Source organism: Enterovibrio sp. FF113 (genome assembly GCF_041439165.1).
Classification (GTDB): Bacteria; Pseudomonadota; Gammaproteobacteria; order Enterobacterales; family Vibrionaceae; genus Enterovibrio; species Enterovibrio norvegicus_A.
Genome location: NZ_JBGONO010000030.1, coordinates 1 through 57,671, shown reverse-complemented (window position 1 = coordinate 57,671; position 57,671 = coordinate 1). Strand labels below are relative to the sequence as shown.

The 57,671-nt window shown below is 46.9% G+C and carries 53 protein-coding genes and 1 pseudogene (1 of these 54 running past the window's edge); 23 read left to right on the top strand and 31 right to left on the bottom strand.

What is annotated here, in order from left to right; translation table 11 throughout:
* Position 1 carries a 1-nt sliver of a hypothetical protein gene (locus ACED36_RS19785; protein WP_016961436.1) on the top strand. Its footprint begins 155 nt before the window's first position, so only 1 of the gene's 156 nt is visible here; its start codon lies off the left edge, out of view; only part of the stop codon is in view: it crosses the left edge, with 1 base visible at position 1.
* A gap of 61 nt (positions 2-62) precedes the next feature.
* Here ACED36_RS19785 and ACED36_RS19780 read toward each other — a convergent pair whose 3' ends face one another.
* The 4 genes from ACED36_RS19780 to ACED36_RS19765 form a co-directional block, all read right to left on the bottom strand.
* On the bottom strand, positions 63-2,384 hold the full coding sequence (locus ACED36_RS19780; RefSeq protein WP_371733732.1) for a YgiQ family radical SAM protein: 2,322 nt from the start codon (positions 2,382-2,384) through the stop codon (positions 63-65).
* Positions 2,385-2,517: 133 nt separating this feature from the next.
* A complete protein-coding gene (locus ACED36_RS19775) occupies positions 2,518-3,504 on the bottom strand; it encodes a DUF2860 domain-containing protein (protein WP_017004077.1) in 987 nt (328 codons plus the stop codon).
* A gap of 146 nt (positions 3,505-3,650) precedes the next feature.
* Positions 3,651-4,187 carry a hypothetical protein gene (locus tag ACED36_RS19770; protein WP_016961440.1) on the bottom strand — a complete coding sequence of 179 codons (537 nt, stop codon included), beginning with the start codon at positions 4,185-4,187 and terminating at the stop codon, positions 3,651-3,653.
* 4 nt (positions 4,188-4,191) lie between these two features.
* On the bottom strand, positions 4,192-5,061 hold the full coding sequence (locus ACED36_RS19765) for a LysR family transcriptional regulator (RefSeq protein WP_016961441.1): 870 nt from the start codon (positions 5,059-5,061) through the stop codon (positions 4,192-4,194).
* Between the two features lie 179 nt (positions 5,062-5,240).
* On the opposite strand from ACED36_RS19765, the gene ACED36_RS19760 reads away from it, so the two are divergent.
* Positions 5,241-6,455 carry an MFS transporter gene (locus ACED36_RS19760; protein WP_371733731.1) on the top strand — a complete coding sequence of 405 codons (1,215 nt, stop codon included), beginning with the start codon at positions 5,241-5,243 and terminating at the stop codon, positions 6,453-6,455.
* Positions 6,456-6,459: 4 nt separating this feature from the next.
* Here ACED36_RS19760 and ACED36_RS19755 read toward each other — a convergent pair whose 3' ends face one another.
* Positions 6,460-7,632 carry a diguanylate cyclase gene (locus ACED36_RS19755; RefSeq protein ID WP_017004073.1) on the bottom strand — a complete coding sequence of 391 codons (1,173 nt, stop codon included), beginning with the start codon at positions 7,630-7,632 and terminating at the stop codon, positions 6,460-6,462.
* A 298-nt stretch (positions 7,633-7,930) separates the two neighbouring features.
* On the opposite strand from ACED36_RS19755, the gene ACED36_RS19750 reads away from it, so the two are divergent.
* Both ACED36_RS19750 and ACED36_RS19745 read left to right on the top strand, forming a co-directional pair.
* Positions 7,931-8,605: a hypothetical protein gene (locus tag ACED36_RS19750; RefSeq protein ID WP_016961445.1), complete on the top strand. Its 675-nt coding sequence runs from the start codon at positions 7,931-7,933 to the stop codon at positions 8,603-8,605.
* A 160-nt stretch (positions 8,606-8,765) separates the two neighbouring features.
* Entirely contained in the window at positions 8,766-8,960 is a 195-nt protein-coding gene (locus ACED36_RS19745) for a DUF4250 domain-containing protein (RefSeq protein ID WP_016961446.1), read from the top strand.
* Positions 8,961-8,976: 16 nt separating this feature from the next.
* On the opposite strand, the gene metR is transcribed toward ACED36_RS19745, so the two are convergent.
* The gene (gene metR / locus ACED36_RS19740; protein WP_017004072.1) at positions 8,977-9,888 is read right to left on the bottom strand and encodes an HTH-type transcriptional regulator MetR; all 912 of its coding nucleotides are present in this window, start codon (positions 9,886-9,888) and stop codon (positions 8,977-8,979) included.
* Between the two features lie 104 nt (positions 9,889-9,992).
* Here metR and metE point away from each other — a divergent pair, with 104 nt between their 5' ends.
* Both metE and ACED36_RS19730 read left to right on the top strand, forming a co-directional pair.
* The gene (metE, locus tag ACED36_RS19735; protein WP_371733730.1) at positions 9,993-12,263 is read left to right on the top strand and encodes a 5-methyltetrahydropteroyltriglutamate--homocysteine S-methyltransferase; all 2,271 of its coding nucleotides are present in this window, start codon (positions 9,993-9,995) and stop codon (positions 12,261-12,263) included.
* 242 nt (positions 12,264-12,505) lie between these two features.
* Positions 12,506-14,110, top strand: coding sequence for a CHASE domain-containing protein (locus ACED36_RS19730; RefSeq protein ID WP_371733729.1), 1,605 nt, complete (start codon positions 12,506-12,508; stop codon positions 14,108-14,110).
* Positions 14,111-14,164: 54 nt separating this feature from the next.
* Here ACED36_RS19730 and ACED36_RS19725 read toward each other — a convergent pair whose 3' ends face one another.
* The 8 genes from ACED36_RS19725 to moeA all read right to left on the bottom strand — a co-directional run bounded on the left by ACED36_RS19725 (position 14,165) and on the right by moeA (position 22,402).
* Positions 14,165-14,611, bottom strand: coding sequence for an META domain-containing protein (locus ACED36_RS19725; RefSeq protein ID WP_016959626.1), 447 nt, complete (start codon positions 14,609-14,611; stop codon positions 14,165-14,167).
* 260 nt (positions 14,612-14,871) lie between these two features.
* Complete coding sequence (gene pstB / locus ACED36_RS19720; protein ID WP_016959625.1) at positions 14,872-15,627, bottom strand: phosphate ABC transporter ATP-binding protein PstB; 756 nt, start codon at positions 15,625-15,627, stop codon at positions 14,872-14,874.
* A 17-nt stretch (positions 15,628-15,644) separates the two neighbouring features.
* On the bottom strand, positions 15,645-16,490 hold the full coding sequence (gene pstA, locus ACED36_RS19715) for a phosphate ABC transporter permease PstA (protein WP_016959624.1): 846 nt from the start codon (positions 16,488-16,490) through the stop codon (positions 15,645-15,647).
* Between the two features lie 5 nt (positions 16,491-16,495).
* Complete coding sequence (gene pstC / locus ACED36_RS19710; protein WP_016959623.1) at positions 16,496-17,428, bottom strand: phosphate ABC transporter permease subunit PstC; 933 nt, start codon at positions 17,426-17,428, stop codon at positions 16,496-16,498.
* A 115-nt stretch (positions 17,429-17,543) separates the two neighbouring features.
* Positions 17,544-18,365 (bottom strand): phosphate ABC transporter substrate-binding protein, encoded by an 822-nt coding sequence (locus ACED36_RS19705; RefSeq protein ID WP_016959622.1) that lies wholly within the window; start codon positions 18,363-18,365, stop codon positions 17,544-17,546.
* Between the two features lie 221 nt (positions 18,366-18,586).
* Entirely contained in the window at positions 18,587-20,206 is a 1,620-nt protein-coding gene (locus ACED36_RS19700; protein ID WP_017007548.1) for a bifunctional diguanylate cyclase/phosphodiesterase, read from the bottom strand.
* Positions 20,207-20,339: 133 nt separating this feature from the next.
* Positions 20,340-21,089: a molybdopterin-synthase adenylyltransferase MoeB gene (gene moeB / locus ACED36_RS19695; protein ID WP_017004067.1), complete on the bottom strand. Its 750-nt coding sequence runs from the start codon at positions 21,087-21,089 to the stop codon at positions 20,340-20,342.
* A gap of 77 nt (positions 21,090-21,166) precedes the next feature.
* The gene (gene moeA / locus ACED36_RS19690; RefSeq protein ID WP_371733728.1) at positions 21,167-22,402 is read right to left on the bottom strand and encodes a molybdopterin molybdotransferase MoeA; all 1,236 of its coding nucleotides are present in this window, start codon (positions 22,400-22,402) and stop codon (positions 21,167-21,169) included.
* Positions 22,403-22,625: 223 nt separating this feature from the next.
* On the opposite strand from moeA, the gene folE reads away from it, so the two are divergent.
* Positions 22,626-23,282, top strand: a complete 657-nt coding sequence (gene folE, locus ACED36_RS19685; RefSeq protein WP_017004065.1) for a GTP cyclohydrolase I FolE — start codon at positions 22,626-22,628, stop codon at positions 23,280-23,282.
* 118 nt (positions 23,283-23,400) lie between these two features.
* On the opposite strand, the gene ACED36_RS19680 is transcribed toward folE, so the two are convergent.
* Both ACED36_RS19680 and asnS read right to left on the bottom strand, forming a co-directional pair.
* Complete coding sequence (locus tag ACED36_RS19680) at positions 23,401-24,594, bottom strand: amino acid aminotransferase (protein WP_017004064.1); 1,194 nt, start codon at positions 24,592-24,594, stop codon at positions 23,401-23,403.
* Positions 24,595-24,961: 367 nt separating this feature from the next.
* Entirely contained in the window at positions 24,962-26,362 is a 1,401-nt protein-coding gene (gene asnS / locus ACED36_RS19675) for an asparagine--tRNA ligase (RefSeq protein ID WP_026023951.1), read from the bottom strand.
* 416 nt (positions 26,363-26,778) lie between these two features.
* Here asnS and queD point away from each other — a divergent pair, with 416 nt between their 5' ends.
* Positions 26,779-27,141, top strand: a complete 363-nt coding sequence (gene queD / locus ACED36_RS19670; protein WP_017004063.1) for a 6-carboxytetrahydropterin synthase QueD — start codon at positions 26,779-26,781, stop codon at positions 27,139-27,141.
* An 86-nt stretch (positions 27,142-27,227) separates the two neighbouring features.
* Here the strand turns inward: queD and queE are convergent, their stop codons facing one another.
* Positions 27,228-27,890, bottom strand: a complete 663-nt coding sequence (gene queE, locus ACED36_RS19665) for a 7-carboxy-7-deazaguanine synthase QueE (protein WP_016959612.1) — start codon at positions 27,888-27,890, stop codon at positions 27,228-27,230.
* Positions 27,891-28,148: 258 nt separating this feature from the next.
* On the opposite strand from queE, the gene ACED36_RS19660 reads away from it, so the two are divergent.
* Positions 28,149-29,363, top strand: a complete 1,215-nt coding sequence (locus ACED36_RS19660) for an ROK family transcriptional regulator (RefSeq protein ID WP_016959611.1) — start codon at positions 28,149-28,151, stop codon at positions 29,361-29,363.
* Between the two features lie 135 nt (positions 29,364-29,498).
* On the opposite strand, the gene ACED36_RS19655 is transcribed toward ACED36_RS19660, so the two are convergent.
* The 8 genes from ACED36_RS19655 to bioA all read right to left on the bottom strand — a co-directional run bounded on the left by ACED36_RS19655 (position 29,499) and on the right by bioA (position 37,725).
* Positions 29,499-30,338, bottom strand: coding sequence for an energy-coupling factor transporter transmembrane protein EcfT (locus tag ACED36_RS19655; protein WP_017004062.1), 840 nt, complete (start codon positions 30,336-30,338; stop codon positions 29,499-29,501).
* The gene (locus ACED36_RS19650; protein ID WP_017004061.1) at positions 30,335-32,029 is read right to left on the bottom strand and encodes an ABC transporter ATP-binding protein; all 1,695 of its coding nucleotides are present in this window, start codon (positions 32,027-32,029) and stop codon (positions 30,335-30,337) included. Before ACED36_RS19650 ends, ACED36_RS19655 begins: the two co-directional genes overlap by 4 nt.
* An 8-nt stretch (positions 32,030-32,037) precedes the next feature.
* The gene (locus tag ACED36_RS19645; RefSeq protein WP_017004060.1) at positions 32,038-32,586 is read right to left on the bottom strand and encodes an ECF-type riboflavin transporter substrate-binding protein; all 549 of its coding nucleotides are present in this window, start codon (positions 32,584-32,586) and stop codon (positions 32,038-32,040) included.
* A gap of 293 nt (positions 32,587-32,879) precedes the next feature.
* Complete coding sequence (sstT, locus tag ACED36_RS19640) at positions 32,880-34,118, bottom strand: serine/threonine transporter SstT (protein WP_017004059.1); 1,239 nt, start codon at positions 34,116-34,118, stop codon at positions 32,880-32,882.
* 334 nt (positions 34,119-34,452) lie between these two features.
* Positions 34,453-35,127 (bottom strand): ChrR family anti-sigma-E factor, encoded by a 675-nt coding sequence (locus ACED36_RS19635; RefSeq protein WP_016959606.1) that lies wholly within the window; start codon positions 35,125-35,127, stop codon positions 34,453-34,455.
* The gene (locus tag ACED36_RS19630) at positions 35,120-35,752 is read right to left on the bottom strand and encodes a sigma-70 family RNA polymerase sigma factor (RefSeq protein WP_016959605.1); all 633 of its coding nucleotides are present in this window, start codon (positions 35,750-35,752) and stop codon (positions 35,120-35,122) included. Before ACED36_RS19630 ends, ACED36_RS19635 begins: the two co-directional genes overlap by 8 nt.
* Positions 35,753-35,819: 67 nt before the next feature.
* The gene (locus tag ACED36_RS19625) at positions 35,820-36,383 is read right to left on the bottom strand and encodes an LON peptidase substrate-binding domain-containing protein (RefSeq protein ID WP_371733727.1); all 564 of its coding nucleotides are present in this window, start codon (positions 36,381-36,383) and stop codon (positions 35,820-35,822) included.
* Between the two features lie 73 nt (positions 36,384-36,456).
* Positions 36,457-37,725: an adenosylmethionine--8-amino-7-oxononanoate transaminase gene (gene bioA / locus ACED36_RS19620; RefSeq protein ID WP_017004057.1), complete on the bottom strand. Its 1,269-nt coding sequence runs from the start codon at positions 37,723-37,725 to the stop codon at positions 36,457-36,459.
* 127 nt (positions 37,726-37,852) lie between these two features.
* On the opposite strand from bioA, the gene bioB reads away from it, so the two are divergent.
* The 4 genes from bioB to bioD are packed head-to-tail and all read left to right on the top strand — an operon-like array spanning position 37,853 to position 41,608.
* A complete protein-coding gene (bioB, locus tag ACED36_RS19615) occupies positions 37,853-38,905 on the top strand; it encodes a biotin synthase BioB (protein ID WP_026023950.1) in 1,053 nt (350 codons plus the stop codon).
* A 15-nt stretch (positions 38,906-38,920) separates the two neighbouring features.
* Positions 38,921-40,123, top strand: coding sequence for an 8-amino-7-oxononanoate synthase (gene bioF / locus ACED36_RS19610; RefSeq protein WP_017004056.1), 1,203 nt, complete (start codon positions 38,921-38,923; stop codon positions 40,121-40,123).
* On the top strand, positions 40,120-40,935 hold the full coding sequence (gene bioC / locus ACED36_RS19605) for a malonyl-ACP O-methyltransferase BioC (RefSeq protein WP_017004055.1): 816 nt from the start codon (positions 40,120-40,122) through the stop codon (positions 40,933-40,935). The genes bioF and bioC overlap by 4 nt, the downstream gene beginning before the upstream one ends.
* Positions 40,928-41,608 carry a dethiobiotin synthase gene (gene bioD / locus ACED36_RS19600; protein WP_016959599.1) on the top strand — a complete coding sequence of 227 codons (681 nt, stop codon included), beginning with the start codon at positions 40,928-40,930 and terminating at the stop codon, positions 41,606-41,608. The genes bioC and bioD overlap by 8 nt, the downstream gene beginning before the upstream one ends.
* 104 nt (positions 41,609-41,712) lie before the next feature.
* Here bioD and ACED36_RS19595 read toward each other — a convergent pair whose 3' ends face one another.
* Entirely contained in the window at positions 41,713-41,886 is a 174-nt protein-coding gene (locus ACED36_RS19595; RefSeq protein WP_016959598.1) for a hypothetical protein, read from the bottom strand.
* Positions 41,887-42,168: 282 nt separating this feature from the next.
* On the opposite strand from ACED36_RS19595, the gene htpX reads away from it, so the two are divergent.
* From htpX to ACED36_RS19565, 6 genes are all read left to right on the top strand, one after another.
* Positions 42,169-43,050 (top strand): protease HtpX, encoded by an 882-nt coding sequence (htpX, locus tag ACED36_RS19590; RefSeq protein ID WP_026023949.1) that lies wholly within the window; start codon positions 42,169-42,171, stop codon positions 43,048-43,050.
* Positions 43,051-43,172: 122 nt separating this feature from the next.
* Positions 43,173-43,529: a VOC family protein gene (locus tag ACED36_RS19585; RefSeq protein ID WP_017004054.1), complete on the top strand. Its 357-nt coding sequence runs from the start codon at positions 43,173-43,175 to the stop codon at positions 43,527-43,529.
* A 230-nt stretch (positions 43,530-43,759) separates the two neighbouring features.
* A complete protein-coding gene (locus ACED36_RS19580; RefSeq protein WP_017004053.1) occupies positions 43,760-46,060 on the top strand; it encodes a penicillin acylase family protein in 2,301 nt (766 codons plus the stop codon).
* A 433-nt stretch (positions 46,061-46,493) separates the two neighbouring features.
* A complete protein-coding gene (locus ACED36_RS19575) occupies positions 46,494-48,020 on the top strand; it encodes a DUF1800 family protein (protein WP_016959594.1) in 1,527 nt (508 codons plus the stop codon).
* Positions 48,017-49,339, top strand: a complete 1,323-nt coding sequence (locus ACED36_RS19570) for a DUF1501 domain-containing protein (protein ID WP_016959593.1) — start codon at positions 48,017-48,019, stop codon at positions 49,337-49,339. The genes ACED36_RS19575 and ACED36_RS19570 overlap by 4 nt, the downstream gene beginning before the upstream one ends.
* 196 nt (positions 49,340-49,535) lie before the next feature.
* A complete protein-coding gene (locus ACED36_RS19565) occupies positions 49,536-50,108 on the top strand; it encodes a class I SAM-dependent methyltransferase (RefSeq protein ID WP_371733726.1) in 573 nt (190 codons plus the stop codon).
* Positions 50,109-50,168: 60 nt separating this feature from the next.
* Here the strand turns inward: ACED36_RS19565 and punC are convergent, their stop codons facing one another.
* Entirely contained in the window at positions 50,169-51,380 is a 1,212-nt protein-coding gene (punC, locus tag ACED36_RS19560; protein ID WP_017006877.1) for a purine nucleoside transporter PunC, read from the bottom strand.
* Between the two features lie 166 nt (positions 51,381-51,546).
* Between punC and punR the strand changes: the two genes are divergently transcribed.
* Entirely contained in the window at positions 51,547-52,449 is a 903-nt protein-coding gene (gene punR, locus ACED36_RS19555) for a DNA-binding transcriptional activator PunR (protein WP_017006878.1), read from the top strand.
* A gap of 247 nt (positions 52,450-52,696) precedes the next feature.
* Here punR and ACED36_RS19550 read toward each other — a convergent pair whose 3' ends face one another.
* Positions 52,697-53,236, bottom strand: coding sequence for a hypothetical protein (locus tag ACED36_RS19550; RefSeq protein WP_017006879.1), 540 nt, complete (start codon positions 53,234-53,236; stop codon positions 52,697-52,699).
* 175 nt (positions 53,237-53,411) lie between these two features.
* Positions 53,412-53,540, bottom strand: a complete 129-nt coding sequence (locus ACED36_RS19545) for a hypothetical protein (RefSeq protein WP_277814682.1) — start codon at positions 53,538-53,540, stop codon at positions 53,412-53,414.
* On the opposite strand from ACED36_RS19545, the gene ACED36_RS19540 reads away from it, so the two are divergent.
* Complete coding sequence (locus ACED36_RS19540) at positions 53,533-53,994, top strand: hypothetical protein (RefSeq protein ID WP_371733725.1); 462 nt, start codon at positions 53,533-53,535, stop codon at positions 53,992-53,994. The genes ACED36_RS19545 and ACED36_RS19540 overlap by 8 nt on opposite strands.
* Before the next feature lie 102 nt (positions 53,995-54,096).
* Here ACED36_RS19540 and ACED36_RS19535 read toward each other — a convergent pair whose 3' ends face one another.
* Positions 54,097-55,074 (bottom strand): MBL fold metallo-hydrolase, encoded by a 978-nt coding sequence (locus ACED36_RS19535; protein ID WP_371733724.1) that lies wholly within the window; start codon positions 55,072-55,074, stop codon positions 54,097-54,099.
* Between the two features lie 146 nt (positions 55,075-55,220).
* On the opposite strand from ACED36_RS19535, the gene ACED36_RS19530 reads away from it, so the two are divergent.
* Complete coding sequence (locus ACED36_RS19530; protein WP_371733723.1) at positions 55,221-56,135, top strand: LysR family transcriptional regulator; 915 nt, start codon at positions 55,221-55,223, stop codon at positions 56,133-56,135.
* A gap of 47 nt (positions 56,136-56,182) precedes the next feature.
* Here the strand turns inward: ACED36_RS19530 and ACED36_RS19525 are convergent.
* Positions 56,183-56,394 (bottom strand): annotated as a pseudogene (locus tag ACED36_RS19525) (type II toxin-antitoxin system RelE/ParE family toxin); the annotation flags it as partial.
* Between the two features lie 137 nt (positions 56,395-56,531).
* Between ACED36_RS19525 and ACED36_RS19520 the strand changes: the two are divergent.
* On the top strand, positions 56,532-57,671 hold a 1,140-nt coding region (locus ACED36_RS19520; protein WP_371733722.1), incomplete at its 3' end, for a DEAD/DEAH box helicase.

Sequence of the window (57,671 nt, the reverse complement as noted above, 5' to 3'; positions counted from 1 at the left end):
ATGGTCAAGCCCATCGGAGTAGAAAAAAAAGCGAACCATAAGGTTCGCTTTTTTGTGTTTCTTTATCGGGCTGCCGAGCGGCTTCTGTTGCCGGATGGGCGATTTTTAGCACCACTTGGTCTTGAGCTCGTTGGTTTAGAAGCTCCAGGCTTCGAACCTGCTGGTCTAGAGCCGTTTTGCGGCTTGCTAGCGCCTTGAGCCTTTGGCTTGCCTGAAACCGGTCGTTGACCGTTTCCAACTGGCTTACCTTTTGCTCCCTTGCCTTGACCCTGAGGTTTACGAATATCAGGTTGGTTAGGGTGCTTAGTGGCAAAGCGCTTCGTGCCAGGACGGTTCGAACCACGACGCTGTAAGGCAGCCATTTCTGCTTCGCTACCTTCACGCGGGATCAAACACCCTTCACGATCTCCGATCAGGTGTCGCTTGCCCATGCTGGTGAGGGCTTCACGAATGATTGGCCAGTTGGCTGGATCATGATAACGCAACAGCGCTTTGTGCAGACGGCGCTGAATTTCACCCTTAGCAACAAACAACTCTTCACGCTTCTTGTACTTCACGCGTTTCAGAGGATTCGTCTCAGAGTGATACATCGACGTTGCGTTACACATTGGCGATGGATAGAAATTCTGCACCTGATCGCACTGGAAATCGTTCTCTTTGAGCCACAGTGCAAGATTCAGCATGTCATCATCGGTACAGCCAGGGTGTGCCGCGATGAAGTACGGGATTAAATACTGCTTTTTACCCGCTTCTTTAGAATATTTCTCGAACAACTCTTTAAAGCGATCATAAGCGCCCATGCCGGGTTTCATCATCAGATCCAGCGTACCTTTTTCGGTATGCTCTGGAGCGATCTTCAGATAACCCCCTACATGGTGAGTCACCAATTCTTTCACATACTCTGGTGACTCAATCGCAAGGTCATAACGAACACCTGAAGCGATAACCACTTTCTTCACGCCAGGCAACTCACGCGCAGAGCGGTACAGATCAACGGTGTGTTTATGGTCTGTGTTTAATTTCTCACAGATTTTTGGAAACACACACGACGGTCGACGGCAGTTTTGCTCTGCACGAGGATCAGAACAGCCAAGGCGATACATGTTCGCCGTTGGGCCACCAAGGTCGGAAATCACGCCAGTAAACCCAGGTACCTTTTCACGAATGTCTTCAATTTCGTTCAGGATAGATTCCTTAGAACGGTTTTGAATAATGCGACCTTCGTGTTCGGTAATCGAACAGAATGAACAACCACCAAAACAGCCACGCATGATGTTGACCGAGGTTTTGATCATTTCATACGCAGGAATTTTTGCGTCGCCATATTTAGGGTGAGGGACACGTGCGAAAGGCAGGCCGAACACATAATCCATTTCTTCAGTCGTAAGAGGAATCGGTGGAGTGTTGACCCAAAGTTCACGTTCGCCGTGTTTCTGGATGAGTGCGCGTGCCGAATATGGGTTGGCTTCCAAATGCATGACGCGGCTTGCGTGTGCATAAAGGACTTTGTCGTTGACCAGTTTCTCAAAAGAAGGCAAACGAACATAACTGTTTTCTGCATCATGACGTGGCGGGCGAACCATGATGGGTTTCGGTTCGTCGTCTTTTTTGGTCTCGCAGGCCGTTTCAGTGGCATACGGGTTAGGCAGAACCATAGACTTGCCCGGCTTGTCTATGCGTGAGCTATCAACTTCCGTCATTTCTTCTGGTGCATTTTTCAGCATCACGGCTGTGCCGGCGATGCGGCTCATGCTCGCTGCGTTTTCGCCTTTTGCAAAGCGATGGGCAACTTCAACCAATGCGCGTTCAGCATTACCAAACAGAAGGATGTCAGCTTTCGAATCGCACAAAACCGAGCGACGGACTTTATCTGACCAATAGTCATAATGCGACAAGCGGCGAAGACTTGCTTCGATGCCACCCAGAACAATAGGCGTCTCTTTATAGGCTTCTTTACAGCGTTGGGTATATATCAATACTGCGCGATCGGGACGCTTGCCGCCTTTGTTATCAGGCGTGTAGGCATCGTCGTGACGAATTTTTTTGTCTGCGGTATAGCGGTTTATCATGGAATCCATGTTGCCCGCGGTGATACCGAAGAAGAGGTTTGGCTGACCTAGCGCCATGAACGCTTTTTTGTCTTGCCAATCGGGTTGCGCAATGATGCCGACACGGAAACCTTGAGCTTCTAGCGTACGACCAATAACAGCCATACCAAAACTCGGGTGATCGACATAAGCATCGCCTGTAACAATAATAATGTCACAGCTGTCCCAACCTAGCTGATCCATTTCCTCTCTGCTGGTTGGCAGAAAAGGTGAAGTGTCATAACACTCAGCCCAGTATTTAGGGTATTCAAAGATGGGAGTGACGGAATTGCGCATTTTTTGACCTCTTTCTCGCAAGGCGGCAATTATAGCGGCTTGTAGAGAGGAGAGCCAGAAGGTTTAAACCCGTAGTTTTGCAGGGTTTTTGGCGGTATTGGGCTGCACTACCCGAAAATGCAGCCCATTTGCATTAGAATTTGTAGTTCACACCCAGTGAAAATAGATACTGGCTGGCGGTATAGAAATCAATATTTGAGTCAATGTTGTTGTAGCCTGCCAATGAAATGAGGGACAAAGGCGTGACATCAAAAAGCTCACCGTATTCATACGCGAGGAAGACGCCGTATTCTTTGTCAGCACGTGTGGTACCAAAAACGGGATGATTCGCATCGTAGTCTCGAGCATGATATTTACCCGTCAGTACAATTTTATTTCGGCCAGCAAGGCTGAAATAGGAAAGCTCACCCCCTAGCGATTGATAAGACATTGCATCGCCTTCGGCTTCATGATCGTAGTAAACAAACGCGGGGGCGATACCCAATCCGCGACCGAGGAACTGACGGTAGCTGACCTTTGAATATAAGGTGTCACCTTCACGGTTTAACTGGCTTTGTTCACTGAGTGTGAACCCTGCAGTCCCGCTTTGCTCGTCGTCGATCTCGGTTTGTGCGTAGGCGATGTCAATAGACAGCGGAGAGCCACCAATACTATTCAACTGTAAACGGTAAGCATTGCCAGATTTGTCGGTTTCAGATCGCGCGGTATCTGTTAAGTAAGGATTTGACCATACTTCTTCTGACAACACGGTGGGTAAATATGCCACCGTAACTTTAGTGCCAGAGGCCAATTCTTGCTTGTAGCCAATTTCCAAAGCAACCGTACCGACGGCAATATCTTCACGGGTCGTACCGACGAAAATCTGCTGACTTAGCCCTTCCCCCCAGGTGAACGCCAAACTACCCAGAGGCCCAAAGATTGGGTTCGTCTCACGATTTCCACTGCTGTTTAGCGGCGCGTTTTTTATGGCTTCGCCACTGGTAGATAAATTGGAATCCGTGGATACCACACCGCCTAGCAGTGATATTTCGCCGCTGAGTCCGCCTCTTTCTGCCAGCCCAGCGTTAGCAAAAAAGGGCAGTACAATGAGACTGGTTAAAAGAGTGTGTTTAACATTCATGCGCGCAATGTCCTTTTGCTCTGACGATGTAAAGAGTCTGCCATCATAGCAAAGAGGATGGCTAGAAAAATAGTCATGAAAATCGATAAGTTAAAAATCTATTCAATGCGTTTTATTACTACGAACAGAACATTGGGAATCGATCATCACAGTTTGGCCATTAATTTTGTCAATACATCAATTTTTTGATTCGACAGTTGGCGATAGTCAAAATAGGGGCAAATAACGATGGGTAGCGTCGGGTGTCGGGCAAAGTCCTTGTCTAGCCATACACATTGTTCTGCGATACCCAGTTTTTGAGCATGAGTTTTCCCAGCGATAATGTGGATACCGCCGCTGTCGGCCAATGTGAGCAGATCATGGCGGCCAAAATACAACGCTGCGTTGGAGGCTTGTTGAAGCAATGCTTCATCTCGGTACCTCTGCCATGTAGCAAAACCTTGTGGGCGAAGCGTTGAATGCTCGGGCAGCGCATATAGTAGCTTTGCATAGACGTTGAACACTTTGCGCCAGCCATTACCTCCGGCTTGTCCAATGGCGTTTATGTCGCCATTGATGAGGGGCGTGTGGCTCCCAGTTAGAGGCATTTCACCCCATAGTGCGTGCAGAGGCGGTGCTTTCTCTACATAGACATTGATAGAAGGGTTACCTGAGCCGAGCGAAAAAGCGTGCACTGTGTTCATCCTGCTATTTGTTCTGTTGTACGAAATCGATAAACGCACGGTCTGCCAATGATAAGTAACCGTGTTTTCGCCACGCCATGGAAATATCCAATGTCACGGGTTCTTCAAATGGAATGGCAATGAGTCCAGGTTCGTGCTGTGTCACCAATTCAAGTAAAGCGGTAATAGCAAAGCCATGACGAACAATGTTTAAGATCATCGCCAACAGGTTGGTTTCAAAAGAAAGGTTGGGTGTGATTTTATGGCTTGCACAGATACGGTCAATGAATTCGCGGTGAAAATAGCCTTTTTTGAACATCACCAACTCTTCATCAAAGAAGGCTTGAAAACTCATCGAGGTTTGTTCCGCCAGTGGATGATCGGCACTGGTGACGGCAACCATTTGCGAAGAAATCAAATGAGTTGTGTCCAATGCGGCAGGGACATCCTGACTGTGAATCACCCCAATGTCGAGTTCGCCATCGAGTAGCATTTGTCGGATTGACTGTGTCCCTGCTTCTACCACACTGAGTTTAAGATCTGGGTATTTGCTTTTAAAGCCCATCAAAATGGAAGGGAAGAAGTAAGAACCCAGCATGCCAGGCACGCCTACACGAACTTCGCCTTTTTGTAAGCCTCTGAGTTCTGCCATTTCGGTGTTGGCGTCTTCAACCATTCTTAATATGCGGTAAGCGTGGGGAAGGAGAGTTTGGCCTTCTTGCGTGAGGTGCACTTGGCGTTCGTTGCGGTCAAATAGATTGAGGCCGATATTGGTTTCTAATTTCTTTATCGCAATACTCAAGGCAGGCTGGGCAATATTCAGCTTTCTGGCAGCGCGAGTGAAATTTTTCTGCTCGGCGACACTGACAAAATATCGAAGCTGTCTTAGATTCATGCTTTCTGTGCCTTTTGGTAGTCGATGTGAGTGTCAGAGATGGCTTATACCCAAGAATCTTGAGGTTGTTTGGGTATAGGTATTAATTAAAGATCTCACTTCAATATAATTAATATACTTTATATATTACTGATAGGTTGCTAATTTCACAGTATATTGTGAAATCAGTAATGTAGAGCATGATCGAATTACAAACACCCGCTTACCGTAAAGCCGCATTTGCCTTATCTTTTGGCTCCTTTCTGGTGTTCTGTAACCTGTATTTGTTCCAGCCAATGCTTCCTGTATTTGCAGATGCCTTTGTCGTCACCGCAACGAAAGCGAATTGGCTTCTCGCCGCGTCCACGCTCGGCTTATCGATTAGCTTGTTACCTTGGGCGTTATTGTCTGAGAGAGTTGGCCGTCGCCCGGTGATGCTTGCGAGCCTATTTTTGATGCCAATCGTCGGTTTTGCGTCACTGTACGTGGACGCGTTTTGGGGGCTGGTGGTGCTCAGAGCGCTAATGGGTATTGCGTTGGCTGGCTATGCGGCGGTCGCGGTGGCGTATATGGCGGACGAGTTTAGCCCGACCGCGCTTGTGGTCGCGGTAGGTGGCTACATCAGTGCTAACTCGTTAGGTGGGATATTCGGTCGCTTATTCGGTGGTTTGTTTTCGGATTTTTTCGGGTGGCAGGGCGCTGTGATGGCAATGGCAATATTGACGGCCATTGGCATTTTGTTGGTCTGGAGTCTATTGCCTGCTCAAACACGGTTCGTATCATCTAATACCTCGCTTATTGAGCAAACGAAAGTGATTGGTGAGCACGTTAAAACCCCCATATTGTGGGTTGCCATGATTATTGGTGGTGTGAATTTTGCCCTTTTCGTGAACTTCTACTCAGTGACAACATTTAGACTGTTAGCAGCACCTTTTAACCTTCCTGTCGGTATTGCATCGGCTATTTTCATTTGTTATCTCGCTGGCACGCTGACCTCTCGGCTAAGCGGGCGCTGGGCGAACCGGTATTCACCGATTTCAGGCATGACTTTTGGCACCGTGGTGACATTGTTTGGGGTATTGATAGCCAGCGTAGAAACTCAAGCGACCGTGGTCATTGGCTTACTCATTGTGAGTGGCGGCGCGTTTTTTACACACTCATTGGCTTATGGGTGGGTGAGTCGACGTACAACGAAAGGTAAAGCCACTGCAACGGCTCTCTATCTTGTTCACTACTATGTGGGTGGCAGTCTGGGTGGTTTCTATTTGATAGGGTGCTGGGAATATGCTGGGTGGTTCGCTGTCACGCTTGGTGCCGTATCATTGGCGGCACTCAATCTTGTTTTGATTCAGATATTGGGCTCGCTGGAAAAGAAGTTGCTCATGAAGGCATCGGTCATTGAGGCAAAAGGGTGAGTAATTAGTTGGCAGCCTCAAGCCAAGGGCGCTTATGTTTTTCTTGTAGATCTGCACCGCAGTGGTCAAACAGACGGCTGCAATCACGACCGTTATGCTTTGCGTGGTACAAAGCAAGATCCGCTTTTTCAAGTAACTGGTGAAGGCTATCTTGTGTCGAAAGACTGGTACTAATGCCGATGGATGTTGTCACTCTGATTGGCTCAGACACACCTTCTACATCGATTGCCAGATCGCGAATATTACTCATGATCCTCGTGGCTACCAATTGAGCGTTTTCTGCACTGCATTGCGGTAAAAAGAGAATGAATTCTTCGCCACCATAACGGCCAAATATATCCGATTTCCGTAACGTTTCTTGCACGGTTTTGGTGAATGCTTGCAGCACCATGTCGCCAGCGAAATGGCCATATTGATCGTTGATTCGCTTAAATTTATCAAGGTCCATCAACAGAACAGAATAGGGGCGTGATCGTGTGCGCGTATTCTCAATGTCGCGTTTCGCGAGGGTGAGCAACATGCGGCGATTGTATACCCCAGTAAGAGGATCAAGCGTCGCGTGACGGTATAAGCGAAGCATCATATGCAGTTTGGATGTTTGAGCCCAAATCACGAGAAAACCTACGACCGTTTGTAGCCAATAGATCGCAAAAATATCTAAAGAGAGAAGAAATCCGCTCTGAAAATCAACGTAGATCTGTGTCAGTGCTGTGGCAAGGATCAGTGAGAAAGACTCTCGAATAGATAAGGGAAATATCGTCAGCATAATGACATGCAGAAATGGCAGTAATGTGTAGCAATAAACGAACGTATTGATGGTGTGTGGGTAACCTAACACATGATTAGCCAACAAATAAAAGACATTGAAGCTCATGACCAAGGCGACTAATGCAATGCGGCAGTCGCGAAGAGAGTGACGTGAACGAACGATATGGGCAATGGTAAAAAGCGTGGCGGCGAGACAAATTCTAAGAATGGTCAGCGAGTAACTGCTGGTATCAAGTGTCAGGTTATCAACGGGTATCCATACGAGTGTTAGCGCCGCCCAAACATAACTAAGTGCAATAATGCGTGATCGCAGGTATGTCGCACGTGTTGTGTTGAAACTGGCAGCATGACGCTTTGCGCTCCAGAGTTCCTGAAGCGAAAGTTTAAAATGACGGTAGGATAACTCCATGTTTCCCCTGGTTTTCATTTCCGCACGAGCCAGTGATATTGTGATGGGTATTACGCAATTTTTTGAAGCGCATTCACAATATTAATACTTATAGTAAAACAGTTACATATGAATGCGAGTGAATGCAAAGTTATCATCAATAACTGTGAGGGTATCTACATTGTTATAGATATAAAGTGGCCTGATGCCTCACGGCGGTATTTGCGATAAAAAGTGGATTTTCAGGCGGTAGTATAAATTGGGTAACTCACGGTTGCTTGGGTATAATTGCCCGCAAGTATCCAACAGGTAGTAAACAATGTACGAATTATTGAGTTCGGTGGTGATGTCGGGTGCGTTAGGCGCCCAGTTTGTTTTGACGTTGGTATTGCTGAAAGGTGATATCTGTCCGGGGCAGCGCGGACGTCTGCACAAAGCGTTTTGGTTTCTGGTCGCCGCTTGGGCATTGGTTGTTCCATTCTCTCCATTTTCAGCGTTGCCATTTATTGCGTTAGGCATTTTTTCATTGCGTTCGAAATCAGGGAAAACTCGACTGTCTGGACCTATTCCTGTGTTGCTTTTGGCCAATGGCTTTGGTGCGTTGGCAGTGCTAATTTCAGCATGGCATCAAGGCATGTTTGTAGGGTTGCTGATGATTTCCCAAGTTGCTCTGGTGGGCGCTATCACGGGACATTGCTTGCTGGTTCGGGCGCGATCTCGTTTACAGGCATTTCACCGTATTCTTCCGGTTGCGGGCATTGTCGCTGCAATGTTGATGGCGTTGGTTATTGCAGTTGCCAGCACATCTATGCCGGAGGCGTCAGCCAATGCGTTAGTGACATCCGTGTTGACCAGTTTGGGCTTGGTGCTGGTGGGCGTGATAATTTGGGCATTTCATTTGCTTCGTCAAACACCACCGCATTTACTGCAACTTTGTTGTGCGCTGATCGTCATTGGGGGGGCATCTGGCGTTGCCATGTCAGCACTCATCTGAGCATTTGCATGGCAACGGGTTGTCTCAGGCACAATAAAAGGCACGTGAAGTGCCTTTTTTGTGGCTGTTCACCTTAGGCGTCAACGCGAATATGACGTATCGCATCTAAAATACTTTCGAATAGGTTCAAAAGTGACCCACTGAAAACAGGAGTACGTGTATGGAAATCCACAACCTTGAGCATCTCGAAGGTGCGATCATGTACGGCATCGTCAATGAGAAGTTGCGCTTAGAGTGCGATAGCCTCGACGACCTCTTGGCGCAATTTGAATTGGACCACCAATCTTTCCAACATAAACTCGATGAAATGGGATGTTACTACGATCCCGTTGTGAATCAGTTGAGGCAAAAATAGAGCTCAAGAAGGTTAGCTATACCTTCTTAATCCCATCCAAATGGGTATGGCATTGATTGCGAGCGGTAGCAAAGAACGCTTTAAGATAGGGCCGTTGCGACTCCTGGCTTCTTACCGCGGCATACAGTCGACGCCAAAGCCCTTTGCCGAGAGGCCTATCAACCACCAAACCCTGTCTTGAAAATTCACTAATGGCCCAATTAGGTAAGGCAGCTACGCCTAATCCTGCCGTCACCATTTGTATCAGCATCAAGGTGTTATCTGCAGATTTAAATTGAACTGGCTCAACACCTGCAGGATGCAAAAAGTGCTTAACCACATCCATACGTTGTCGTTGCACCGGATAGGTCAGTAGGGTTTCTCCGGCAAGGTCTTCAGGTTCAATCACACTTTTTTTCGCGAGTGGATGCGTGTCGGCAAGAACAAGGCGCATTTCAAAATCAAACAGTGCCTCATAGTGAATTTCGCTACGTGGGCTAATGTCTGAGGTAATCACCACATCTAACTCGCCTCCTGCCAATGCTGGTAGTGGTTCAAAGCCAAACCCAGAAGAAAAGTCTAACTTCACCAACGGCCAACTCATTCTGTATTCTTTTAATGCTGGCATAAGCCATTGAAAGCACGAGTGGCATTCAATGGCCATATGAAGCCGTCCCTGCGCATCTTCTTTCAAGGCTGCCAATTCTGTTTCAGCCCGAGCGAGGCGAGGCAATACATCATCGGCCAACGCCAACAACACTTGTCCTTCTGCGGTAAATCTCACCGGACGCGTCTTTCTCATGAACAGTGGCGAACCAATACGCAGCTCCAAATCCTTAAGCTGATGTGAGAGCGCCGATTGTGTCAGGCAAAGCTGTGTTGCTGTCGCCGTCAGCGAGCCTGTGTCGCGGAGAACGAAGAGGGTGCGTAGGTGCTTTACTTCTAACATGAATTTATCTCAACATCCGTTTGAGTAATTTGAGTTTGTTTTATGCACTCTAATCAATCAAGGTGGACATGTAAACATCTGGACGGCTAAAAAGGAGAGATAGCATGACCACGACACATATTTTGGGTTACCCGCGCATCGGCAACAAACGAGAATTGAAATTTGCATTGGAGCAATATTGGAACGGTGAAATCAATCAACAAGGACTGTTGGATGTTGGCGCAACCATTCGTCATCATAACTGGCAAGTGCAAAAAGATGCTGGCTTATCGTTTGTCACTGTGGGTGATTTCGCATGGTACGACCAAGTGCTTCAAACGAGCCTGACGTTAGGCCACATTCCTAAGCGTCATCGTCATGGTCACCCTGATCTGGACACCCTGTTTCGTATCGCTCGGGGCAAAGCCCCAACGGGTTGCAGTTGCGCCGCGTCGGACATGACCAAGTGGTTTAATACAAACTATCATTATATTGTCCCTGAGTTCACTAAAGACGACGAGTTTGCACTGAGCTGGAATCAATTATTCGATGAAGTTAGCGAAGCGCAGAAATCAGGATACAAAGTAAAGCCCGCTATTCTGGGACCCATTTCCTACCTTTTCTTGGGCAAAGAGAAAGAAGCCGATTTCAACCGCCTTGAATTGCTGCCACGCCTGCTGTCGGTATATCAGCAAATTCTCAATAAATTGAAGTCACAAGGCGTGGAATGGGTTCAGATTGACGAGCCTATTCTCGCGCTGGAATTGCCAGACGAGTGGCGCAATGCCTACAAGCTTGCGTATCAAGTGATTGGCGGTGATGTGAAATTGCTTCTGACTACCTATTTTGAGTCTGTTGAGCATCAACTTGATGTGATTTCAGCGCTTAATGTCAACGGACTGCACCTTGATGCGAATGTTGCGCCACAGCATGTCGATACCATTGTCGATAGCATACCTGATCACTGGGTGGTGTCTCTTGGTGTGGTGAATGGCCGAAACATTTGGAAGGCGAACCTCAACAAGTGGCTAACGGCGCTGCAGCCAACAGCGGACAAATTGGGAGACCGACTTTGGATCTCTAGCAGTTGTTCTCTGCTGCATTCACCGATTGATGTTGAGCAAGAAACCGATCTCGAGCCAGAAGTGAAGAGTTGGTTGGTATTTGCTAAGCAAAAAGTGGATGAAGTGGTGTTGCTGGCGAATGCACTTAACGGGAACAGTAAGGCAATTAGCGAGACTAAAGCTTACAGTGAGGCTATTGAGGCGCGTGCAACTAGCCTTCGTGTCAATAAGCAGGAAGTACAGGCGCGTGTGAATGGCATTACCACAGCGCTGGCGGAACGTGCCTTGCCATATCAACAACGTGCTGAAGCACAACATGCGTCTTTGTCGCTACCTTTATTCCCAACCACAACGATTGGTTCATTCCCGCAAACTGGCGAGATCCGTCAGCAGCGTCGCGCTTTCAAAACGGGTGAACTGTCAGAGTCTGATTACACCGCTGTGATCCAGGGGCATATTCAAGATGCAATTGAACGTCAGGAAAAGCTAGGTTTAGACGTGTTGGTTCACGGTGAGCCAGAGCGCAATGACATGGTGGAATACTTCGCAGAGCATTTGGACGGTTTTGCGGTGACGCGATTTGGTTGGGTGCAGAGCTATGGTTCTCGATGCGTGAAGCCTGCAGTGATAGTGGGGGATATTTCTCGTCCTGCACCTATCTCGGTTGAGTGGACGGCATTTGCGCAAAGCCTGACAGACAAACCAGTCAAAGGCATGTTGACCGGCCCTGTGACGATTCTTGGTTGGACATTCCCGCGTGAAGATATTTCTCGTCAGCAAATTGCAGAACAAATTGCGTTGGCATTGCGTGATGAAGTGTCGGATTTGCAAGATGCCGGTATCAAAGTGATTCAAATTGATGAGCCAGCGATTCGTGAAGGCATGCCTTTAAAAACCGGTGATTGGAAAAGCTATCTGGATTGGGCTGTTAATGCGTTCAAAATTTCAGCCGCCAGTGCAACACCAGAAACGCAAATTCATACCCACATGTGTTACAGCGAATTCAACGACATTATTGATGCAGTTTCGGCGCTAGATGCCGATGTGATTACGATCGAAACCTCACGTTCAGACATGGAGTTGTTGCAAGCGTTTGAAGACTTCGCGTATCCGAATGAGATTGGCCCTGGTGTGTATGACATTCACTCTCCAAATATTCCAGACGTGGAAGGTATTGTGGCGTTGCTCGAAAAGGCACGTAAAACGATTCCTGACGAGCGTCTGTGGGTGAACCCTGATTGTGGTTTGAAAACACGTAACTGGGACGAAGTGGAAGCGGCGCTGTTGAGTTTAGTGAAAGCGGCTCAAATATTGCGAGAAGAAGTGGCTTAATCATTGTTTTAGCCTCAGCGAAAGGCGAGAGAGTCATCATCATTTCGTCACTGTGTCGCAGAGCAACTTGAAATGTTATTTAGCCCTGATCGGACATGTTCCATCAGGGCTTTTTTGCCCGTAATTATCATTCTCAATGAATTAACGAACCAAAGAATACAAACGGTTAGTCAGCTCAATGTTGGCGTGATCACGAAATATGACCAACAATTAGTTAACATCTATTGGAGGGCGTATTGAGGATGGCAAAGAAGGTTTTGTATTCAACGATTATCACAGTCTTAGTTGGGCTGTTTTTTTCGTTCCTCGCAGCCATGTCTTTGCATCAATCTGAACAGCAATCCATTAAACATGAAATTCAAAAGGATGTTGAAAACGCTGCACTTTCTCTAGGAAGGGAAATCAACATTAGTATTGAGTTGTTATATGCGCTGCGTACTCAACTCATTATGCATCAAGACATTGATGAGAGCAGTTTTAGCCGATTGGCTGATAGTGTGATGGATCGACATCCAAATATACGCGCGATGGAGTGGGCTGAATTTGTCTCCGGTGATGAACGGGAGCTCTACGAATCCGAAGCTGCGCTAGAATTTGCGCTCTTTGAAATTGTGGAACTGAGTGCCAACGGGGATCTTGTTAAGGCGATGACGCGCGATCGATATTTCCCGGTGCGTTACATCACACCTTATGACGTAAACCAACGGATTTTAGGATTTGATTTGGCTTCTCGACAGTCAATGGAAGAAGCATTGGAAATGAGCTGGTACCGCGGTGTGCCGATTGCAACACCGGCGATGCGCTTGAAACGGGAATTTGAAGACAACAGTGGATTTTTGATGTTGTTACCCGTGTTTTATGGTGATCCTGAAACGGATGCCGACCGACAATCCGCATTGCGTGGGTTCCTACTCGCCTTGTTTGACGTTGAGGATATTTTTGAACTGGCAATAAACAGTACAGTGAAAGAGTCTATCAATCTCGAATTGTTAGATGTCGGCCTTAACACGCAAGGTGATGTTATTTATCAAAATGTTGTCGATTTGTCCGAGCCGCCTGTGACGGCATTGAGCTATACATCCACCCCCATTTACTTTGCTGGCAGAGAATGGCTCTTAAAAGGCACGCCATCGCCAAGCTATGTGAATAGCCGCATGAGCATCTACCCGCATTTGATTTTCTTTATTGGTGTGTTGATCTTTACCTTGTTGGCATACCTGCTTTATATGCTGCAACATCGTGCGCTGACAGTGCAAAAGCATGTTGATGCGAAAACCCGTGAACTCCGAGAAGCCAATAAAAAATTGGAGAAAATGTCGAAAAGCGATGGATTAACGGGGTATTGCAACCGTGATTATTTCGAAGAATGTATTCAAGCCGAAGTGAAACGAACTCAACGAGATAATCTGGCGATTAGTTTGATTGTGATTGAAATAGACAATATGTCTCGTTACAACACAAAACATGGCCGTGTTGTTGGCGATAAAGCGATTCGACTGATTGGCCAGGCTGTATCCGATACATTAAAGCGTCCGGGTGATTTGTTGGCGCGTTATGGAGGAGAAACCTTTGCGATATTGCTACCGAATACCAAAGATGGTGCCCCTATCGCTCAGTTGTGTATTGATGCTGTTAAGACGCTGAAATTGCCGTTCGACAAAGAGGCGGGTTCTCAGATAATGACGATTTCGATTGGTGGTGTGTCGGTCCTAAATTCAGATGAAATAGATGCAACAAAAGTGATTGCGTATGCTGAGATCGCATTGGGCAAAGCCATTAACGCAGGGCGAGATCAATGTAGTTGGATCTATACCGAAGAAAGCAAACAGCCCCCAATCGGAGGCTGAAAGCGATAGCGTGTTAGCGTAACAAGCGACAAAGCTCGTTCATACAACAGGTAATTAATTTACCCAATCACGAAGTTGAAATGACAGAACGTGCTCACCGTTTTTCAGTTGCAGCGTTTGTTTAGTCAGTGTCACGTCGCTCCAATCCCCCAGCACATTAGTCATCACGCCTTCGATAGCCATTGCTGGCTCTGGACATGCCATCATGGTGCTCGCCATTTTATCAATGCGGAATTGCTCGCCCTTCAGCTCGCCTTGTCCGAAATAGCGGTTACAACCTGCGTGACCATTGGCAGTGAAAGACTCACCAATTTCTAGGCTTGGGGCGGCAAAACCTTCAGGAAGGCTCAATGGCTGACCATCAACACTTTCCAGTACCCAGTTGTGGTGCTGCATGTTCACGGTAGAAACGTCTAATGCGTCGGTTTTACCGGAAGTGCTTGTTGCACAACCCGCCAAAATTGCTGGCGCAACCAGCATTGCGATTGCCATCTTTTTCATTCGTTACTCCAGAAATATTACTGAATGCGTCAATTATAGAGTTCGATACAGGGTTAAAGACAGTGTCTTTGAGGTTTAGTTTCCTCGAATGCAATGCATTTTCCACTATATGACTGACTTCATTATTCGCTTTCTGAACCGCTTATCAAGTCAGAACTCTGTTAAAACTTGAAATTTAGTCTGACAATTAGCATTACGCTGCTCGATGTTAATATGTTCAAGCGGTTTGTTGATCAATTTGTTACGGGCAGTGCAGCGTTTTAGCCAAAGTCACCATTCACGTAACCTCGAGTACGATCGTCGCGAGGATTGGCAAACAATAGTTGCGTCTCATCATGCTCAACCAATTCTCCCATTAGGAAGAATGCAGTGCGATCTGAAATGCGACGAGCTTGCTGCATGGAGTGGGTCACAATAACGATGGTGTAGTTCTTTTTTAACTCTTCCATCAAGTCTTCAATTTTCTTCGTCGCAATAGGGTCGAGTGCCGATGTCGGTTCGTCCATCAGAATCACTTCGGGCTCCATGGCGATAGTGCGAGCAATACAAAGGCGCTGTTGCTGGCCGCCAGATAACCCAAAAGCATGAGATTTTAAACGATCTTTCACTTCATCCCAAAGTGCAGCACTTCTTAGGCTTTGTTCAACCACAGCATCGAGTTTTTTCTTATCTTTCATGCCTTGTGCACGCAGTCCATAAGCCACGTTGTCATAAATGCTCATTGGGAATGGGTTGGCTTTTTGGAACACCATGCCGACCTTGATACGAAGATTCGCAACATCAATGTTGCCATACACATTCTCGCTATCCATCGCCAAACGGCCATCAATTTTTACGCCTTCGATGAGATCATTCATGCGATTAAGGCAACGTAGCAGTGTCGATTTTCCGCAGCCAGATGGGCCAATCAATGCCGTCACTTTTTTGTGCGGGATGGGTAGGCTGATGTTTTTCAGCGCGTGATTGGCACCGTTGTTGTAGTAAAGGTTCAGATTTTCAATATCGAATTTGTTCATGATTTTTTCTCTCAAACTCAGTAAGAAGCTTTGCTAAATTTGCTGGCGATAATTTTTGTCAGCATGTTCATAAGCAGTACGACGACAATTAGCACGGTGGCAGTGGCATAGGCTTGATTCCACTCGTGCACTGTGTAGAGCTCCTGAGTTAACTTGTAAAGATGGACGGTAAGCGTGCGGCCAGAGTCCAACACGCTTTCTGGAATGCGTGCGACCATGCCAGCAGTAAGAAAAACCGGTGCAGATTCGCCAATAACGCGGCCGACACTCAAAATGATGGAGGTAACAATACCTGGCATCGCACTTGGCAGAATCAGCTTCCAAATGGTATAGATTTTCGATGCGCCCAAACCATATGAGCCTTCACGGTAGGTTTGTGGTACTGCCATTAAAGCTTCTTCAGTGGTGCGAATAATCACGGGCAGAATCAAGATACTTAGCGTTAATGCGCCAGAAAGTATCGAAAAACCAAGACCCAATACGCCGACAAAAAACGTCATGCCGAACAGACCAAAAATAATTGAGGGAATGCCCGCTAATGATTCGGTACAAAAACGAATCACTTTAACCAGTTTGCTGCCGAGCTTTGCATACTCAGTGAGGTAGATCGCCGTCATGATGCCGATAGGCGCAGCAATGGAAATAGAAGCGATGACCATATAAATGGTTGAGACAATCATTGGCCATATGCCTGATTGTTCACCAATACGGGTGTAATCGCTGGTAATGAATGACCAGTCAACGTACTGCAGGCCATTGCTCAATATGTACCAAATAATCCAGAACAGAAATCCGACTGTCATGCCTGCAGCCAGCCAAACCGTGACCATCAAGATATTGTCTTTTAGTTGACGTGTAAGCATTTCAATTACCTCGCTTTTTCACGGTTCAGGAAAAGCAGTGTCGCGTTTAGCATCATGATAAAGACCAGAAGAACGATACCTGTGGCGTACAGAGCACTGGCATGAATACCGGAGGCATAAGACATTTCCAGTGCGATATTGGCGGTTAATGTGCGTGCAGATTCCAAAATGCCTTCTGGCATAGCTGGTGCGTTACCCATGACCATGATGATTGCCATGGTTTCTCCCAATGCACGAGCGATACCGAGAATAACCCCCGTCATAATGCCCGAACGTGCTGCTGGGATAAGCAGTTTAAACGTGGTGAACATGGGCGAAGCGCCAAGCGCCAGTGAGCCTTCTTTGTAGGTTTTTGGTACAGCACGTAAAGAGGTTTCTGATACCGCAATAACCGTAGGTAGAATCATTACTGCCAGCACAACAATGCCAGCCAGCACTGTGTTACCAGCAGGAACGTTAAACACGTCTTGAATCAAGGGAACGATAATGACAAGGCCAAAGAAGCCGTATACCACCGATGGGATGCCCGCGAGTAACTCGACGGCAGGTCGTATGATGTTTGCCAGCCATTTTGGTGCGACTTCGGCAATGAAGATAGCGGTCAGTACCGCTACAGGAACACCCAGAATAACAGCGCCAGCCGTCGATACTAACGACGCGACAATCATAGGCGCGATGCCATAAAGCGCTGGAGGTAGCCATTCAACGCCTGTCACCATGTTGACTAAGCCAGCTTGTTGAATAGCTGGAATACCTTCGCGGAAAATAAAGTAACCAATGGTGGCGAGAGACAACACGCCCAAGATAGCGGCGGTTAGGAACAATGCACGGAAAAACTCTTCGCGCCAGTCTCGGTTCTTTCGTTTACCCAGTTTGCCCACGTTGCTTGGCGTGCTGGTGGGTTGAATGTCAATAACATGTTGATTTGCGATGTTCATGCTCACTCCGTGATGCCAATCATGGCAGTTAGGAAGTCTTTTTAAAGCGGCCTGACAAGCGCGTCAGGCCGATAGTGGGTTTAGGCGGAATCAACACACCTAAACAATTAATGATTTACTGAACGGGCACATAGCCTTGGCTTGAGACAATTTTTTGGCCTTCGGCTGAAGTCACCCATGTCATGAAGTCTTCAGCGGCAGGTGACGGCTTGCCAGCTTTGCTTAACACCAAAAATGGACGTGCAACTTTATACTTGCCTGCTGCAACTGCATCAGATGTCGCTTCTACGCCGTCAACTTTGACTGCTTTCAACGACGCATCGATTGAACCTAGAGAGATGTAGCCGATAGCGAAGGGATTGTTAGCCACGATGGTTTTGACCACGCCATTGCCATTGCCGACTTGTGCACGTTGAGAAATTGCCGAGACTTTCATTCCGTTGATATCGCGCTTCAAGCTCATGATGTCTTCAAATGCACCGCGAGTACCTGATGCTGTGTCTCGGGTAACGACAACGATAGGTTTGTTTTCGCCACCCACTTCGGCCCAATTTTTCACATCACCGCGGTAGATTTTTGCGATTTGCTCAATAGTCAGATCAACAAGAGGGTTGGCATTGTTGACCACAACAGCGATACCGTCTCGTGCAATCACCGTTTCTTTTAATGTTGGTTCTTTCTCGGAATCTTTCAGTGAACGTGATGCCATGCCAAACATGGAAGTGCCATTTTTGGCGGCTTTAACGCCTGCTGAAGAACCCGTTCCTTGCACTTCAATGAAGGTATTGCCATTTTGGGTTTGATACGTTTCTGCCAGTACTTCCATCACTTCGGTAACAGATGTAGAACCTGACACTGTAATTGTTTCTTGCGCAGAAGCTGTGTTAGCCATTAATGCGCCAGCGACACACAATGCAGTAAAAACGTTTGATCTCATTCGAGCTTTCCTTAGTCGTGCCTCTTAAAAGGCTTTGTTTGTGTCAACAGTGGCAACTTTAGGAAAGTTTTATGACAGCTATGTTTCACTTAATTGAAGCATTAATGACGAGATGAAAATATCACTATAGATTCGAGTGTTTTATAAACGATTGATGAAAGTGTGAGCAAAATAAGGGGGTGCAGTTGTTCGATGAGGGGAATATAAACAGAGTGTGGCAGTTAGTTTTGATTGGCGACTTTGGAGCTGATTTGGAGAGATTCATTGAGCCAAGCATCAGTTTGGGCCAGATTCATTGGGCGGCCATACCAATAGCCTTGAATTTTATCGCAGCCGATAGACATCAAATATTGTCCTAGCGCTTCAGTTTCAACACCTTCTGCAACCACACGGCAATCCAAACTGTGGGCGAGGTAGATAGTGGATCTCACAATGGCTTCATGGTTACTGCTATAGAGTAGGTCAGTGACAAAGCTGCGATCTATTTTAATCTCATCAATGGGCATATTGCTCAAAATAGACAGGGATGAGAACCCAGTACCAAAGTCATCGATGCTTAAATACACGCCCAGCTTTTTGATTTTATCTAAGACGACTCTCGCTTTCGCTGGATTCAGCATCATGCTCGTTTCGGTCAATTCAAGGGTGAGCTGCGCGGGATTAATGTCGTATTTTTTGATCAAACCTGCCAGGTAGGGCTCAAGGTTTTCGTCTTCTAGATCTTTGACTGAAATGTTCACCTGAACTTGCGGCGTGATGGATTGTTTTTGCCACACCGCCAGTTGAGCAATGGTCGTTTCAAGCACCCAGTGGGAGATTTGCTTGATAGCGTTTGTCTGCTCCGCAATCGGAATGAAATCATCAGGTCGTACGGAATATCCGTCTCCGAGAGTCCATCGGATAAGTGCTTCAAAGGTTGTCTGATGTGGGTTATGTACATTCATAACGGGCTGAAAGTAGAGCTCAAAATCCATTGTTGCAATGGCATTGTGCAGCATCGCGGCCAATTCTGACTGGTCGTAAAAATGTGTAGATGCGGACGGTTCATAGATAGCGTATGGAGCTTGAATGCGTTTGGCACTGTACATAGAGATTTCTGCGCGTTTGAGGATTTCTTCTGCATTCGAGCCATGTTCAGGGTATAAGGCGACCCCGACAGTGTTGGTTAGGTTCATGTCGTGATCGTTAATGGTCAATGGATGGTCAAGGTAAGACTGAATATTTTCGATATAAGCGGAAATATTTGTATTTTCAGGGTTGGTGAGCAAGAGGGTAAAGCGGTTTCCGCTGCACCTCGCTAAAAACACATCTTCATCAACGAATTCTTTAAGGCGTGCTGAGAACTGTGCGAGTAATACGTCGCCCTTTTGATGACTAAAAACCTCGTTGAGGTTGTTGAAGTTATTAATATCAATGATAAAAACCGCAAATCGCTGCAGATTGGCGTTGTAATCAACAATATGTTGGCTGATGGTACTAATGAGGAATCGACGGTTGGGTAACCCTGTCAATGGGTCGTGTGCTTCATTGTGGCGTTGCTGAAACTCAGCAAACGCAATACGTTCCATGCTTTGGGATACAACGCTAAAAATCATGACGCAAAAGATCCCACCACCAAAAAACACAACAGAAACAATAAATTCGATAATGATTATTTCGGATTTTAATGCGAGAAAGCTAGCATAAATCATGTAGCCCAGAACAAATCCAAGCATGACAGGCACAAAGCTAAATGTTGAAGGGCGCCTATCGCGGCGATACAGAGAGATCGACGATTTCAGCGCCGAGATGAGGGCGAGCATGCCAAGGATGACAAGGACAATAGAAAGCGTTTTTATCATCGTAGCTGCAATACGCCCACTGAATAAGGAAGTTCACTCTGCGATGGCGAAACGCTCGATCAGCAGAGGCCTTCCTTATTGTAGTAGAAATACGCGATTTTGAGAGTAGTGTCACCTAGTCAAGACGGTGTTGTTAATGATTGCAGACACTGCAGTTTGGGTTCTTGGGCAGGATGAAAATGCGCCACTCACTGCTTAACGCATCATAAAGCATAATTTTACCGGTTGGCGCAGGCGCGAAATTGGATAAAACCTTTATTGCTTCAAGAGCTTGCGTGGCACCAATGATCCCGACAACAGGAGAGAGGATGCCCGCTTCGACACAACTGAGTGCTTGTTCACCAAACAGTGCACTCAGGCACTGGTAGCAAGGCTCGTTTTCACTGTAGGTGAATACGGCCACTTGTCCTTCCAAGCGAATCGCTGCGCCACTGACTAAGGGCTTTTTAGTGAGAAAGCAAAGTTGATTGAGTTGATTGCGTGTCGCGACATTGTCAGAACAGTCAATCACAATGCTGTGCTGTTCTATGAGCGTCTGTAAGGCGTTATCGTTGAGGCGCTTTGCTACCGTTTTCACCACGACGTGAGGGTTAAGTAGACGCAGTGCTTTTGCTGCTGACTCGACTTTTAATTTGCCAACCGTGCTGTCGTTGTGCAGCACCTGACGCTGTAAGTTGGACAGCTCCACTCGGTCGTCGTCAATCAATGTGAGCGTGCCAACGCCAGCCGCCGCAAGGTACTGAGTGGCAGCACAGCCCAAGCCGCCAGCACCCAAAACGAGAACGCGGCTTTGCTTCAACGCTTCCTGACCATCAAAATCAAACTGTCGAAGTATGATCTGGCGGTTGTATCTGAGCTCTTCTTCCGGAGAGAGAATGTCCACGGTATTCCTATGCTTTTATAAGATTACGTTGCAAAAATGGCGTGTTAGAAAACGTCTTTGATAAACTTAATCAGGCATTAGTTTAAAACAGTGCCAAACGGTTCAATCGTGACGTTTTCACCTACATCAATATGCCCGCGATCTTGCTCTAAGACTGCAAAGCAGTTCGCTATCGATAAAGAGCTGAACGCGCCAGAACCTTGGTTGCCTGTGGTCGCAACAACCAATTCACCTTGCTCGTTAATGCGATAAACAGCGCGTTGGTAATCAGCACGCCCCGGAGATTTCCTGAATCGCGTTTCAGCTTTAGCGCTTAAAGTGATGGTCGGTTGCCACTGTGTATGGCCTGCAAGTTTGGCAAGCAGCGGCTGGACTAACACATGTAAGGTCACGAGTACTGAAACTGGGTTACCGGGTAATCCGCAAAATAGTGCGCCTTTGACTTTGCCAAACGCAAAGGGCTTACCTGGCTTGATGGCAATCTTCCAAAATCCAACTTCGCCTTCTTGATCCAAAATGTCTTTGGTGTAATCCGCTTCGCCCACGCTAACGCCACCCGAGGTAACGATAACATCAGCTTCGCTGGCGGCTTTCAAAAAGGCGTTACGTAGTTGTTCTGGACAATCGGGTACGACACCAAGATCAATTGCCTCACAATGCATTTTTTCAAGCATGGCGCGAATGGTGTAGCGGTTGCTGTCGTAGATTTCACCTTTTCCTAGTGGCTCACCCACTTGACGAAGCTCGTCTCCGGTAGAAAAGAACGCGACTTTGGGCCTGCGCATGACGGTGACAGTGCCTATGCCCAGTGTTGCCAACATCGGAACTTCACGGGGCGTTAGCAGTGTGCCTTTGGGAATAACGACATCACCGGCTTCTACATCGTTGCCGATAGGGCGAATGTTTTGCTGCAACTCGGCGGTGTGGGTAAAGGTAATGTCGTCGCCGTTTACCGTGGTTTGCTCTTGCATGATGACGGCATCTGCGCCTACTGGGACTTCAGCGCCTGTCATAATACGAATGCACGAGCCAGCGGGCCATTCGCCTTCAAACGGGATACCTGCGAAGGACTTACCCGCGAGGCGAAGTGTCATATTATTGTTGAGATCTGCACAGCGAAGCGCATAACCATCCATTGCAGAGTTAGCAAAAGGGGGCACATTGATTGGAGAGCGAATATCTTCAGACGTGATGCGATTTTGTGCGTCAACCAGTGACACGATTTCGGTTTGTGTCAGTGGCGACGTGTTGTCTAATAGAATGTCGATAGCCGATGAAACTGGCATCAAACCAGGAGTGTCGCAGCAACCCATATATAACTCTCAGTCGTTGTGAGCGAAACATGCTCAGCGCATAGGTGAAAGCGAGCATTATCGCAAACTTTGAGAGTTGAAACTAATGCCCACACGCATTTCGAGGTGTAATTATTTTACTATAAACGCTATGCTTCAAAAATCTGACACTATTTGATCCTTGTCTTTAAAAGACGAGTAATAAATTAGATAACAACAATTGCAACGACCCAAGGATTTTTCTATGACAGCATTAAGCGATTCAGCCAAGCGCGTCCGCGAAGCGCTTATAGCACGTGGCATTGAGACACCAATGCAGTCGGGCACTTCGATGACCGCAGAAGAGAAAAAAGAGCGTATTGAATATCATATGCGGGAAATCTTGACTGTTATCGACCTAGATCTCGAAGATGACAGTTTGACTGAAACGCCAGCGCGCATTGCAAAAATGTACGTGGATGAGGTGTTTTCGGGATTAGATTACGCGAACTTTCCAAAAATCACAGTTATCGAAAACAAGATGGGCTGTGACGAGATGGTTAGGGTCAAAGACATTACATTGACGAGTACTTGTGAGCACCACTTGGTCACAATTGACGGTAAATGCACAGTAGCCTATTTGCCAAAGAGCAAAATTATCGGCTTGTCGAAAATTAACCGCATTGTTCGATTTTTTGCCCAGCGTCCGCAAGTTCAAGAGCGTTTAACTCGCCAAATCCTCGTGGCGCTGCAAACGTTGCTGGAAACGGACAATGTGGCCGTGCACATGAATGCGACACATTACTGCGTGAAAGCACGTGGTGTGATGGATGCAACCAGCGTGACGACGACGACAGCGTTAGGTGGTAATTTTAAGCAAAACCCTGCAACTCGTGCTGAGTTCTTGCACGGCGTTCAGTAAGCCAGCTTGATTGACAAAGGGCTGCTCATTCAGCGCTCGATGTTAAAGCGAAGAACATGAAAAAAGCGCCGAAAGGCGCTTTTTTATTGGCTGATTTATTCGTGCTAGGTGCGGTTGATTATTTCAACACAGCAGCGATAGCTTTACAGAGTGGACGCATGTTCGTGTGCATCATAGCTGCAACGGCGATGCGACCAGAGCCAACGATGTATACGCCAAATTCGTCTTTCAAACGAGCAACTTGATCTTTGTTCAAGCCAGAGAAAGAGAACATGCCGTTTTGACGTTGAATGAAGCTGAAATCGCCCTGCACGCCTTCTTCTGCGAGTGTCGCAACAAAGAGCTCTCGCATTTCTTTAATACGAACGCGCATGGCTGCCACTTCTTCTTCCCATTCTGCACGCAATGTAGCGTCATTCAGAATAATGGTAACAACAGCAGCGCCGTGAGCAGGTGGGTTAGAGTAAATCACGCGAGCGATGCTCTTAACTTGGCTGAATGCGGTGGCGGTTTCAGTGGCGTTTTTGCCGACGATGGTAAATGCACCAACACGCTCGTTGTAGAGACCGAAGTTCTTAGAAAATGAGCTCGCAACCAAAAGCTCTTCGCATGAATCTGCAAAAATGCGCAGACCAGCAGCATCTTCTTCAACGCCAGTTGCAAAACCTTGGTAAGCAAAGTCAAACATTGGAAGCAGTTTTTTCTCGTTACACAGTGCTGCAAGTTGCTGCCACTGTGTAGCGTCTGGGTCGATACCCGTTGGGTTATGACAGCAACCGTGCAGAAGTACGACATCACCTGCATTTGCGGTTTCAAGATCGGCCAGCATTGCTGGGAAATCCATGTCTTTGGTTTCTGCGTTGTAGTAACCGTACGACGCGACTTCAAGGCCTGCGGCAGCGAACACACCGTTATGATTCGCCCATGTAGGGTTACTTACCCATACTTTCACATCGCCAAGTTGACGTTTAATAAATTCAGCAGCAACGCGAAGGGCGCCAGTACCGCCTGGAGCTTGAGCTGTCTGTGCACGTTTATCTGCAATGATGGTTGCATCGTGACCAAATAAAAGCTTTTGCACAGCCAAACCATATTCTGGTGTACCCGGAATGCTTAGGTATGATTTGGTGGTTTCTTTCTCTAAAAGAATAGCTTCGGCTTTTTTAACAGTGGCCAATACTGGCGTGTTACCGGCTTCGTCTTTGTAGATACCTACACCTAAGTTGATTTTCTCAGCACGAGCATCGGCTTTGAATTCTTCAGTAAGGCCCAAAATAGGGTCAGCGGGCGCTGCAGCAATTTTTTCAAACATCTTCTTCATCCATGGCGTTGTTAAAGGAAACTGTCTTTGTTTATACCATTTTGATTAGTGGTAATAAAACGGAAATTTGGTGATTTCCCTGACTTCCTTGTCTCTTCGCATCTTTGTTGTCGTTAACCCCCGATTTCAGCGCCATGAATTTAATATTAAATACGGGCTTAATCAGAGGGAATATTGGTGACGGGTACTGCAAATGAAAGAGGGTTAGGAGAGGGCAACGCGCAATTAACGTTGCTATTGATGGAGGGGCATTTCCACACGGACATAAAGGCACGATTATACTGATGAAAATAAACAAGAAAAAAGGCCGCCGTAGGCGACCTTTGTCATTTTATTCAAACCGCGCGCTATGGTGCGATTAGAAGTTTGCACTGCGTGGTGCGCGTGGGAATGGGATAACATCGCGGATGTTGCCCATGCCCGTCACGTAAGACACTAAACGTTCGAAACCGAGGCCGAAACCAGCATGTGGAACGGTGCCGTAACGACGAAGATCGCGGTACCAGTTCATGTGTTCTGGGTCGATGTTCATTGAACGCATGCGTTCGTCAAGTACGTCTAAACGTTCTTCACGCTGTGCACCACCGATAATTTCACCGATACCTGGTGCTAGAACGTCCATTGCCGCAACGGTCTTGCCATCATCATTCATACGCATGTAGAACGCTTTGATGTCTTTCGGGTAGTTCTTAACAACCACAGGTGCTTCGAAGTGTTTCTCTGCAAGATATCGCTCGTGCTCAGACGCCAAGTCGATGCCCCATTCAACAGGGTTCTCAAACGTTTGGCCTGATTTAAGCAAGATCTCAATCGCGTCGGTGTAGTCGATCTGAGCAAAATCAGAATCAACAAACTTCTCAAGGCGAGTGATGGCTTCTTTGTCGATACGCTGAGCAAAGAACTCAAGGTCATCACGACGCTCTTCAAGCACGGCTTTGAACACATACTTCAGCATGTCTTCCGCGAGCTTGGCAACATCATCCAGATCTGCAAACGCAACTTCTGGCTCAACCATCCAGAACTCCGCAAGGTGGCGGCTGGTGTTTGAGTTTTCAGCGCGGAACGTTGGGCCAAAGGTGTAAACCTTGCTCAATGCACACGCGTACGCTTCAGCATTCAGCTGACCTGATACGGTCAGGAAAGTCTCTTTGCCGAAGAAATCTTCGTTGAAATCAACTTTACCTTCGTCTGTGCGTGGCAGGTTTTCCATGTCCAATGTAGAAACACGGAACATTTCACCCGCACCTTCTGCATCAGAAGCTGTGATCAGCGGAGCAGAAACCCAGAAGTAACCTTGCTCATGGTAGAAGCGGTGAATCGCTTGAGACAAGCAGTTACGCACGCGTGCAACTGAACCAATCACGTTGGTGCGTGGACGCAGGTGAGCAACTTCTCGCAAGTATTCGATAGAGTGGCGTGTTTTAGCCATTGGGTAGGTGTCTGCGTCTTCAACCCAACCCACCACTTTCACGTCAGTCGCTTGAAGCTCGAATGCTTGACCTTGTCCTGGGCTTTCAACAACTTTACCCGTAACTTCGACAGAGCAGCCTGTGGTAAGACGCAGTACATCTTCTTTGTAATTATTCAGCTCATTAGAAACAACTGCCTGAATTGGATCAAAACAAGAGCCGTCATAAATGGCGAGGAAAGAGATACCGGCTTTTGAATCACGACGGGTGCGGATCCAACCACGGACAGTGACTTCTGTGTCTACTGCCGTTTTGCCGCGCAGGACGTCTGCTACAGGCATATAGTTCATAATTTGCATCTAACTCCGTTGAAGAATGCCTGAGGAATCGAGTCATCAGGCTAGGATAATTCAAACTTAAGCCGGCAAGTTTACCTCTAACCCTAAACTACCTCAAGACACTTGGTTTACATGGACTGTTCACGCATGCAATTCTTGGGAAATCAACGGGAAAACACGACCGAATTCAAGTTGGCGTGGCAAAGAAACATACGATACTGATCATTTTCTGTGGCTGGAGGTCTTGATCGCTATCTGACGGTGGCATTTTCAACTGTCGCTTTGCTGATGTCTTTTTGCTTCTCGCTAACCTTCAGTTGATCGCAAACCTTGCGAAACGAATTGAGGGCGATTCAATTTGAGCTTGGCGCGAATATTCAGTAGCATCGCCGCGCTAGAAACTACAAATGAACACGGGAACGCATAAAATGCACACTGAACTGTTTAAAGAATTCATGTTTGAAGCGGCGCATCTGCTGCCACACGTACCAGAAGGTCATAAGTGTGGTCGCCTACATGGTCACTCTTTCCTCGTGCGTCTCTATGTGGCCGGTGAAGTGGATCCGTATACGGGATGGGTGATTGATTTTTCTGAAATCAAAGAAGCGTTTAAGCCTATCTACGATCGCTTGGACCATTACTATCTGAATGATATTGAAGGGTTAGAAAACCCAACGAGCGAAGTGTTGGCGAAATGGATTTGGGATCAACTTAAGCCGTCACTGCCTTGTTTGAGTAAAGTGATGATTAAAGAAACCTGTACGGCTGGCTGCATCTATACGGGTGAGTAATATTTCATTGCACGAAAAAAAAGGGCCTACGGCCCTTTTTTTGTGTCTAAGTTTGCCAGATTGGGTGCAAACTAAGCGATAAATGCTTAAGCGATATCTAAATACTTATGTGTTTGAATGGACAAGCGCCAGTTGCGACGGATACAGGTTTTAATGCACAACTCGGTAGCCCGCGGTTTTTGGCTTATGGGTTGTAATGCGACTTCTTTATTTGATAAATCAATCCCTTCGAGCAGTGCATCGAGTTTTTCAATATCTGACTCGGTTCCAACGGGATGTTTGATCTCATTGGCGCGTTTCAGCGCTTCATTTAACACGGGCAGTTTGCCGCGCATATTAATTTTCGGAGATACCGTTACCCACGTATTGACTGTCGCTTTCACTTTATACGTACCACTGGTCTCGATTTGACAGCGATAACCCGCTGATTCAAGAAGCGTTGTTAGGGGAAATAAATCAAATATGCAAGGCTCCCCACCAGTGATCACAACATGCTTTGCCGTGTAACTTTGCGTAAGGTGCGCAAGAATATGTTCGGCTGAAACTGAGGTCCATGTTGGGCTGTCGCCTGTTTTGGCGATCACTGTGCCGAAATCACGTTCATCGTTCGGGAGTGTGTCCCACGTCTGGCGCGTATCGCACCATGGACAACCGACAGGGCAGCCTTGAAGGCGAACAAAGACCGAAGGTACACCTGTGAACGTGCCCTCTCCTTGAATGGTTTCAAATATTTCGTTGACGTTGTACATACGGCTTTTACAGTCAGAATTTTGTGAGGGGCGAGATTATGGCAGTTTCGCTCGCCACTGTCTTGGGGAGATACAAATTGACACATCAGTTACAGAATGAAATACCATTAACTTGTTGATTTTCGGCATTTGATATAAATGTCATTGCGATAAATCAAATAGGTCGTGACGTGTATCACGACATCCAACCATGGCGCTTCACAATTACTTCGCAAAGTAAAAAAATTCACTGTTAATGAATTTTAAAGGGAAATTGGGATGATTCTCGCCCAGCCAGGACACATAGATCACATTAAGCGTAACAACGCTGGAGCGGTATATAAGCTGATCGACCAACTTGGGCCTATCTCCCGAATTGAGCTTTCTAAACGCAGTCAGTTAGCCCCTGCAAGTATCACTAAAATTACTCGTGAGCTAATCGATGCTCACTTGGTCAAAGAAGCCCAATATGGCGAACCTGCAAGTCGTGGTCGTCCCGCGATCGGATTGGTGTTGGACAATGAAGGGTGGCAGTTTCTTTCTATACGCCTTGGGCGTGGCTACCTGACACTTGCATTGCATTCATTGGGTGGCGACATTCTGGTTGAAGAGCGCCATGACATCCATGTACGGGATCAGGATTTGTTGATTGAACTCATTCAACAGCATATTAACCAGTTCTTTTCTACGCATTCGAACATCGTTGATCGCGTCACATCGATTGCGGTTTCTCTTCCTGGTCTAGTAAACAGTACTCAAGGCATTGTTATTCAAATGCCGCATTACGATGTTCATAATATGCCTTTGGGCGCGGCCATTCATCGGGCGACAGGTTTACCTGTTTTTATTGGCAATGACACGCGATCGTGGGCGTTGGCTGAAAAGCTGTTTGGTAACGCGCGTGATGTAGAAAATGCCGTACTCATTTCGATTCATCATGGCGTCGGTGCGGGCATCATGATCGATGGAAAAGTGCTGGAAGGGCAGGTAGGTAACATCGGCGAACTGGGCCATATTCAGATTAAACCGTTTGGAAAGCGTTGCTTTTGTGGCAATAACGGGTGTTTGGAAACCGTCGCCAGTTTACAAGCCGTGCTGGAAGACACGCAGGTAATGCTAGATCAGGGGCATCCAAGTGTTTTGCATGATAAACCACTGACCATTGATAGTATCTGCGACGCCGCGGTTGCAGGTGATGGTGTGGCGGTAAATGTGATTACTGAACTGGGTCATAACCTAGGGCAAGCCATCGCGATTGTGGTGAATCTGTTTAATCCGCAGCGAGTGTTGATTGGCGGCGAATTTAATCGCGCCAAATCAGTTCTTTATCCTGCGATTATGGAAAGAGTGCTTAACCAATCACTTCCACATTACTGTGAAAACCTCATGTTAGAAGAGAGTTATTTTTATACGCAAGCAACGATGCCAGGGGCTGCTTTGGTTAAGCGAGCCATGTATGACGGCTACTTGCTGATGAAGGTGTTGGAAGGCTAAAGCTGAGAAGTGCGGAAATAGCCAAAAAATACAGAAACAGAAACAGAAAAGGAGCGTGTGAACGCTCCTTTTTAGTATCAATCACTTTAGTATCAACCACTTTTGTATCAAACGCCGCGCGTTTTACATCGTGCGTTAGAACGGATACCAGATGGTGGCTGTTTCAACAGATCGTTTGTAAATCGCCAATCCCACCACAACAGTGATCGCAGCCAGTGCGAGCCAGTCTTTGTTCGCCAATGGACGATAATTGTACCAAGTGCGCGACTTATTGCGTCCAAAGCCACGCAATGTCATCGCGTTGGAAATTTCATCTGCACGGTCAAGGCTAGAGAAAATAAGCGGGATCAAAATTTTCGCCACACCTTTAAAACGCGCCATGAGTGGGGCGTTCTTTGAGAAATCCACACCACGTGCTTGTTGTGCATGCATGATGTTCACGAAATCATTCTTCACTTCAGGCAGATAGCGCAGTGTTAGGCTAACGGCATAGGCAATTTTGTACGGCACACCAATGCGGTTGAGGCTAGATGCAAACTCTGTTGGGTGCGTGGTAAACACAAACACCAGTGCGATGGGGAACATGCTGAAATACTTCAGTGTCACTGTTATCAAGTAAAAAAGGGTTTCTTGTGTTAACGAATAGTTACCCGGTAACTTCAATAGTTCAGTCGTTGTGCCTATCCACTCAGCCCCCTGCTGTGGGGCGACCAGAAACATGAATACCGCATTCATGCTTAGAACACTCAACGTGCCCAATAAAAGCGGTTTGTAGACACGAAAAGCCACGCCTGTCATCTTCAGCAATGCCAACCCGATGGCCACCATGCCAACAATGATACGCAGGTCAAAAGTGGTGAGAACAACAGTCACCCACGCCATGAACAAAGCAAACTTGGTGATGCCATTCAGCGCGTGAAGGGGTGATTTCGTATCGATGTAGTTGATACCAAACTTCATCTTCGAGGCTTTCATTTGGCGTTGCTCTCTGTTTGAATGAATTGCTGCATAAATCCGTCAATGTCGCGAATACCGGCACGGTCTGCGAGTTGGTACAGGCTGGTGGTGGCGAGGTTGGCCTCGTCCAGTAACTGCGGTTGGCTGAATACCGATGTCATTGGCGCGTCAGCAATCAGCTTGCTGTCGGCAATCACGATAGAACGAGTGGTGTATTCAAGCACCAAATGCATATCGTGAGAGATGATCATCACGGTGATGCCGCGTTCTTTGTTTAAACGCTGGATGAAAGACAACATGTTGCTGTAGTTACGGTAATCTTGACCTGCTGTCGGCTCATCTAAGATCAGCAGTTCCGGTTCCATCACCAATATTGATGCAATGGTGACGCGTTTTTTCTGGCCATAACTCAATGCATCAACAGGCCAGTGACGGTATTTGCTCAGGCCGCAAAGCTCGAGGACGTCTAGTGCGCGTTTCTCGATTTCGGCTTCACTAAGGCCGAGGTTTCTGAGGCCAAAGGTCACTTCTTCCATGATCATATGGTGAGAAATCATATGATTTGGGTTTTGCATGACCACGCCGACTTTCTTGCTGCGCTCAAAAATCGACAGATCACTGAAATCTTCACCCTTAAAACGAATCATGCCAGCATCTGGTTCGAGTACGCCCATCACCAGTTTGGTAATGGTCGATTTCCCTGAACCATTTTTACCGAGAACAGAGACTATTTCGCCACGATCAACGGAAAAGGTGACGTCTTCAAGCGCGTTCTTATCGCCATCGTACGAATAGGTTAATCCTTCAATACTCAACAGCGGCGTGGTGTCGCGAGTGGGTATCGATGGTACATAATCGCCAGCCCATCGCTGCAATTGAGAAGCGAATTGTTCAACAGGCAGCGTCGAGAGATATGCAGGATTATCTGTTTCGCTTAAGGCGCACCCTGCGTGTTTAAGCGCAGAGAAATACAGAGGTTGGCGAATGCCATGTCGTTCAAGTAATCCTGACATCATGAGTGCATTCGGCGTGGTATCGGCAACGATAGTCCCGTTATCCATCAAGATCACGCGGTCAACCGCATGGGTCAGCACATCTTCGAGTCGATGCTCGATGATGATGATTGTTTTACCGGTATCACGGTGTAATTGATCGATGATCTCAATGGTACGTTTGCCCGTTTTTGGGTCCAGCGCCGCCAGCGGTTCATCGAACAGGAGCACGTCGACATCGTCAACCAATATACCAGCCAGAGAGACGCGCTGCTTCTGACCGCCAGAGAGATCGTGAGGCGCGTGATTCAGTAGGGCATCCAAATCCACCATTTTGGCGGTGGCCTTAACCACTGGGTGCATGTCGGCGACGGATACGCATTGGTTTTCTAACGCGAAAGCAATGTCTTCACCCACAGTTAAACCGACAAATTGGCTGTCGGTGTCTTGCAATACCGTGCCAACCAACTCGGTGTATTGCGTGAGTTTCATGTCGGTAATTTCAGTGCCATTGAGGTTAAGCGAACCTGAAATTTCGCCTTCAATAGCATGAGGAATCAAACCGTTAATACACTGGCCTAGCGTAGATTTTCCGCTGCCACTTGGCCCGATAATCAGTACTTTCTCGCCTTTTTCGATGCGGAGGTTGATGCCTTTCAGCGTCGGGTTTACCAGCGCATCATAACGAAAGCTAACGTTTTTGAATTCAATGGTCATGGTGCAGATCAGGCCTCGGTCAGGTTACGATACTGGCTGTTGCGCTTGGCAACGGACTGCAGAATGAAATAACCAACAACAGTCACCAGCAGGGCGTTGCCTGCGGCGATAATGCATAGCTGAATGAATACCTTGGTAAAGGGTTCGGCGTATAACACGGTGTCAAGAAACGCGGAGCAGCCATACCCCACAACATTGCCGAGCAAGGCGAGCAGTGAGAATAGGACGATATCAAAAGTCGGAAACCGTCCGTACTTTAGGCGCCTTTTGGTCAGAATTGGGAAAAAGCCTATTACCATACCGACAATACCTGAGCCTAACACCCACGTTAGCCACACCCCCCAACCCGCAAATAGGTCAGTGACCCAGTGGCCAATGAAACCCACGAAAAAACCAACGACAGGGCCAAAAAGGACAGAGAAGAGCGCGAGTATAGCCATTGCTGGTTTTAGCGTTGTATTGGCAAACACGGGAATACCAAACATGGGTAAGCCGCCAATACCATAAAGTGCCGCACCAATAGCAATGATGACGACAGTTTTCGCAGAAAAATTCATAGATAACCCTTGGTGTCGGAATGTCTAAGTTCAGAGCCCGGCACACATTTGAATGCTTTTGTTGAGGTGGCTCGCAAAAATGAGGCGGGATTATATAGGATAACGTTCACTAAAAGAAAGCTATCAGTCTAGACGTCTACAACGCTGTGTAAACCAGAATAGACAGATTGGTTAATGCTTGGGCGACCAAAAATGGGATTGCGGGAATTTATCATGGTGTTAGATGAGGAGATGGAGAAAAGGTAAACGAAAAAGGCGCCGAAGCGCCTTTGTTTTTGAGCATGTGAAAATGCTTATTTGGCGATTTTCGCTTCCATCGCTTCGCGTTCAGCGGCGCGACATGCCGCGGCAGTAAACACCACATCCGTCGAGCTGTTCAATGCCGTTTCAGCGGAATCTTGAACCACACCGATGATGAAGCCTACGGCGACGACTTGCATGGCAATATCGTTTGGAATGCCAAACAGGTTACACGCCAGTGGGATCAGCAATAGCGATCCACCTGCAACACCTGACGCTCCACATGCTGATACAGCAGCAACAATGCTCAACAGAATCGCCGTAGCCAAATCAATTTGAATGCCCAACGTGTGAACGGCTGCCAGCGTCAATACGGTAATCGTGATGGCTGCGCCACCCATGTTGATCGTCGCACCCAACGGAATGGAAACAGAATACGTGTCTTCATCCAGTTTTAGCTTGTTACACAGTTGCATGTTCACGGGAATATTTGCCGCTGAACTGCGCGTGAAGAATGCTGTCACACCGCTTTCACGTAGGCACTGGAAAACCAATGGATAAGGGTTAGTGCGCGTTTTCACGTAAACAATGATCGGGTTAACCACCAAGGCAATGAATGCCATGCTACCCAAAAGTACACCTAACAAGTGGGCGTAGCCCATCAATGCATTGAAACCTGTTTCTGCAAAGGTATTGGCAACCAGACCAAAGATACCAATTGGGGCCAGTTTGATGATAAAGCGCACGATGAACGACACGCTTTCAGCTATATCTCCAAACACAGTTTTGGTTGTGTCTGAGGCATGATGCAAGGCAATACCCAGACCAATGGCCCACGCGAGAATGCCAATGAAGTTACCTGTCATCAATGCATTGATAGGATTATCGACCACATTGAAAAGCAGTGTGGTAATCACTTGAGCAATGCCTTCTGGCGGTGCAATGGCAGCGTCCGACGCAGTTAATGTCAGCATCGTTGGGAATAAGAAACTCATGGTCACCGCGGTAATGGACGCGGCAAAGGTACCCACGAGGTACAGAGTAACGATAGGACGCAAGTGCGTATGTTGGCCTTTACGTTGGTTCGCAATTGACGCGGCAACCAAGACAAAAACCAAAATAGGAGCGACAGCTTTAAGTGCGCTGACGAAAAGACTACCAAGAAAACCGACGGCCTTGGCACTGTCTGGCGAAAAGCTGGCCAGAGCAACACCCGCGATAATACCGATCAAGATCTGAACGACCAGACTTGAGTTGGTTACGCGAGTAAGTGGGGATTGTGCTTGCTTCATTTTATCTCACTTCACTGTGTGTATAACCCAAACTGCCCCAGAGCTGAAAATTAGCGATGGCGTATTGAGTAAAAGCTGTTAACGCTTAGTTAGCGACTGGATTAAATCAGGTGAATGAGTGGTCTGTAAAGTGATAATTAACACATAATATACTTATAGATCTAAGATGCCTGATTTTGTAGTGACCAATTTATAATCAGCAATGTAAAATATCGGATAAAGAAGTGTGCTGCTGGTGTGAAATGCAAAAGAAAAGCGCCTCGATTGAGGCGCTTAATATTGGCTTGATGTATGGGTGCTCCGTCTGCACAAGAGCTTCAACCTTTGCAAGACATCAGTAAATCACGTGTCCTACCGCGTTTAGCAACTGACTCACACCTTTGGTAAAGTGAAGCGGTGCGTCAGCGATTGTGTAACATAAGCAACCATCATGAGTTTGCGGGGTATGGTGATTGCTGCTGTCTAGAATAATAAAGTCTCCGGGCACATAGCTATCATGCTCATCTTCGAAATGTCCACTCAACAACAGAGTCACTTCCGTGCCTTTGTGCGTGTGGCTTGGAACACCACTATTCATCCCGATATGAAGCAAACTTGCACGTGTGTCGCCTTCATTTAAAGGTAAACGAGCACGGCTCAACGAACCCACACTGCTCCAACCGAGGTGATGGTAGCGACGAAGTGCCGTTGGTAGCGTATATCTCTCACCGGCGACATCAATCTTAGACTCGGGTGAAGGCGAGATAGGCGTGCTTGGCAGCTGCTCGTCACTCAATATCGCTGAAAGCATGCCTGCAAATTCATCACTGTCACTCGCATTCGAAGAAGCTTCACTATTATCAGCGAGATTAAATGTTTCATCTGCAATCTGATTTTCGAATAGAGCGACTTTCTTAGCGCAAAAATCACACATTTCACTGTGAGCGGAAACAGCAATAGACATGGACGCAGGAAGAGTTCCAGCGGCGTGGGCATAGAGAAGATCGTCTGCCGGATGATACTTAATCATCGTTTACCTCCAAATGGGTACGCAGCTTTTGTAAACCTAAACGTAAGCGAGATTTAATGGTGCCGAGTGGCACATTGAGCTGATCGGCTAATTCTTGGTGTGTCAGCTGCTTAATATACACCCCTTGCACAACCTGCTTTTGGAGATCAGGCAAGAGATCGATGTACGAAAACAGCTGTGCTTGAAGTTGGTCATGAAGCGCATCTTCTTCTTGATCGCCAGATTCGCCTTCAATAAGAGGCCAAATATCGCCACTTAAACAATCTTCGCGATTGCTTTTCACTTTGCGCAACATGTCGAAACTGACATTACGCATAATCGTGAAAATCCACGTTGACGCTGCGCCTTTTTCACCGTTGTATAGGTGCGCTTTGCGCCAAACCAACAACATGGTTTCCTGCACTAACTCCAACGCCTGGCCATCAGCTCTCAAGTGTCGCAAACCGTAAGATTTCACCTTGGGCGCAAAATGTTTAAACAATGCTGCATATGCAGACTGATCCCTGTCATGAGCGACGCGACGAAGTAACTCCGCCAAATTTTCCGGTGAGAGTGCTGACATGCTTGTTGGACTACTCGGACGGTTTAAAGATTTCGTAGTATATGTGTCTTCGACCAATTCCATGACGATTCAATCCCAAAATTGCCAAATAAAGTCATTATTTAAGAAACGAACCGCAATTCAATTTGGATCACTCTTCTACGGAATTTTCTTCATTAAGGAGAACATCAATAAATTGTTTGGCTTCTTCAAGGTCATTTTGGGCAATAAACCATTGCTTCTGGTTGTTCGCAAGAGGCAAGACTTCAAGCCAGCGTTGACAGACCCAATTGAGGTCGTCGAAATGGCGATCCTCGCTATATTGGTTGGCATGTTCAGGATGGGCGTCAAAAAGCGCCGCTAGTGCTTCACCTAGGAAACCGGGTTGGTGTTGGCTGCTTCGCCAATCTGGGAGTGATTCAGCCTCACCAACCCAAAGGCCATCTTTTTCCTGAACAATGTCGGACAGTTTTAAGCGAGCCATCCCTTTGATTGTCACGCCCAGTAAGCCATCGGGTAGGGTTTCAAAATCAATGATACTGACGTGTGTGCCAAAGGTACAAACGGCATCGCCTTCTTTCATCGCCAAAATGAAGCCACGATTGTCTGCCATGGACTCTTTGACCAATCTGACATAGCGAGGCTCAAATATGCGTAACTGGGTTACGCCTCCAGGCAGGAGAAAGAGTGGCAGTGGGAATAGACCTAATTGCATTTGTACCTCCATAAATCGTACTTAAACTTACGGGGCGATTAGCGTTGCCGATCACACTGCCTAACGCAGTCGACTACATTTGTGCCATTAGGGCGTTTTTAATCGCATCAACAAGTTGTTTCAATTGAACGTTGCTCATGTCATATGGCGGCATGATGTAAACCAATCGTCCGAAGGGACGAATCCAAACCCCAGCTTCAACAAAGTGTTTTTGAATGGTTTCGACGTTTACACTTTGGTGCGTTTCAACGACACCGATAGCGCCTAACCAACGTACATCTTTGACACAATCTAAATCATTGAGTTCAGGTAGCATGTCTGACAGATGCTTCTCGATCCCTAACACTTTATCCTGCCATGGCGTGTCGATTAGCAGTTGCAGGCTGGCGTTAGCAACTGCGCTGGCAAGTGGGTTACCCATAAATGTTGGACCATGCATAAAACAGCCTGCTTCGCCGCTGCACACGGTATCGGCAACATGCTTAGTGGCAATGGTAGCTGCCATGGTCATGTAACCGCCGGTTAGTGCTTTTCCTAAACACATGATGTCAGGCGAAATACCAGCGTGCTCGCAGGCAAACAATTTTCCGGTGCGCCCAAACCCCGTCGCAATTTCATCACAGATCAACAAAACGCTATGTTCATCGCACAGTTCACGTACGCGCTTGAGGTAAATGGGGTGGTAAATTCGCATTCCGCCTGCGCCTTGCACGATAGGCTCTAAGATAACCGCGGCGATTTTGTCGAGATTGGTCTCCAGCTTGTGTTTGAAATCGCTGATGTCTGCTTCGTTCCACTCATCGTAAAATCCGCACTCAGGGGAGTCGGCGAAAATGTGCTCGGGAAGAAAGCCTTTATAGAGTTTGTGCATCGAATTATCTGGGTCGGTCACCGACATGGCCGCAAAGCTGTCCCCGTGATATCCATGGCGCAAAGTAAGGAAGGTAGATTTTGGTTGGCCTTTAGCGTGCCAATATTGCAACGCCATCTTGAGTGCGACTTCTACCGAAATAGAGCCTGAATCACAAAGGAAGACTTTTTCAAGCGGTGCAGGGGTCATTGCCACCAACTTCTTGCACAAATTGATGGCGGGATCATGCGTGATCCCGCCAAACATCACGTGCGACATTTTGCCAAGCTGATCCGTCACCGCTTGGTTGAGCGCTGGATGGTTGTAGCCGTGAATCGCTGCCCACCATGAAGACATACCATCTAACAGAGCAGTACCGTCTTCCAAATATAAATGCATGCCCTCTGCACGAGATACGGGGTAACAGGTCAAGGGATTCAGGGTTGACGTGTACGGGTGCCAAATATGGTCACGGTCAAAAGCTATATCCATGTTTTAACGATATCCATCTGTATAAAAAACGCCCACATGTAAACCATGAGCTTCAACTACTGTTGACATTGTAAAGGTCGACTTTAGACTGAACAAGTTTTCGATTAATCATTTTGAGGTATTACAGGTGGAAGTACGCCATAACTGGACTGTCAAGGAAGTGCAGGCCCTTTTTGAAAAACCTTTTATGGATCTGATGTTTGAAGCACAGCAGGTTCATCGACAGTATCAAGCGGCAAACCAGGTACAAGTGAGTACACTGCTCTCAATCAAAACGGGTGCGTGTCCAGAAGATTGTAAATATTGCCCGCAAAGCGCGCATTATCGTACGGACGTCGAAAAAGAACGCTTATTGGAAGTTGAACGTGTTCTTGAAGCCGCCGAAAAAGCGAAGCATTCAGGCGCAACACGTTTTTGCATGGGCGCGGCGTGGAAAAATCCTAAAGCGCGAGATATGCCTTACTTGAAAGAAATGATCCAAGGCGTGAAGGGCTTGGGACTTGAAACCTGTATGACGCTGGGCATGTTGACGCCAGATCAAGCGGGAGAGCTGGCGGGTGCTGGTTTGGATTATTACAACCACAACCTTGATACCTCTCCTGAGTATTACGGTAATGTCATTACGACTCGTACTTACCAAGATCGCTTAGATACACTTTCTCATGTGCGTGGCGCAGGTATGAAAGTCTGTTCTGGTGGCATCATTGGTTTAGGTGAAAATGCACGTGATCGTGCGGGGCTGCTGGTGGAGTTAGCCAACTTACCGCATCACCCAGAAAGTGTGCCGATTAACATGTTGGTTAAAGTGAAAGGCACGCCACTCGAAGAAGTTGAAGATGTGGATCCGTTCGATTTTGTCCGTATTATCGCAGTCGCTCGGATCATCATGCCGCAGTCGGCAGTTCGTCTCTCTGCGGGTCGTGAGAACATGAACGAGCAGATGCAAACGCTGTGCTTTATGGCAGGTGCAAATTCTATCTTTTATGGCTGCAAGTTGCTCACAACCCCAAATCCTGACGAAGATGCTGATATGCAGCTTTTCAAGAAGCTGGGTGTAAACCGAGAGCAAGCTGTTCAAAAACCCGATGAAATTCAAGAAGAAACCTTGTTGTCACAAGTGGCAGAGCGCGTTGCTTCGCGTCCGGGTAAGGACGATCTGTTCTACGAAGCTAACGTTTAAAGGCGCGTCTAAACCATGCCCGTAGAATCAAGGCCTGAAAAAAGTCAGCGTCCATCTAGTCAGCTTCAACGTCGTATTGAGAAAAAACTCGATGCGCGTCGAGAGCAACATCTTTTACGAAAGGTGAGTGCTTTCCATCATCAAGGTGCAAAGCTCGTTGATGGCGATAACCTGTCGTATCTCAACTTTTCCGGCAACGACTATTTGGGGCTGGCGCAAGACCCTAGCGTAATTGCGGCGTGGCAAGAAGGGTTGACGAAATATGGTGCAGGAAGTACAGCTTCGCCTTTGGTGACGGGGTTTACCTATGCTCACCAAGACCTCGAACAAGCGCTTTGTGACTGGTTAGGATTTGATCAGGCAATTCTTTTCAACAGCGGTTTTTCAGCTAATCAAGCCGTGATTTTTTCGCTGCTTGAGAAAAGCGATGTATTGCTGCAAGACAAACTGAACCACGCATCCTTAATGGAGGCGGGTATGTTGTCAGGAGCTAAAATGCAGCGTTTTACCCACAACAGCATTGAAAAGCTGGATGCGTTATTGCGTTCGAATGCCAATGCACCAGCGCGTTTTGTGGTCACGGAAGGCGTATTCAGTATGGATGGCGATCTCTCGCCATTGGCTGACATCAAATTTCGTTGTGAAGCGCACGACGCATGGCTGATGGTTGACGATGCACATGGCATTGGTGTGCTGGGTGATGCAGGACAGGGAAGCGCGCACATTGCTAATGTGAAGCCAGATATCCTGATTGTCACCTTTGGTAAAGCGTTTGGCATGATGGGGGCAGCGGTCATGTGTAGCGAGTCTGTGCATCAGTACCTTACGCAGTTTGCTCGTCACTATGTTTACTCCACAGCTATGCCGCCTGCACAGGCCTATGCCTTGTCTCACGCCCTTTCTATGGTGAAATCACAGTCATGGCGCAGGGAGAAGCTCGCGGTGTTGTCGGCGTGTTTTCATTCAGCGCTTTCTGATTGCTCTGAAGTTATCAATACCATCACACCGATTAAACCTGTCGTATTAGGTTCGGTTGAACGGATGCAAACCGTCGCGCAGAGTCTGAAACAAACCGGTTTTTTGACGGGAGCGATTCGTCCGCCCACCGTGCCAGCCAATACAGCGCGTCTTCGCATTACGCTATCCGTTAACCAATCAGAAGCGCAGGTCAGCGATCTCGCCGCTTCACTCCGTCGTTGTATAGAGGAGGGCGCATGAGCCAAGCCGTATCGTTACATCTCGACGCCTCACTCGCTTTGTGCGAGGAAAAAAACGCCATAAAAGACGCATTCAGCCGCGCCGCTGCAACATACGACCAAAGTGCTGCGTTTCAGCGACGTGTTGGTCATGAATTGATGTCACTGCTGCCGGATTGGCAAGAAAAAACCGTGCTCGATCTAGGCTGTGGGACCGGATATTTTAGTGAGCAAATCGCGAAGCACGGCGCGCAGGTTATCGCGCTGGATCTGTCCGAACAAATGCTAGAGCACGCGAGAGCACGTTGTGGAGACGCGTTGCAGTATGTGTCTGGAGATGCAGAGTCACTGCCATTTGCCGATAACAGTGTTGATGTTGTATTTACATCCTTGGCGCTGCAATGGTGCAACGATCTGTCGGTGCCTTTGCAAGAAATGAAGCGAGTTGTGAGGCCTGGGGGGACGATTTTGTTCTCCACGTTACTCGATGGTTCGCTGTATGAATTAAAACAGGCATGGAGCCAAGTTGATTCACGTCAACACGTGAACACATTTCTGACGCTAAAGCAGGTAAACCTTGCGCTTGCGCAAGCTGGAAGTGCGAATCACCACTTAGAATGCCAGACGTTAATAGAAAGATACCCCTCAGCACTCGCACTGATGAAAGACCTAAAAGGTATTGGCGCGACACATCTATCTGAGGGAAGAGAAGCGGGACTCGTTGGCAAGCGAACATTTATTCAATTGGAAAACACCTATCGGGAATTTCAGTTAGAAGATGGTTTCGTCCCCGCAACATATCAAGTTTGCTTCGGAGCGATAAATAATGACTAAAAGCTATTTCGTGACAGGCACAGACACAGAAGTAGGTAAAACGGTCGCCTCGATGGCGATCATGCAAGCCGTGTCTAAAGCGGGTTACAGTGTCGTTGGCTATAAACCTGTTGCCGCAGGCAGCGAAGAGACAGAGCAAGGCCCAATGAATTCGGACGCTATACGTCTTCGTGAATGCTCGACTGTTGACGTTCGCTATCAAGATGTAAACCCATGTCTACTAGAAGCCGCGTGCTCTCCTCATATTGCCGCTGAGATTGAAAATAGCAGTGTTGATTTTGCGTTACTGAGTGACGGTTTAAGGAATATTCAAACCAAAGCAGATGTTACGTTAGTCGAAGGCGCGGGCGGTTGGCGCGTACCTGTAAGTTATGACAGCACATTGGCAGATTGGGTTGGAGAGGAAAAGCTCCCTGTTATCTTGGTCGTTGGAATTAAATTAGGGTGTTTAAATCACGCTTACTTAACCGCTGAAGCGATTCGTCGTGATGGGCTGGAAGTTGTGGGGTGGGTGGCTAACCGCATTAATCCTGGCACGGAGCATTACAGTGATATCGTCAAAACGCTAGAACATCACCTGAAAGTGCCAAAGCTGGGAGAGATCCCTTACATGCCATCCATCAAATCCAGAGATTTGAGCGGCTACATCGACATTGCACCCTTGGGGCTGTAAACGTCAAAATCTGCGAGTGCCAGAATAATGAAAAAAGCCAGCGCAATGCTGGCTTTTAATATTCGTTTTGCCACAAATGGCTAGCTTGCTACTGCAACAATAGCTTATTTATTGTCTTCAAGCAGACCCATCAGCGATTGCTGAACATCAGATACCTGTTTCAGTTTTTGGTTCTCGTCGTCAGCAAGCCCCAACTCTGTACACGCCTCATCAAAGCTCATGCCTAAGTGACAGCAAAGGATATCGATTGCAACACGATAATTTTCTTTATCAGCCATGGTTTCCTCTCCTTAGAACCGCATTCCACTGTGGAGTACTTAAGCGTGTTCAATAACACGCTCACCCTTTACGACACACTATTCCTGATACGGCTTCTTTTCAACTCGACCAAAGTCTAATTTAGACAAATGAAGAAGCCGTTCAGCGTGCTGTTAAAAAGTAGCACCAATTATAGCGTTGCAATAATTTACGTTACAAATTGCTACATAGGGTTGTTTTTCCGCGGTTTGACCCTACTATCTCATCCATAGCGCTTCAATTTTTCGGAGACAAAACTAGTAATGAAACGCATAGCTTTATTTTTAATGACCAACCTAGCGGTGCTGTTTGTATTCAGCATCGTGTTAAACATCGTTTATGCCGTAACAGGCATGCAACCGGGCAGTTTGTCTGGCTTGCTGCTGATGGCCGCATTGTTCGGTTTTGGTGGGTCACTGGTGTCATTGTTGATGTCAAAATCAATGGCGCTGCGTTCGGTGGGTGGCGAAGTGATTGAACACCCACGCAATGAAACTGAACATTGGTTGATGAACACAGTGAGTCGTCAGGCTCAGCAAGTCGGTATCGGCATGCCAACCGTGGCTATTTACTACTCTGACGACATTAACGCATTTGCCACTGGCGCAAAACGTGATGCGTCATTGGTTGCGGTATCAAGTGGTCTGCTACAAAACATGACTCGTGACGAAGCCGAAGCCGTATTGGCTCATGAAATTAGTCATGTTGCCAATGGTGATATGATCACGATGACGCTGATGCAAGGTGTGGTTAACACCTTTGTTATCTTCATCTCTCGCTTAATTGCTGGTGCCATCAGTGGCATGAACAACAACAGCGAAGAAGGTGAAGGTGGTGGCAGCTTCATGGTGTATTTCATCGTGTCCTCGGTGCTTGAAATTGTATTTGGCATGTTGGCGAGCATCTTGACCATGTGGTTTAGCCGTCATCGCGAATTCAAAGCCGACGCAGGTTCTGCCAAACTGGTTGGCAAAGAGAAAATGATCGCGGCACTGGAAAGGCTAAAAGTGAGCCACGAAAGCCGTTTGGAAGGGTCAATGATGGCGTTTGGCATCAATGGTAAAAAATCATTGAGCGAATTCTTCATGACGCATCCACCACTTGATAAGCGTATTGACGCATTGCGTCGTGGTGATCATTTGTAATCACCCCTGTCTTAACCTTGCTAAAACGCCTCCATTTATTGGAGGCGTTTTTGTTTTTAGTTCGGGATCGTGTTTCTTCAGCTAGTTTGATAGGACGCTAGGAATAAAACATAGAGGTAGATATGAATCCGGTTGGATGGTTTGAAATTGCAGTGACAGATATGGAGCGAGCGATTGGCTTCTATGAGAAGACGTTGGGTATGACATTGAAGCGGCAGGAAGTCAGTGGTGTCCATATGGCGTGGTTTCCTGTTGAAGAAGGAGGCTATGGTGCGACAGGAACGCTTATAGCCTGTGAAGAAAATACGCCTGGAGCATCATCAACCATGATTTATTTCAGCGTCGCAAACATAGATGAAGTCTTGGCACGTATATCCGACAGTGCCATTTTAAAAGCAAAAACCCCGATTGGTGATTTTGGTGTCTATGCCCATATCGAAGATAGTGAAGGGAATAGGGTTGGCCTTCACAGTCATTAAAGGGTAGATATGAGTATTGGTGAATGTTATTGGCGGTTGTATTTGCAACCGCTTTCTTTTGTCGATCTCTGTTGCAAAGGTGTTTATTTTTTAAACAATCCATAGGCAACACGCGATAGCATTATTAAAAGTCTTTCAGAGCGTTTTATTTACCATATTGATTTCCGTGTATTGGCGAACACTTCCGAGACGTTGCATAGATGAAAACGTAAAACAGCCAGGGAAGGGGCATGTTTAAAGTAATTAGATTTCTGTTTATTGCTGCGATTCTAATAGCGCTGCTTGCCACTGCTATCGTTTATGGCGGTCTCGCATTGAGCCTGCCTGCGCTGTCGGGGGTCTCCACTGCCACAACAATATCCGACACGGCTTATCTGCAGCGCGATGAACTTGGTACAGCGATCATCATTGCCGATAATCGTACAGATGCTTCTTACGCATTAGGCTATGCGCACGGACAAGATCGTTTCTTTCAAATGGACTTACTGCGACGGAATGCTGCCGGGGAGTTATCTGAGCTATTTGGCGATGCGGCATTGTCTCTTGATGAAAGTACGCGATTTCACCAATTCAGAAAACGCAGTCGCGAGATAGTGGCTATGTTGCCTTCGGCGCAAAAGCAGCAGCTTAATGCCTATGCCCACGGCGTGAATGATGCCCTTGCACAAGCAACTTTCCCATCGTTTGAGTATGTGGTGACGCAAGCGGAGCGAAAGCCTTGGCTTCCTGAGGACTCGTTACTTGCGATATTTAGTATGTATCTTGACCTGCAAGGCCGAAGCCTAAATAGAGACCTCACTATGGGTGCGCTCGAAGATAGCTTTGGTGAAGACATGGTTGGGTTTGTGACCCAGCCTAGCCAGTATCAAGCGGCACTGGATGGCAGCCGTTTTCCTCTCAAAAAAGTACGGATACCTTCCCTTTCTGCTGAAATTGTTACCGCAGCCATGACGCGAGACATCGATGATTCAGCGGTTGTTGGCAGTAACAACTGGGCGGTAGGGGGAGCATTAACTCGTGATGGTCGCGCAATGCTATCGGATGATATGCATCTTGGTATTCAAGTTCCTATCATTTGGTATCGTGCTCAACTTAACTATAAAGAAGACAGTGATGACCGCCAGATCACGGGTGTCACCTTACCGGGTGCCCCCGCGGTAGTGGTTGGCTCAAACGGCCATATAGCCTGGGGTTTTACGAATGGCTATATAGATACCGCGGATTGGTACAGGTTAGCTGACGATGACAAAACGGCCTTGGTGTCAGAAAGTATTCCCACGCAAAAAGGGGAGCATAAATACCTGCTCGAAATGAGCGAATTTGGGCCTGTGAAAATTGTTAATGGGGAAAAATTCGCACTCTCTTGGGTAGCACACCAAGACTATGCTGTGAATTTGAACCTATTGAATTTAGAAACTGCTCAAACAGTTGAATCTGCTTTTGAAGTTAGCAAGGAAACAGGCATTCCGGTTCAGAACATGGTTGTCGCCGACAAAGATGGCAACATCGGATGGCAAGCAACAGGCGCAATGCCTGACAGACGAAAACCCGCTCAAATACCTCTTCCTTCGTTTCTATATGACAAAGCGTGGGGTCAACAAGCGCGCGATGTGCCCTTTATCATCAACCCAAAACGTTCGATGGTATGGACAGGGAACAGTAGGGTCGTGAGCACCAAGCAAGATGCCCGTTTTGGTAATGGTGGCTATGCATTGGGCGCGAGAAGCGTACAAATAAAACAGCGATTGTTCGAAAAAGACGTATTTGATCCGGAGGACTTCTATCGAATCCAGCTAGACAATGAAGCCTTCTTCTTGGATCGATGGCACCGTGTGTTGCTCACTAATTTACAGCGAGAACCAGCGCGCTTTAACGACGATATTACCGCGTTGGAAAACTGGCAGCGCTGCGCATGTGCTGATTCTGTCGGTTATACGTTAGTGAGAAAGTACCGCGATACTTTAATGGATATCTTGTTCGCTCCAATAGAAACACAACTTGCCGAAAATGGACTCAGCTTGGGCTTGCTGGAAAGGCAATTAGAGCCAGCGTTATGGCAATTGGTCGATGAAAAACCAGCAAGTTGGTTACCCGCTGGACACGCAGATTGGAATCGTTTCCTCACTGCAGCGTATGTGACGATGCGTGATGATCTGATGGTAGATACAACAGGGCATGTTGATGGCTCACTGCAGGCCCTGCGCTGGGGGAGTATCAACACACTCAATGTTCAGCACCCGTTTAGTCGCCAAATTCCCATATTGAGCAAGCTGCTAGATATGCCTAAAGCTGAAGCGTTTGGCGATCGATATATGCCAGCCGTTCAAGGGAAGGCATCTGGTGCCTCACAGCGTTTAATTGTCCAACCCGGAGACGAGGTGAATGGTATTCTGACCCTACCTGGTGGGCAAAGTGGTCATCCGCTTTCTCCTTTTTACCGTTCAGGGTTCGATGCGTATATCGAGCAAGCCTCAACGCCATTACTGCCTGCCCAGCCGCACTATCAAATCGTTTTCAGTCCAGCTTCCTAAGGTTATTTGGGTATATCGGATATCGTGTCATTTACCGCCTCCTCTTGTTTTAACCTTTCCCTGAAGATTAAACGTCCCTTTGTGCTTACACTATTAAATAGCTGTCTGATGAGCAGTTGTCTGATTACTTAACAAATGGTGAGTTTATTTATTGTTATATTAATCAAATTGATGAGATAAATTAACGGATAGTGTTGCACTATCGAGACTTTGTTGGGTTTCATTCACAAAAGCGTGTAAATAATCAATATCATCAATGTATTAATATTGATACCTTGGCGTTTAATTAGAGTGGTGACTAATAATTTAGTCACTACTATGTTTTAGGGTAAGAAATATGAATATTCTTGTTTGCGATTCGGGTGATTCGAAGTTGATACTTAATAAAAATAATAAGTATCAGGAATGCCCGACCAAATTAAGGGTATTCGATATGCAATTTGATTCTTTTCAGCATGCCTCACGTTGGCTGGATCTGGCGACATTTGGTCCGAAGCGCGGCGAAGCACATGCGATGATTGATAAACGCGCTAAAGCATGGTTTGACGAACAGGTCAGCCTTCCTGTCACTTCTCATTTGTCACAATGTGAAAAACAGTTCGACGCACAAGACTATGGAAAGATGCCATCGCGCTCTACACGTATCCGTGCTTGGTTAGATATCGCGTTTTACGCCGATGATCAATTAAGGCAACGTATTGCTTATGCTTTGACTCAGATTTTTGTCGCTTCAGATCAAGATGCGACATTGATTAATCATACTCCTGCCGTTGCCAACTATAACGACTTACTGTGTGAGCATGCGTTTGGCAATTATCGCGATTTGCTCAAGGCTGTGTCGTTGTCTCCCGTCATGGGTCACTATCTGACTATGGTAGGGAACCAAATAGGCGATCCAGAAACAGGTCGTCGTCCTGATGAAAACTATGCCAGAGAAATCCTACAACTTTTCTCCGTAGGTCTTTATCAGCGCGCTTCCGATGGAAGCCTGATTTTGGATGCCAATGGTTCGCCAAAGCCTTGCTATCACGAAAAAGATATTCAAGAGTTAGCCCGTGTGTTCACAGGCTGGAGCCATACTGATTCGCATCTGATGACACCGATGGCAGCGAATGAAAGCGATCATGACCGTGGTGAAAAACACATATTAGGTCATCACTTTGCCAAAAATGTTCCCGCTGATCAGGAAATGGATCAAGTGATGGAGCTGTTGCTTCACCACCCTTCGACCGCCCCAAATATCTGCAAAAATTTGATTCAAAAGCTGGTTAGCTCTAACCCATCATCAGATTATGTCCGTCGTGTTTCTGAGGTATTTGACGATAATGGCGAGGGTGAAACAGGCGATTTGAAAGCCGTCGTATGGGCAATTTTGACTGATGATGAGGTTTACACAGCACCGCCACAGTCAATGAGTAAGGTCAGAGAGCCTTGGCTGTCGCTGGTGTACGTTTATCGTGCACTGGATGTGCTACCTGGCGGCGGAAGTGCATTAGTAGAATCGGATCTGATTTATCTGAAAACCTGTAATCAGTATCCGCTAGGCTCGCCATCGGTATTTAATTTTTATTTACCGGACTATGCCCCTAAAGGTGTGGTAGCTGATAACAATTTGGTCGCGCCAGAGTTACAAATCGTTGATTGGTCACATGTTATCTACGTGCATAATTTCATTTATGGCATTTTAAGACTGAATCTTCAGGACATTAATAAGCCATTAAAAAAACAGCTTTATATTGATGTTGAAAGCTTGAAAGTACTTATTCAAAACAAAGACATTGAAGGGTTTACACAAGAGGTTTCAGAACGGTTCTTCAATGGAAGCATGCCCGAACCACTTAAGCACGTGTTAAGAGAGCACTATAACGGAATCGATATTCATCCCGGCAAATGGGTGCAACGCCTGTTATTTATTGCTTTGGCTTCCCCGTATTTTCACGTTCAGGAGAATCGCGCATGAAATTAACACGACGCCACTTTATTCAATCAATCGGGGCAGTGAGCGCGACAGTATCTGCGCCCATGAGTTTTAGTGCTATTGCCGAAGACGCAGAAGATTATAAAGCGTTGGTATGTGTGTTCTTAAATGGGGGGAATGACTTTTTCCATCAGGTGCTTCCAATGGATAGTACCAACTACAACAAATACGCCTCATCTCGAAAGGGTATCGCAGTTTCTCGGCAAAGTTTGTTACCTATCGATATCCGAGATAAAAACGATGTCGAGTTTGGTCTACACAAATCTTTAAAGCCGCTGATGCCGATATTCCAAAAGGGAAAGGTGAGCCTGGCGATGAATGTAGGGCCATTGCTAGAGCCCACCCAAAAAGAAGACATTGTTAGCGGGAAAGCAGAATTGCCACCGTATTTGTTTGCGCACAATAAACAGCAAGAAGTGTGGCAGCACAGTTGGCAGGGTGATCGTTACAGTGGGCAAGGTTGGCTAGGAATGTCAATGGATGTCCTGATGCGTGATATGTCTGGTATTCCAAACAGCTTTTACACTGGGCCAAATACGCTGCTCGATAGCTTTAATTCTGACAAAATGTTTGTGAATAAAAATGGCTTTGAAGAGCTTCAAGCATTGACCAGTGATGTTATCCGCACGAGTTATGAAACCATGGCAACTCAACACTATGATTCACCGCTAGTGGCTGGGTATGCAGATATGGTTAAACAGGCCGTTGACGCCCAGCAGCAAATGGAACCGATAATCGCGTCGATTCCGCAAGATAAACGCATTCCAGCGTCAAATCTGGGAAGCCAACTTCGCGCCATTAAACAGATGATCGATGCGGCGCAAATGCTGGGACATAACCGTCAGGTGTTTTACGTCTCTATTGGTGGATTCGATACCCATGATAATCAAGTACGTCGTCAAGACGAACTGATGAAGGAGTTTTCTGAGGCCATTGCAGGCTTTTATACGGCGCTAGATGCAGAAGGGCTGACCGACAACGTTATGACCTTCACAATGTCAGAGTTTGGCCGCAGCATGCACGACAATGCGCGTAAAGGTTCTGATCATGGGTGGGGTGGCGGTCAGTTTATCTTTGGCGGAAACACTGCAGGTAAGCAGTGTTTCGGTACATATCCTGACTTCACCCGAAACGGTCAAGACGACAATGGCGATGGACGACTTATTCCATCCATTAGCCATGAGCAATACGCCGCACATATGGTTAAGTGGCTGGGGCTAAATAACAGTGCACTGAACACTGTTTTCCCCACCTTGGCTAAGTTCGGTGGGCCAATGCGAGCTGACTCCGTGGCGTCGTAACGTCTATCGTAAACAAAAAGCCAGAGCCAAGTGCTCTGGCTTTTTTGTCGATGTATTTGTACTTATAGGGACATAAAGGGGGGGTGAGATTGGACAAAACGCTCAGTAAAGCACTAAGTAAATACACGTTTATAGCGATAAGACTCGAATTGCCTTAGTATTTTCAGCTTATTCACAAAGCATTAGGGAAAATGAAATGAGCGAAAGCTGGGATGATATGGCTGAAGGATGGGATGACAACCAAGCGGTCATCGCCTATTCGGAAAATACTGTCCGCTCATTAACTGACGTTGTGAAGATTAAAGGACTCACCATTCTGGATTTTGGTTGCGGGACGGGGTTATTGACCGAAAAATTATCTCCAGACGCTGCATTCATTACTGCTATAGATCCCGCTTCAAAGATGATCGGTGTATTAGATGCGAAAGCGCTACCAAACGTGAACACGGTGGCAGGTGTAGTTGATGAAGCGCTCGTTCGTGAGTGTCGACAGGCGGGTAAGCGTTTTGATTTGATCGTAGCGTCGTCATCATTGGCCTTTGTGCCTGATTATCCCGAAACCATCGCGCTGCTGGCGATGCTGTTGGCAGACAAAGGTTTGTTGGTGCAATGGGATTGGGAAAAGAGTGAAAGTTCGGGCGCAGGCTTTATGCCTACTGAGATTGAAGAAGCCTACACTCATGCAGGTTTAAACCTTGTTTCTACTTCTCACCCATTCAGCATGGGCGACATGCGCGTATTGATGGCAGTGGGACAACGCATTGATTAAACGAAGAAACCGCCTCAAAGGCGGTTTCTGATTTGAATAGGCAAGGTTGCTAGACAACAATTACGCCGCTTGTGCGTTGTCCTCGAACGGCACACGGTTGCCATTCCAGCTTAATACCAGACCAAGACCTACACTTGCAGCAGCACCCATCATCACGGCGGATACGGTAAGCAAACCGCTCACTGCCAACGCCGACACAATGCCACTTGCCACGAAACAAATCATGGTTTGCAGGAAGTTCAACAAACCTGCTGCCGTTGCGCTGCAATGTTTGAACTCTTCTAGCGCTTTGTTCACCACGATAGGGTAGATAGCGCCGTTTGCCGCTGCCAAGAAGCAGAACGGGATCAGGACAGGCCAAATGTTAGTCACGTCTGTCTGCCAAGAAATCGCGAAGATAACGGCAACACTGGCGATAAATAGACCCACAAACCAAGGCAGAAGTACTGATCCGTCGAATTTATTCAGTAGCGCACGACAGCTGTAACCACCGACAATAAACGCGATAGTTTGTGGCACATAGCTCATGCCGATGTCAGCACCGCTGTAACCCATCTCAGTCATTACAAACGGAGAGCCTGTCAGCCATGCAAAGAATGCGGCTGAACAGCCTGCAAATACCAGCATGTTACCGATAAACTTGCGTGAGCTAATAATGTGCTTGTAATCGCTAACCAGCTTCGCACCAATTTTCTCATCGCTGTTGATCACGGGCGCACTTTCTTGTTGGCGTAGTGTAGCCATAACCAACAAAGCACCTAAGCCGACCAGAACAATAAAGATACTGCGCCAGCCGAACTGAGCTTCAAGGCCTGCACCTAGCAGAGGCGCAAGTGCCGGAGACAAAGCAACCAACGGCATGATGGTAGCAAATACACGTTGTGATGTTTTGCTATCGTAGCGGTCAATCACCACGGCTTGCCAAATCACAGACGCGCTGCACGCCCCCAGAGCTTGCACAAAACGGGCAGCAAGGAAAACTTCAATGCTGTTAGCCATAAAGCAGGCAATGGTTGCCACACTAAACAGCGCCATACCGCCAACGAGCACTTTAATTCGGCCAATACGGTCAGACATTGGGCCATAAACAATCTGTCCAAGCGCCATACCCAGTAGGAATACGGTCAGCGACAGGCCAATCATAGATTGTGATGTACCCATCTCAAGGCGGATGTTTTCAAAAGCGGGCAGGTACATGTCGGTCGCGAGGAAGCCGAGCATGCTCAGCGCTGCGAACCAAATCATCGTTGTCATTGGAACAGAATTTTTCATTTCACTTGTCCGTTAATTATTCTCGGATTTACTTGGTTGTGGAGTGTAGCGGTAGCGAAAAGCGCTGTGAAACGCTAAAATTTCGCCATTGCTTTCAAAATATTTGATGTGAGGCGTCGAGTGGCACATTTGATAATTAACAGTGGCAGGCTCAAAGGCAGAATTTATGTTTTCTTATCAAGATCTTCAGGTAGTGGACGCCGTTGCAAGGCGAGGGAGTTTCTCTGCGGCAGCTGAAGAAATGCACAAGGTGCCAAGCGCAGTGAGCTATACCATTCGACAAATGGAAGACAAACTTGCTGTGAATTTATTTGAGCGATTGCACCGTGCAGTGCGTTTAACGCCAGCAGGCGAGTTTTTCGTTGTTGAAGCGCGTGACTTGATGAAGCGTATGGACGAGATCCGAGATCAAACTCAACGTGTCGCTAATGGCTGGACGCGAAGCGTTTCCTTGGCGTTGGATAACGTGGTGCGTGAAGATCGCGTGGATTCATTGGTGCGTGATTTTTATGATGCGTTCCCTGACGTGGAATTGTTGCTTACCATGGAAGTGTTTAACGGCGTGTGGGATGCATTGGCCTACGACAGAGCAGATATCGCCATCGGCGCGACGGCTGCTGTGCCGGTTAGCGGAAACCTCAGTTATCGCGATATGGGGATCCTGACTTGGCGATTTGTGGTATCCAAAGACCACCCTTTAGCCAAAGAAAGCGAACCGTTACGAAATGAACAGCTTCTTGGCTATCCGGCCATTTGTCTTGAAGACACTTCCCGTATTCTACCCAAACGCGCCACTTGGCTGCTGGATAACCAACGTCGTTTAACCGTACCCAATTGGCATAGTGCGATTCAATGTTTCCGGTCAGGTTTAGGTATCGGCGCCATGCCGTCACATATGGCAGAGTTATATTTGAAAACAGGGGAGTTAGTTGAAAAAACACTGGTTGAGCCGCCAGCAAGAAGCCCGTGCTGCATTGCATGGAGAACAGATAAAGAAAACCCCGCCGTGAATTGGATCTTGGATTATTTGGGTGACGCTGAAAAAGCGCATAGAGAGTGGTTGGATTAATGTATGTGGCAATGGTTGGGTGGTTTTCTTTGATTCAAGCTGTTGAGAGGGACGGCTGACATCTCTATTAATCACTTTCTTGTGAAGGTCATGTGGTCGCGAAGCATTTTTGTCAGCGGTTGATAGCCTTTTTCAGCAGTGCACAAGAATGACATGAAATTTTGAGCAACTAGCATGGTTAAAAGCCACCCGAATGGATGGCTTCAATAGGACTTGCCGACAATACCGTTTGTTTGACTAAAGCGGGTTAGAAGTGTCCAGTTGCCTTGCGTGCTTCTGTTTCCATTGGTGCATTGTAGTAGCCGTAAACAAACATCTGCATGAGGTACTGACGTGTTTGTTCAGTCAGCCCGAGTTCTTCAGCTTGTTTTACGTGTACGAGTTCATGGGGCAACAAATCAGGTTGTGTTTTATAACGTTTTTTAATCCAAACGCCGTAACCATAGGTGTATCCAGCCATGTTTGGGTTCGTGTACCCCACGCTTTTGGCGACTTCTAACAGCTCTGGGTCTTTTGGTGCAGGCAGTTTATCAACGTAATATACACGTACTTTTTCTGGCTGTTGAACACCCATCACTTTGGCAATTGTCATCTCAGCATCCGTAAGTGGAATGCCATTTTTCAATGCTTCATCTTGGGCATTGTGAACGAAATTGTTAGCCGCGGGCATGAGCTTGTTAACGCCTTCGGTCAATTCTTGCGGCGGGTTGGCATAGATCTCGTCTTTATTGACACATCCAGTTAACGCCACTAAGCCGAAAAAAAGAAAAAATACTTTATTAAACATATTGATATCCATATTTCATTCTCAAAGTTGATCCTGTAACTAGTGAAACTATCATCAAATCAAACGATGAAATGGCTACCGAAAAGTTTCTTAGAGACAAGACACGATAAAAGGAAATGACAATGCAACGATCCAAACCGTGAGAACCACAGTAATCATGGATGATAAATTTAAATTAGCGGATTGGACCGATAAGCATGATGAGTGTAGCAAGGCGAAGGGTATTGCAAGCGAGTGTCGCAACGGCATCGCTGTGTTTGATGCCATCCAATTTAATGGCAGGAGAAAAGCCTGAAATGAACATGGAACCACTGATCTCGGCACTGCAAGCCACGAATAAACCCGTCTGTATGAAAGTTGCCGACGCCCTTTCGACTCAGAATCAAGAAGGAACAAGCTATGACTTGCATCTGCGCAGCGCAGATCTGAACCTTGAAGATGTCACAGCGATCGTCAAAGCTATCCACGCCATTTACGAAAGCGGCAATGCCAAGCTTCGATCATTGAGCATGAGTTATAACGGTAACATTGGCGATGAAGGAATGACCATCCTAGCTAAGTACTTACCGCGCAGCGTACAAGAAATTGGTTTGGTGAGATGCAATATTGGAGACAAAGGCGCACAAGCGTTGATTTCGTGGATGGCAGATGCCAGCGCACTTGGCATGCTGTGTGTGGAAGAGAATGCGTTGTCTTCAGAGATGAAAACTCAGATAAAACAAGAAGGAAAAGGGCGTCGAATGATGCTTGTGGTTTAGATCATGCCCATTTTTTCCTTTGAAATAGAAAAACCAGCCACTCACTCGCTAACGTGCGGTTTCGAATAAATGGCTGATATTACTCAGTAGAGAAGCGTGTCTTTAATTAGTCGTAGTCAAATCTTTGTACGCTGCCGGCACATTCAGGCTTGGGTGAACCCAGCCGTAAAGCGCGTAGCCGCTAAACTCAGGCATCTGAACTTTGGCAACGGTTTCTTCTAGTGTTAAACCTTCATCAATCGCCGCTTGAACCTGATCTTTAATCGTTTGAAGATAATCGACATGCCATTGAATGTCTTCACGCTTCATTGGCGAACCATGACCCGGTACAACCGTTGCGTCTTCCGGCAGGAATGCCATGACTTTTTTCAGAGAATCTAGCGTTTCCAGCAAGTGACCATCAAGCAACCATGGTAGGGAAGGCTGCACGGTAATAATCGGGTTACCTGACCATAGCGTTTTTGATTGAGGTTCCCAAACAAACAGATCGCCGCCTGTTTGTGCAAAGCCGAAATCGATAATTTCGACTTTCTTACCGCCTAAATCGATCTCGATGTTGCCGCCATTACCCACCAAGATATCGGCTTTGGTTGGAACCACTTCTTCAATGCCACGACCTTTGCCGAAATTCTGCATCATAAATTGAGTGTCGTGCTCAAAATGTGTTTGGATATAATTCTGAGTGACTTCGTGTTGGATGATGCGCGTCTCTTTCGGCAGATACATGTTCCCGTAAGAGTGATCGCCGTGGGAGCTGGTATTCACCGCATAAATAATGGGCTTACCCGCTTCTTTCTTTACCATTCCCTGAACTTGTTTGTTCAAGCGCTCATTGAGCATGGTGTCGATAATCAGCACGCCTTTTTCACCCACGATAAACCCGCCGCTGGTGGCAACAGGTAAACCTTGTATTTCAAGTTCTTTGGCGTCAGAGGGGTAATAAGCGTAAACGCCGTTATCCAGTTTCTCTGCAATAAGTTGGATTTTGTTTGCGTCCCAAACAGGTTCGTTTGCGGTGACGGCAAAGCTTGAGAGCGAGGTTGTCACGGCAATGGATACCGCAATCATTGTTTTTTTCATCATTTGATCCTATCTCGTTAACTGCTTCCTTGAAATTCACATTCAGTCTATGAATGCTAGGATGGATAATAAACTCTACTTTGAGTAAATTAGTGTTCTCTAATTGAGAACAATCAAAACAACGATTATTAAAACGGCGGGGCAGGATGGATAAGTTCACGAACATGGAAACTTTCGTGCGGGTCGTTGATGCTGGCAGCATCAGTGGCGCTGCTGAACGTATGAATCTTGCAAAGTCTGCGGTCAGTCGTCGCCTAAAAGAGTTGGAAAATCATCTCAATGCACAGCTTTTCCATCGCACCACGCGCAGCATGAGACCGACCGAAACGGGTTTAGCTTTTTATGAACATTGCCTGCGAATTCTTGAAGATGTTCGCGAAGCGGAAGAAGTCACATCAGAGGCACATTGCGTGCTAAAAGGGCCATTGAAAGTCGCCATGCCATCCACCTTTGGGGTGTTGCACATGGGCGCGGCCATCAATGACTTTTTGAAACTGCACCCGAATGTTGAGTTTGAACTCGACTTCAATGACCGCCAAGTTTCCTTGATTGAAGATGGCTATGACCTTGCTATTCGCATTGCCGAACTGCCAGATTCAACCTTACTTGCGCGCAAACTCGCCACGATTAAACACGTACTGTGTGCCAGCCAAGACTATTTAAAGCAGCACGGCACACCGACGAACGTTTCAGATCTGTCTGATCACCACTGCCTAGTTTACAGCTTGAGCAAAGATGTCGGTCATTGGAATATTGAGATGCCAGACGGGAAATCACAGAAAGTGAAGATCAATCCGGTATTGAAATCCAGTAGCGGCGAATACTTAATAACGGCGGTTGAAAATGGGCTTGGCATTGCGCATCTCCCCACCTTTATTGCCCAAGAGAAAATCAACAATGGCTCGGTGGTCACAGTATTGCCAGGTTGCGCGTTCAGAAATATAAACGCTTATGCGGTGTACCCACAGACCCGCCACTTATCGCGCCGTGTAAGAACGTTTATTGATTTTCTTGCCGAACGATTTGATGGTATTCCGTATTGGGATAAAGGCGAGTATTAGAATAGATTGGGAGGGGATTTTATCAATGAAGATTAGGCTCATTACACTCACTTAACAGTGGGTTGAACATCATCTTCCCCTAAAATCTGACGACAATGCCTAATTGTTAAAATTCTAATCTCGTGGCTTAAGCTGTAAATGATACGGTAGTGCCCAAAAATGTTTGTCGGTAATTTTTATACGGGATTTCCGGAACGAAACGCCCCATTTCTGGCGTATTTCCCAGTAATTCTGTCTTGTTGAAAACCTCATTTACCCACTCTTACTGATAGAAGTTTGCCCCGCTTGGCTTTTGCCACCCCCACCTCAGACAAAGTTTGATCAATATCACTAACTGAGTAGGGGACAAATGCCGTAAAATGGCGGGCTATTTCTTAGCTTGAGCCGTTTCTATTCATGACTACAGTCACAACGCCCACCAACTTTGCAGAACTTGGCCTTATTTCACCTTTGTTAGCGCGACTAACGGAGCTGGAGTACCAGCAGCCGACGCCGATTCAAGCGCAAGCTATTCCAAGTGTGTTAGCGGGGCGTGACCTGATTGCAGGTGCGAATACCGGTTCGGGTAAAACCGCCACGTTTGCTTTGCCAATGTTACAGCAGCTTTTCGAACAACAAAGTGCTAGTAAGTCATCGAACAGCAAAGGAAACTTTGTGAGTGGGCTGATCTTGGTACCGACTCGCGAATTGGCGAAGCAAGTTGCTGACAGCATCAAATCTTATGCAGTGCATTTTAATGGCGCGATTAAAACCGTGGCTGTTTTTGGTGGTGTGTCTGCGAATACCCAAATGCTCGCGTTGCGCGGTGGCGCAGATATTTTGGTTGCGACGCCAGGTCGCCTGCTGGATTTGATTTCTAGCAATGCCATCAAGCTTGATAAGGTTCAAACCCTTGTGCTTGATGAAGCAGACCGCATGTTAAGCCTTGGCTTTACCGAGGAACTCTCAGCATTGTTGGCGATGTTGCCGAAGAAAAAGCAGATCATGCTGTTTTCTGCGACGTTCCCCGAGCAAGTACAGACATTAACGCAAGCGTTACTGAACGACCCTGTTGAAATTCAAGTACAAAGTGCCGATGCAAGTACCTTAGTTCAGCGTGTGTTTACCGTGAACAAAGGCGAAAAAACGGCAGTTTTAGCGCATTTGATTCACGAGCATCAATGGCGACAAGCGCTGATTTTCGTCAATGCCAAGAAGGCTTGTGAACACTTGGCGGACAAACTCGCTAAGCGTGGTATTACCGCAGAAGTCTTCCATGGTGATAAAGGCCAAGGCGCACGTACTAACGTGCTTGAAGGGTTTAAATCTGGCGGTATTGACGTGCTTATCGCGACGGATATTGCCGCGCGTGGTCTCGATATTGAAAAGCTGCCAGTGGTGATTAACTTTGATTTGCCACGAAGCCCATCAGATTACATGCACCGTATTGGTCGAAGTGGCCGTGCCGGTGAGGTGGGTTTGGCGATCTCGCTTATTGATTATGACGATTATCACCATTTCAATATCATCGAGAAGAAGAACAACATTCGCTTAGAT

Bases quoted from the DNA above. Each gene is read 5' to 3' on its own strand.
- ACED36_RS19780 (WP_371733732.1), bottom strand. From the start codon at position 2,384: ATGCGCAATTCCGTCACTCCCATCTTTGAATACCCTAAATACTGGGCT.
- ACED36_RS19775 (WP_017004077.1), bottom strand. From the start codon at position 3,504: ATGAATGTTAAACACACTCTTTTAACCAGTCTCATTGTACTGCCCTTT.
- ACED36_RS19770 (WP_016961440.1), bottom strand. From the start codon at position 4,187: ATGAACACAGTGCACGCTTTTTCGCTCGGCTCAGGTAACCCTTCTATC.
- ACED36_RS19765 (WP_016961441.1), bottom strand. From the start codon at position 5,061: ATGAATCTAAGACAGCTTCGATATTTTGTCAGTGTCGCCGAGCAGAAA.
- ACED36_RS19760 (WP_371733731.1), top strand. From the start codon at position 5,241: ATGATCGAATTACAAACACCCGCTTACCGTAAAGCCGCATTTGCCTTA.
- ACED36_RS19755 (WP_017004073.1), bottom strand. From the start codon at position 7,632: ATGGAGTTATCCTACCGTCATTTTAAACTTTCGCTTCAGGAACTCTGG.
- ACED36_RS19750 (WP_016961445.1), top strand. From the start codon at position 7,931: ATGTACGAATTATTGAGTTCGGTGGTGATGTCGGGTGCGTTAGGCGCC.
- ACED36_RS19745 (WP_016961446.1), top strand. From the start codon at position 8,766: ATGGAAATCCACAACCTTGAGCATCTCGAAGGTGCGATCATGTACGGC.
- metR (WP_017004072.1), bottom strand. From the start codon at position 9,888: ATGTTAGAAGTAAAGCACCTACGCACCCTCTTCGTTCTCCGCGACACA.
- metE (WP_371733730.1), top strand. From the start codon at position 9,993: ATGACCACGACACATATTTTGGGTTACCCGCGCATCGGCAACAAACGA.
- ACED36_RS19730 (WP_371733729.1), top strand. From the start codon at position 12,506: ATGGCAAAGAAGGTTTTGTATTCAACGATTATCACAGTCTTAGTTGGG.
- ACED36_RS19725 (WP_016959626.1), bottom strand. From the start codon at position 14,611: ATGAAAAAGATGGCAATCGCAATGCTGGTTGCGCCAGCAATTTTGGCG.
- pstB (WP_016959625.1), bottom strand. From the start codon at position 15,627: ATGAACAAATTCGATATTGAAAATCTGAACCTTTACTACAACAACGGT.
- pstA (WP_016959624.1), bottom strand. From the start codon at position 16,490: ATGCTTACACGTCAACTAAAAGACAATATCTTGATGGTCACGGTTTGG.
- pstC (WP_016959623.1), bottom strand. From the start codon at position 17,428: ATGAACATCGCAAATCAACATGTTATTGACATTCAACCCACCAGCACG.
- ACED36_RS19705 (WP_016959622.1), bottom strand. From the start codon at position 18,365: ATGAGATCAAACGTTTTTACTGCATTGTGTGTCGCTGGCGCATTAATG.
- ACED36_RS19700 (WP_017007548.1), bottom strand. From the start codon at position 20,206: ATGATAAAAACGCTTTCTATTGTCCTTGTCATCCTTGGCATGCTCGCC.
- moeA (WP_371733728.1), bottom strand. From the start codon at position 22,402: ATGGGTTGCTGCGACACTCCTGGTTTGATGCCAGTTTCATCGGCTATC.
- folE (WP_017004065.1), top strand. From the start codon at position 22,626: ATGACAGCATTAAGCGATTCAGCCAAGCGCGTCCGCGAAGCGCTTATA.
- ACED36_RS19680 (WP_017004064.1), bottom strand. From the start codon at position 24,594: ATGTTTGAAAAAATTGCTGCAGCGCCCGCTGACCCTATTTTGGGCCTT.
- asnS (WP_026023951.1), bottom strand. From the start codon at position 26,362: ATGAACTATATGCCTGTAGCAGACGTCCTGCGCGGCAAAACGGCAGTA.
- queD (WP_017004063.1), top strand. From the start codon at position 26,779: ATGCACACTGAACTGTTTAAAGAATTCATGTTTGAAGCGGCGCATCTG.
- queE (WP_016959612.1), bottom strand. From the start codon at position 27,890: ATGTACAACGTCAACGAAATATTTGAAACCATTCAAGGAGAGGGCACG.
- ACED36_RS19660 (WP_016959611.1), top strand. From the start codon at position 28,149: ATGATTCTCGCCCAGCCAGGACACATAGATCACATTAAGCGTAACAAC.
- ACED36_RS19655 (WP_017004062.1), bottom strand. From the start codon at position 30,338: ATGAAAGCCTCGAAGATGAAGTTTGGTATCAACTACATCGATACGAAA.
- ACED36_RS19650 (WP_017004061.1), bottom strand. From the start codon at position 32,029: ATGACCATTGAATTCAAAAACGTTAGCTTTCGTTATGATGCGCTGGTA.
- ACED36_RS19645 (WP_017004060.1), bottom strand. From the start codon at position 32,586: ATGAATTTTTCTGCGAAAACTGTCGTCATCATTGCTATTGGTGCGGCA.
- sstT (WP_017004059.1), bottom strand. From the start codon at position 34,118: ATGAAGCAAGCACAATCCCCACTTACTCGCGTAACCAACTCAAGTCTG.
- ACED36_RS19635 (WP_016959606.1), bottom strand. From the start codon at position 35,127: ATGATTAAGTATCATCCGGCAGACGATCTTCTCTATGCCCACGCCGCT.
- ACED36_RS19630 (WP_016959605.1), bottom strand. From the start codon at position 35,752: ATGGAATTGGTCGAAGACACATATACTACGAAATCTTTAAACCGTCCG.
- ACED36_RS19625 (WP_371733727.1), bottom strand. From the start codon at position 36,383: ATGCAATTAGGTCTATTCCCACTGCCACTCTTTCTCCTGCCTGGAGGC.
- bioA (WP_017004057.1), bottom strand. From the start codon at position 37,725: ATGGATATAGCTTTTGACCGTGACCATATTTGGCACCCGTACACGTCA.
- bioF (WP_017004056.1), top strand. From the start codon at position 38,921: ATGCCCGTAGAATCAAGGCCTGAAAAAAGTCAGCGTCCATCTAGTCAG.
- bioC (WP_017004055.1), top strand. From the start codon at position 40,120: ATGAGCCAAGCCGTATCGTTACATCTCGACGCCTCACTCGCTTTGTGC.
- bioD (WP_016959599.1), top strand. From the start codon at position 40,928: ATGACTAAAAGCTATTTCGTGACAGGCACAGACACAGAAGTAGGTAAA.
- ACED36_RS19595 (WP_016959598.1), bottom strand. From the start codon at position 41,886: ATGGCTGATAAAGAAAATTATCGTGTTGCAATCGATATCCTTTGCTGT.
- htpX (WP_026023949.1), top strand. From the start codon at position 42,169: ATGAAACGCATAGCTTTATTTTTAATGACCAACCTAGCGGTGCTGTTT.
- ACED36_RS19585 (WP_017004054.1), top strand. From the start codon at position 43,173: ATGAATCCGGTTGGATGGTTTGAAATTGCAGTGACAGATATGGAGCGA.
- ACED36_RS19580 (WP_017004053.1), top strand. From the start codon at position 43,760: ATGTTTAAAGTAATTAGATTTCTGTTTATTGCTGCGATTCTAATAGCG.
- ACED36_RS19575 (WP_016959594.1), top strand. From the start codon at position 46,494: ATGCAATTTGATTCTTTTCAGCATGCCTCACGTTGGCTGGATCTGGCG.
- ACED36_RS19570 (WP_016959593.1), top strand. From the start codon at position 48,017: ATGAAATTAACACGACGCCACTTTATTCAATCAATCGGGGCAGTGAGC.
- ACED36_RS19565 (WP_371733726.1), top strand. From the start codon at position 49,536: ATGAGCGAAAGCTGGGATGATATGGCTGAAGGATGGGATGACAACCAA.
- punC (WP_017006877.1), bottom strand. From the start codon at position 51,380: ATGAAAAATTCTGTTCCAATGACAACGATGATTTGGTTCGCAGCGCTG.
- punR (WP_017006878.1), top strand. From the start codon at position 51,547: ATGTTTTCTTATCAAGATCTTCAGGTAGTGGACGCCGTTGCAAGGCGA.
- ACED36_RS19550 (WP_017006879.1), bottom strand. From the start codon at position 53,236: ATGTTTAATAAAGTATTTTTTCTTTTTTTCGGCTTAGTGGCGTTAACT.
- ACED36_RS19540 (WP_371733725.1), top strand. From the start codon at position 53,533: ATGAACATGGAACCACTGATCTCGGCACTGCAAGCCACGAATAAACCC.
- ACED36_RS19545 (WP_277814682.1), bottom strand. From the start codon at position 53,540: ATGTTCATTTCAGGCTTTTCTCCTGCCATTAAATTGGATGGCATCAAA.
- ACED36_RS19535 (WP_371733724.1), bottom strand. From the start codon at position 55,074: ATGAAAAAAACAATGATTGCGGTATCCATTGCCGTGACAACCTCGCTC.
- ACED36_RS19530 (WP_371733723.1), top strand. From the start codon at position 55,221: ATGGATAAGTTCACGAACATGGAAACTTTCGTGCGGGTCGTTGATGCT.